Origin of the sequence: Mesorhizobium alhagi CCNWXJ12-2, from assembly GCF_000236565.1 — a bacterium.
In the GTDB taxonomy this organism is placed as follows: domain Bacteria; phylum Pseudomonadota; class Alphaproteobacteria; order Rhizobiales; family Rhizobiaceae; genus Allomesorhizobium; species Allomesorhizobium alhagi.
Genome location: NZ_AHAM01000125.1, coordinates 1 through 56,555, shown reverse-complemented (window position 1 = coordinate 56,555; position 56,555 = coordinate 1). Strand labels below are relative to the sequence as shown.

Below are 56,555 nucleotides of genomic sequence, written 5' to 3'. Positions count from 1 at the left end.
GCCTGACAGTCGGCGCAACAGCAATGGAATATTCGCTAAAAAGTTCCCGGTTCCGGGTACGTGCTCGGTCAGTTATTCGATTTGCCGACCGGCGATCATGACCAACAACGATCGGCTACCTTGCGGACGGACTACCAGCGGTCGCGTGAACAACTGCTCTGCGGCAACCCCACGAAGGTCAGGCCGAGGCATTGGCAGAACACATGCACGCTCGATGCTAAAGTGGCGCGGACCCGAATCACCGGAGCTTTTTCGTGGACATCAGCGAACGCGCAAAAATGGCCGCCGGCGAGTGGTACACCTGCATCGACCCCGAACTGGAGGCGCTGCGGGCCGCCGCGCACGACGCCGTGCACGAGCACAATTCGATGCGGCCCGGCGAGCGCGGAAACATGGGACCGGCGCTGCGGCTTCTGCTTGCGCAAGTCGGCGACAATGCCCGGGTCGAAGCGCCATTCCACTGCGCGTACGGCATCAACATCGAACTGGGCGACGACGTATTCCTCAATGCCGGCTGCACCATCCTCGACACCGCCCGGGTGAGGATCGGCAGTTCCGCGCTTCTCGGCCCGAACGTGCAGATCTACTGCGCCGAGCACCACAAGGATGCGGCGCTGCGCAGCGCCGGGCTGGAGATCGCCCGGCCGGTCGAAATCGGCGAGGACGTATGGATCGGCGGCGGCGCGATCATTCTGGCCGGCGTTTCGATCGGCGATGGAGCCATCGTGGGGGCGGGCTCGGTGGTGACCAGGAATGTACCCGCCGGCGCTACCGTGGTCGGCAACCCGGCGCGGCCCATTCCCGCTTGAACCGTGGCCGCAGCTTGGCGCAAAGCGGCCAGCAAATTTCGCGCTGCGAGCGTGGCGGGACCGGGGCAACTGTGCTAATTGCCGGCCCCATCGCGAAGCCCCGGACACGATTGTCCGCCCCACCGAGGATTGAACCGTCATGGCAACAGCAGCAGCGGCCGCCGCTCAACATTTCGAGACCTTTTTCGGAGCCGAACTGGCGGAGACCGATCCGGAGATTTTCGGCGCCATCCGCCAGGAACTCGGCCGCCAGCGCCACGAGATCGAGCTGATCGCCTCGGAAAACATCGTTTCCCGCGCGGTCCTGGAAGCGCAGGGCTCGATCATGACCAACAAATATGCCGAGGGCTATCCGGGCAAGCGCTATTACGGCGGCTGCCAGTTCGTCGATATCGCCGAGGAACTGGCGATCGAGCGCGCCAAGAAGCTGTTCGACTGCAATTTCGCCAACGTCCAGCCCAATTCCGGCAGCCAGATGAACCAGGCGGTGTTTCTGGCGCTGCTGCAGCCGGGCGACACCTTCATGGGCCTCGACCTGAATTCGGGCGGGCACCTGACGCACGGCTCGCCGGTCAACATGTCGGGCAAATGGTTCAACGTCGTCTCCTACGGCGTGCGCAAGGACGACCATCTGCTCGACATGGACGAAGTGGCGCGGCTGGCGCGCGAGAACAAGCCGAAGCTGATCCTGGCCGGCGGCACCGCCTATTCGCGCATCTGGGACTGGAAGCGCTTTCGCGAGATCGCCGACGAAGTGGGCGCCTGGCTGATGGTGGATATGGCCCATATTGCCGGCCTCGTCGCCGGCGGCATGCATCCGTCACCGCTGCCGCATGCGCATGTCGTGACGACAACAACGCACAAGTCGCTGCGCGGCCCCCGCGGCGGCATGATCCTGACCAATGACGAGGACATCGCCAAGAAGATGAACTCGGCGGTGTTTCCCGGCCTGCAGGGCGGGCCGCTGATGCATGTGATCGCGGCCAAGGCGGTCGCCTTCGGCGAGGCGCTGAAGCCGGAGTTCAAGGTCTATGCCCAGAATGTCGTCGCCAACGCCAAGGCGCTGGCCGACAGCCTGAAGTCGACCGGCCTCGATATCGTCTCGGGCGGCACCGACAACCATCTGATGCTGGTGGACCTGCGCCCCAAGAACGCTACCGGCAAGCGCGCCGAAGCCGCGCTCGGCCGCGCCAACATCACCTGCAACAAGAACGGCATCCCGTTCGATCCGGAAAAGCCGTTCGTGACTTCGGGCGTTCGCCTCGGCACGCCCGCCGGCACGACGCGCGGCTTCGGCGCGGCCGAATTCCGCGAGATAGGCAATCTGATCGCCGAGGTGCTCGACGGGCTGAAGGCGGCGAACTCGGACGAGGGCAACGCGACAGTGGAAGCCGCGGTCAAGCAGAAGGTGATGGCGCTGACGGAGCGGTTCCCGCTTTATCCATATCTGGGATAACGGTCGGGCGCTGCTTTGCACTTTTCCGGCAAAGGCACTAAGCCTTTGCCGATCCGAGAATCGCTGCAAAACAAAGGCTGTCCATGCGTTGCCCCTACTGTCAGTCGGAAGATACGCAGGTAAAGGACTCCCGTCCCGCCGAGGACGGGGCGGCGATCCGCCGGCGAAGGGTCTGCCCGGATTGCGGCGGCCGCTTCACCACATTCGAGCGCGTGCAGCTGCGTGATCTCGTCGTCGTCAAGAAATCCGGCCGCAAGGTGCCGTTCAGCCGTGACAAGCTGCTGCGCTCGATGGAAATCGCCGTGCGCAAGCGCAATGTCGATCCCGAGCGCATCGACCGCGCCGTGACCGGCATCGTGCGCCAGCTCGAAAGCTCGGGCGAGACGGAAGTGACCTCCGGCGAGGTCGGCCGGCTGGTCATGGAAGCCCTGAAGGCGCTGGACGACGTCGCCTATGTGCGCTTCGCCTCGGTCTATCGCAATTTCCGCGAGGCCAAGGATTTTCATGAGGTGCTGGGCGAGCTCAAGGGCGACGAGGACGGCGGCTGAGCCATGACCGGCAGGGCGGTCAGCCAGGATGAGCGCGAGGAGACCGACCGCCGCCTCATGGCGGCGGCGCTCAGGCTGTCGAAAAAACACTCGGGACTTACTTTCACCAATCCCTCGGTCGGGACGCTGATCGTACGCGACGACGGCGACGGCCCGGTCATCGTCGGGCGCGGCGTCACCGCGATCGGCGGGCGGCCGCATGCCGAGGCGGAGGCGTTGGCCGAAGCCGGCGATCTGGCGCGCGGTGCGACCGCTTACGTCACGCTGGAACCTTGCGCCCATCATGGCCGAACGCCGCCCTGCGCCAACGCGCTGGTGACGGCGGGCGTTACCCGCGTGGTCGGTGCGGCCAGCGACCCGGACCCGCGCGTCTCGGGCAATGGCTATGCGATCCTGCGGGTGGCCGGCATCGAGGTCATCGAGCGGATTCTAGCCGACGAGGCCGCCGCGCAGATGGCCGGCTATCTCATCCGATCGTTGAAAAAACGTCCACAAGTGACACTGAAGCTGGCGGTTTCAAGCGACGGGATGATCGGGCGGCAGGGCGCGGGGCAGGTGCCGATCACCGGTCCGGTGGCGCGCAGGCAAGTTCACCTGATGCGGGCCGAGGCCGACGCCATCCTGGTCGGCATCGGCACCGCACTGGCCGACGATCCGGATCTGACCGTCCGGTTGCCGGGGCTGGAAGCACGGTCGCCGGCGCGGATCGTGATCGACCGCCACGCGCGCCTGCCGCTCGGGTCAAAACTGGTGCAGACCGCGCAACGTGTGCCCGTGCTCATCGCGGCTGCCCCGGAGGCCGATCCCGAGCGCAAGGCGGCGCTCGAAAGCGCCGGTGTGAAGGTGCTGGCGACGGAGACCTATGAGGGCCGGGTGGCGCTGCCGGAATTTCTCGAAGATCTCGCCGCGCAAGGCATGTCGAACATCCTAGTAGAGGGCGGCGCCGACACGGCGCGCTATTTCCTCGACGAGGGGCTGATCGACCGCATCGCGCTGTTTTTCGGCCCGGCATCGGTCGGGGAGGGCGGGATTGCCGCCCCGCTCGACCGCGACCATATACCGGCGGACTTCCGGCTTCTCGGCGAAGCCCGTTTCGGCGATGATTCCTATGCCGAATGGATAAGGGGTTTCTGATGTTCACCGGAATTGTCACCGATGTGGGCACGGTCGCCCAGGTTTCGCCGCTGCCGCAGGGCGTGCGGCTGAGGATCGACACTGCCTACGACCCAGCATCCATCGCCATCGGCGCATCGATCTCCTGCGCCGGCGTCTGCCTGACGGTGGTGGCGCTTCCCGAACAAGGCTCGAACCAGCGCTGGTTCGAGGCGGAAGCCTGGGAGGAGGCGCTGCGCCTGACGACGGCCGCCGGATGGCAGGCCGGCACGCGCATCAATCTCGAACGCGCGCTGAAGATCGGCGACGAGCTCGGCGGCCACATCGTTTCGGGCCATGTCGACGGTATGGCCGAAATCGTGGAGCGGAAGGACGAGGGCGACGCCGTGCGCTTCCGGCTCGAAGCGCCGCGCGAACTTGCAAAGTTCATAGCGCCGAAGGGCTCGGTGGCGCTCGACGGCACCTCGCTGACGGTCAACGGCGTCGAGGGCAGGCTGTTCGACGTGCTTCTGATCCATCATTCGCTGACCGTCACCACCTGGGGCGAGCGGCAAGTGGGCGACCGCGTTAATCTCGAAGTCGACACGATGGCGCGCTACGCCGCCAGGCTGGCGGAGGCGGCGAGTGAGGATCAAGAATTCGGCTAGGTGCGTGGGGCCGGTCGTCGAGTTGGTTCTGCGGCGATGCTTCCACCCGATCAGGAATTCCGGAAGGACTTCCAGCGGGTCAGCCGCTCCGCAATAAGCGCCGCACGTTTTTGATCATAGCGACCGTCCAGAATATTCACGTCGTCCGGATCGGCGCGCAACCAGACACCGGCAGTCCGCGTGCTAACACTCGGATCCGTATCCGCGCGAGTCGTGAAGTAGCCGGTTGCGCGATCAGCGGATTCCAGCCGGATCTCACCGACTCCCTCCAGTTGCGGCGCGTTCGGATCCAACGGCCGCTCGCCCTTCCAATACCAGAAGACGCCGGAAGACTTTTCCCTCTCTTTTACCGCCTCGCTCCAATATCTTGCCGACAGACTTCCATCCTCTCGCCATGCACGGCCCGTCAGTTCGAGGGCGCCGTTGCGATTGCGCGAAATCTTCAGGAGGCTGACGGCATCGGGTTCCTTTGCGGTGCGCTCCGTCAAGGAGAAGTGCCACCAAGAGCCCTCAATGCGCGTAACGCGACCCTCGTTTTCGATTGCGTTCCGGACTTTCTGGTTAACGGTTCTCATCTCGGACGCCGTCATCGCGCCGGCGTAGCGTACACATGTGAGGCCCAGGAGGTCGCTTGGAAGCTTCGCCCCACTCGCATGCAGAATGAAGGTTCGGCGCATACCCAGGACGCCGCCGAAAAGGCCGGCTTCGAACACAACATTGTCTCGTGGAGACGCCTGACCCGGCCCAGGCTCCGAAGCCGACGGGCTCACCGTCGTCCAGTCGTCTTGCGCGAAGACAAACGCGGCAAAATCGACTTCTTGGGTAAGCTCAAGGAGGCGTTCCAGTGTAGACATCCCAGGATTGAAGGATGTCGTCCAGGGTTCGACGCGCGCGATGTCGCTGAGACCGCGTGTCAGCGCCTGAAGCAGCTTCTCCTGTTTCCCTGACGAGCCCAAAAAGATTCGAGGCTTGTCCATCGGTTCCTCCAGCGCGACATTCCATGGTCAACATGCACCGCGAATTGATTGCATCGTGGCGAGTCTGTCAAACGGCGGTGCACGTTCTGTCGGCAATATCCCATGCACCACGCGATTGCTTCCAAACTGGCACGAACCGCTTGCGGTGAAACCCGGTTCGGCCTAAGTCACCGGCAATCCCGGAGACATTCATGGCAGCTACCAAAAAACCTCATCTTTTGATCGTCGAGGCGCGCTTCTACGACGGCCTTGCCGACGCGCTGCTCGAAGGCGCAAAGGCCGCGCTCGACGAGGTGGGCGCGACCTACGACGTCGTCACCGTTCCCGGCGCGCTGGAAATCCCGGCGGTGATAACCTTCGCGCTGGTCGGCGCGGAGGAGGGCGGCACCGATTATGACGGCTTCGTCGCGCTCGGCACCGTGATCCGCGGCGACACCTATCATTTCGATATCGTTGCCAATGAATCGTCGCGCGCGCTGATGGACCTCGCGGTCGAGGGCTCGCTCGCCATCGGCAATGGCATTCTCACCACCGAAAACGACGAGCAGGCATGGGTGCGGGCACGCCGCAGCGAGGGCGACAAGGGCGGCTTTGCCGCACGGGCGGCGCTCACCATGATCGCGCTTCGCGAACGGCTCGGAGCCTGAGACCGGTGAGCCGACCAGACGGGGGCGATCAGCCCGCCAACCGACAGGCCAACAAGCGCGGCGCAGCCAGGCTCGCCGCCGTCCAGGCGCTCTACCAGATGGACGTGGCCGGCGCCGGCCTGCTGGAAATCACCGCCGAATACGAAGCTTTCCGGCTGGGCAAGGAGGTCGACGGCGCGCTCTACCGCGAGGCCGATCCGCAGTGGTTCCGCGCCATCCTGGCAGGCGTCGTCGAAAACCAGAAGACTGTCGATCCGGTCATCCGCCAGGCGCTGACCGAGGATTGGCCGCTGTCCAGGCTGGACTCGACCCTGCGCGCCATACTGCGCGCCGGGGTCTATGAACTGATGCAGCGCGCCGACGTGCCTGTTGCCGTGATCGTCTCGGAATATGTCGACATCGCCAAGGCGTTCTACGTCGAGGACGAACCTAAGCTGGTCAACGCAGTACTCGACCGCGTGGCGCGCAGGATGCGCGGCGAGGGCCGTGGAAAAGACGCTTCATAAACTGTCAGCTATCGCGTACATGCCGGTGCCGGCAATTCCGCGGTCGCCTTCACTTGGCAACTCGTTCTTCCTTGCGGCGGTACTGGAATCCGTTCGCCCGCAGTGTTTGCAAAGCGACAGAATGCAGCGGTCGCGAAAGTAGGCGATGATCTCCCTGTCGGGCGGACGATGCGCAAGGCTGGGTTCGAGACTATCCAGCGGCACATGGTGCGAATAGAAAGAGTGCTTCAGATTCTCGCTTGACATATGAGAGTATGGTACATTCAATTGAATTATTGAATGTACCATACTCGACGCGGCAGTAGACTCCGGGATTTCAGGAAATGAGCCAGCCGACTGCAAGCGAAGCCAGGCGCACCGCACTCATTCTGGCGGCGTCGCAGGCAATAGTCGGCTCGGCAGCACCTATTTCCATCTCGATCGGCGCGCTCGCCGGCTTCTACCTGCTCGGCGCGGACAAGTCGCTCGCCACAGCGCCGGTGACCGGCTTCAACGTCGGCGTGGCGCTGGGCGCCTTGCCTGCGGCGGCAATCATCAAGCGGGCAGGGCAGCGCAACGGCTTTCTCACCGGAACGGCGGTGACGGCGGCCGGCGGCGCGCTCGCCACCGCGGCCATGTTCGCCGACGATTTCTGGCTTTTCGCGCTCGGATTGCTGGTCGTCGGCATCGGCGGCGGTTTCGTGCAGCAATTCCGCTTCGCCGCCGCCGACAACGCGCCGCCCGAATTCAAGGCGCGCGCCATCTCCTTCGTGCTCGCGGGCGGTGTGGTGACGGCAATCCTCGGGCCGCAGATCGTCATCTTCACGCGCGAATTGTTGGCGCCGGTGATGTTTGCCGGCTCCTTCGCTGCCATCATGGTTCTGGCGGCCGTCGGGGCCGTCATTCTGTCTTTCCTGCGGGCTCCGGCCAAACATTCAACCGGCAGCGAGATTGCCGAAGAGCCGGCGCGACCGCTTGCGGAGATTGTCGCGCAGCCGCGCTTCGTCGTGGCGCTCCTGTGCTCGGTTGGTACGTTCGCGCTGATGAGCTTCGTCATGACCGGCGCGCCGCTCGCCATGGTCGGCTGCGGCTTCTCGACCGATGAGGCTACGCTCGGCATCTCCTGGCATGTGATGGCGATGTTCGCGCCGAGTTTCTTCACCGGACGGCTGATCCACCGCTTCGGCGCCGAGACGATCGTCGCCACCGGCCTCGCCTTGCTGGTCGGCTGCGCACTGATCGCGCTTTCCGGCATCGCGCTATGGCAATTCTGGTCGGCGCTTATCCTGCTCGGTCTCGGCTGGAATTTCGGCTTCATCGGTGCGACCGCCATGGTCGCCGACACCTACCGCCCGTCGGAAAAAGGCAAGGTCCAGGGCATCCACGACCTGGTGCTGTTCTCCAGCGTGGCCTTCGCCTCGCTGATGTCGGGCGCGGTCTACAATGCCTATGGCTGGGACATGCTGAACTGGGTGGTGTTCCCGATCGTGGCGGTGTGCCTGGGGGCGCTGGTGGTGCTCATTTTCTCGCGCAACCGCGCCGACCGGGTTGTCGAAAACGAGGGATAGTCTGGCATACATCTGAGGTGGCTGATGGCTGGCTTGGAATCCTGTACCAATTTTGGTGCAGGATTGGGAGATGCCGAATCTGAAGCCTATCCCGCTGGTATTTTGGAAGTCGGCATCGGGCCGAAACCCCACTGGCGGATTTGACGCTCGCGCGCCAGCGCTTCAAGGAATTGTCATCATGAGCAAGGAAAACAAGCATCTGGGTTCGAGCTTCGAAAGCTGGCTCGACGAAAAGGAGATCCGCGAGGAAGTCACGGCAGCAGCCGTCAAAGCTGTGATTGCGCATCAACTGGCCGAAGAGATGAAAAAGAAGCGGATCACGAAAAAGCGGATGGCCGAACTCATGAAGACCAGCCGTGCTCAGGTGGATCGCCTGCTCGGTCCGGACAGCGGATCGGCGACCATTGAAAGCCTTCAACGCGCTGCCCGTATCGTCGGACGAGATATCAGCCTGCAACTGGTATAGAGTGAAGCTGGGTGACGGACCTCGTCAGATGTCCTCCTGATCTATGTCGGCCAATTTCAGCAAGTGCCTTGCAAGTCCTTGTTTCAGGGGCTTGCTTCCATGGATCGGTATGGAGAGACGGACGATCGAGCCCGCCTTCCCGTAGATGTGGTGACTGCCGGATATCCTGAGCAATGACCATCCACGCTTCTCAAGCGCACGAGCAAGAGCTTTGCCCGTGACGACGGTCAAACAGCAATCTCTATGATGCGACTCGGGTCCGAGGTTGTCGGCGGTTCGATATCGACCGAAAGACAACCTTCGATCGCCTCGCGGATATTGATCATCAGTTCGTCCATCGTATCGCCCTGGGACGCACAGCCCGGCACAGCAGGGACTTCCGCCCAGTACCCGCCTTCCTCCGCTTCGTGAACGACGACTTTGAACTTCATCCTGATGCTCCTGACTGCAGGAGAATAAGCATATTTATTGCATTTTCAAATGCGCGCGCTCTTGGGCGGCTAACACTCCGAGATTTCAACAGCCGTCTAGCCCCGCCGCACCGCCCATCGCCATCCATGGCGAAAACGGGGCAAAAGCATAGCGGTATCTTGACGCGCCCAAGCCGGTTTCGCATACACCGCTGCGAAAGCCCGGATTCTGTCAGCTATGCTGTCCGGATTCGGGCTCCATCGCATCGGTCCCGGGGAGGGGAATTTCCGGGCCAGAAAATCAGGGAAGAATTCGGCAATGACCATGCTTTACGTCGTCATCGCCTGCGGCCTGCTTTCCATCCTGTACGCCATCTGGGCGACACGGTCGGTTCTCGCATCCGACCAGGGAAATGCACGCATGCAGGAAATCTCGGGCGCCATCCGCGAGGGTGCGCAGGCCTATCTGGCGCGGCAATACACCACCATCGCCATCGTTGGCGTAGTCGTGCTGCTGCTCGCCTGGTGGCTGCTCTCCGCGAGCGCTGCGATCGGCTTCCTGATCGGCGCCGTTCTGTCGGGCGCTGCCGGCTTTATCGGCATGCACGTGTCGGTCCGCGCCAATGTGCGCACCGCCCAGGCTGCATCCAACAGCCTCGCAGCCGGCCTCGACATCGCCTTCAAGTCGGGCGCCATCACCGGCATGCTGGTGGCCGGTCTCGCCCTCCTGGGCGTGTCCGTCTACTACTGGATCCTGACCGGGCCGATGGGTCTTGCGCCCGACGACCGCACGGTCATCGACTCGCTGGTCTCGCTCGGCTTCGGCGCCTCGCTGATCTCGATCTTCGCGCGTCTGGGCGGCGGCATCTTCACCAAGGGCGCGGATGTCGGCGGCGATCTCGTCGGCAAGGTCGAAGCCGGTATCCCCGAAGACGACCCGCGCAACCCGGCCACCATCGCAGACAATGTCGGCGACAATGTCGGCGACTGCGCCGGCATGGCTGCCGATTTGTTCGAAACCTATGCCGTGACCGTCGTCGCCACCATGGTGCTCGCCGCGATCTTCTTCGGCGGCACGGCCATCCTCGGCAGCGTCATGCTCTATCCGCTCGCCATCTGCGGCGCCTGCATCGTCACCTCGATCATCGGCACCTTCTTCGTCAAGCTCGGCTCCAACGGCTCGATCATGGGCGCGCTCTACAAGGGCCTGATCGTGACTGGCCTGCTGTCCATCGTCGGCCTCGGCGCAGCCACGTCGCTGACCATCGGCTGGGGTGAGATCGGCACTGGCGGCGGCGTCGCCATCACCGGGCAGAACCTGTTCATCTGCGGCATTATCGGCCTTGTGGTGACCGGCCTGATCGTGGTGATCACAGAATACTACACCGGCACCAACAAGCGTCCGGTCAATTCGATCGCCCAGGCCTCGGTCACCGGCCACGGCACCAACGTCATCCAGGGCCTTGCGGTTTCTCTGGAATCGACGGCGCTGCCGGCGATCGTCATCGTCGGAGGCATCATAACCACCTACCAGCTCGCCGGTCTGTTCGGTACGGCGATCGCGGTGACGACGATGCTCGGCCTTGCCGGCATGATCGTGGCGCTCGACGCCTTCGGCCCGGTCACCGACAATGCCGGCGGTATCGCCGAAATGGCGGGCCTGCCCAAGGAAGTGCGCCAGTCGACCGACGCGCTCGACGCGGTCGGCAACACCACCAAGGCGGTCACCAAGGGCTACGCAATCGGCTCGGCCGGCCTCGGCGCGCTGGTGCTGTTTGCGGCCTACAGCTACGACCTGCAGTACTTCGCGGCCAACTCCGCGCAGTTCCCGTATTTCGCGGATATCGGCACGGTCTCCTTCGACCTCTCCAACCCCTATGTCGTTGCCGGCCTGATCTTCGGCGGCCTCATCCCGTATCTGTTCGGCGGCATCGCCATGACCGCCGTCGGCCGCGCCGCGGGCTCGATTGTGGAAGAAGTACGCAAGCAGTTCCGCGAAGATCCGGGCATCATGAAGGGCACTTCGAAGCCCAACTATGCCCGCGCCGTCGACCTTCTGACCAAGGCTGCGATCAAGGAAATGATCATCCCGTCGCTGCTGCCGGTGCTGGCGCCGCTGGTCGTCTATTTCGGCGTGCTGCTGATCTCGGGCTCCAAGGCCTCGGCCTTTGCCGCGCTCGGCGCATCGCTGCTCGGCGTCATCGTCAACGGCCTGTTCGTCGCCATCTCCATGACTTCGGGCGGCGGCGCCTGGGACAACGCCAAGAAGTCGTTCGAGGACGGATTTGTCGACAAGGACGGCGTCAAGCACTTGAAGGGTTCCGAAGCCCACAAGGCCTCGGTGACCGGCGACACGGTCGGCGATCCCTACAAGGACACCGCCGGCCCGGCCGTCAACCCGGCCATCAAGATCACCAACATCGTGGCGCTCCTGCTGCTGGCCGTGCTCGCACACGGGTAAGCCTGAGCGTCCATTCGCAAAGCAAAAGCCCCGCGGGAGCGATCCCGCGGGGCTTTTGCTTGAGGTGTCCGCCCGGCGCCGGTTTTACTGGCTGGCGCCGGGGAGGCTGGTCGGCATGCCGGCGGCGCCCGCCAGCAGCTGGCCGATAAAGTTCTGGTCCTTGCCTCCGGTCGGCGTGGTGCGGGAGATGAAGTCGAACACCTTGCCGTCCTGCAGGCCGTAATGGGCGATATTTGTGACGCGCCCGTCCTCGCCGAAATAGACCGCCAGTATGCGCTGGTCGACAAGCTTGGGCTTGGCGAAGGCGACGGCGCGGCGGCGGGTCTGGGAAATGTAGTAGAAGACCTCATTGTCGAAGGTCGCCGTGGTCGACGGGCTGCCCAGCGCCAGGATCACCTGTTCGCGGCTCGAGCCGACCGGCACCAGATCGATCTGCTGCTGGTCGATGACATAGCCCTGCGTCAGCGTCTCGCTCGGGGTCAGGTCGCCGAAGGTCTTGGAGGTATTGCAGGCGGAAAGCGTCAGCGCCGTTCCGAGCAGGCATGCCGCTCCGGCCAGGCGCGGCGAAAATGCGGTCTTGAAATCCTGGCAGGCCAACAACAACTCCCATCCCAAATTCGATATCGCGGCCCGCCTTGCGCGGAGCCGCAAAACCGGTAAACCAGCTTGCGCGCCGATGCAACAAGCCCGCCGGTGAAACGGTTCCTCGAGGAGACCGCCGATGTTCAAACGCCTGTTTGGCGGCGACCGCAACGCCAACCGCGCGATCACGGACGCGCTCTACGGTGAAATCGTGGCGGCCGCGCGGCAGCCTGTGCTTTATTCGGACTGGAACGTGCCGGACACGCCGCTCGGCCGTTTCGAGATGCTGTCGCTGCATATGTTCCTGTTCCAGCATCGCCTGCGCGGCGAGGCCGGGGTCTCGCGCGAGATTGCCCAGGAGCTGACCGACGATTTCTTCACCGATCTCGACCATTCGCTGCGCGAGCTCGGCATAGGCGACGCCGGCGTGCCGAAGCGTATGAAGAAGCTGGCGCGGATGTTTTACGGCCGCACCAAGTCCTATGACGACGCGCTCGAGGCGGGCGACCGGGCTGCGCTTGCCGCCGCCCTGGCGCGGAACGTCCGTCCCGAAGCCGGCGACTGGCCGCAAGCCGATGCGCTGGCCGGCTACGTGTTCGAGGCCGTCGCCGCGCTCGCGCGGCAGCCGTCCGCGGCGATCCATGGCGGCGCGATCGGCTTTCCCGCGCCGCAGCCGGGTTGAAAGGAGCCTGCGATGAAACATCACCATGAACAGCCGACGAGCCCGGTTTCGTTCAACGTCAATGTCGCGCGGCTGCCGCAAAAGGGCATGCCGGTGGTGATCGAGGCAAACGAGAAGCAGCTTGCGGCGCTCGCGGAAGAGCACGGCCTGCTTTCGATGAAGAATTTCCGCGCGGAACTGCATGTCGGTTCCTGGAAGCGCAATGGGGTGAAGGTTTCGGGCGTCGTCGCGGCCGACATCGTGCAGGCCTGCGTGGTGACGCTCGAACCGCTCGACACCCATATCGAGGAGGAGGTCTCGGGGCTGTTCCTGCCGGAGGATTCGAAACTCGGCCGGCTCGGCTTCGAGGGCGGCGGCGAGATCATGCTCGATGCCGAAGGGCCCGACAGCCCGGAAATCTTCTCCGGCGACACCATCGATGTCGGCGCGTTGGCGGAGGAGTTCTTCGGCTTGGCCATCGATCCCTATCCGCGCAAGGGCGACGTGGCGCTGGAGGCTCCGGCTTCCGATGCAGGCGAGGAGGTCGTCGAGACCGAATTGCAGCGAAAGCTGCGCTCGCTGATCGATAAATCCTGAAAACACCCGGGCAAGTTCCGAAATCGCGGTTGTGCGGCTCCGCAAAACCGCTATTTTCCCCCGTGCCTGACCAAGGCAGCCGAGTAATGTGAGATGATTGCCGAGTGATCAGGATTTCCATCGATGCCATGGGCGGCGATCACGGGCCGGCGGTAGTCATCCCCGCGTTGATGATGGTCGCGACGCGCCGCCCCGATGTGCGGTTCAAGGTCTATGGCCGCTCGGAAGTGGTCCGGCCGGAACTGGACAAGTTCCCCAAACTCGCCGCCATCACCGAGTTCATCCATTGCGATGTCGCGGTGCGCATGGACGACAAGCCGAGCAAGGCGCTGCGCCACGGTCGCTGGAAGTCGTCAATGTGGAAGTCCATCGAGGCGGTAAAGACGGGTGACGCCGACGCCTGCGTGTCGGCCGGCAATACCGGCGCGCTGATGGCGATGTCGAAATTCTGCCTGCGCACCATGGCCACGATCGAGCGGCCGGCGATCGCGGCGATCTGGCCGACGCTGCGCGGTGAGAGTGTGGTGCTGGACGTCGGCGCCACGATCGGCGCGGACGCCCACCAGCTTATCGATTTCGCCATTCTCGGCACCGCCATGGCGCGGGCGCTCTATGGAATGGACAAGCCGACCGTCGGCCTGCTCAACATCGGCGTCGAGGAGGTCAAGGGCCAGGAAGAGGTCAAGGAAGCGGGCCGGCTGCTGCGCGAAGCCAGCATGATGTCGATGGGCTATCACGGTTTCGTCGAAGGCGACGACATCGGCAAGGGCACGGTCGACGTGGTGGTCACCGAAGGGTTCGCCGGCAATATCGCGCTGAAGACTGCCGAAGGCACGGTGCGGCAGATCTCGACCTATTTGCGTGCCGCGATGAGCCGGACGCTGATGGCCAGGATCGGCGCTGTCTTCGCCAAGGGCGCGTTCAACACGCTGAAGGAGAAGATGGATGTGCGCAAGGCCAATGGCGGCGTATTCCTGGGGCTCAACGGCATCGTCGTGAAGAGCCATGGCGGTACCGACGATGAAGGTTTTGCGGCGGCGATCGAACTCGCCTACGATATGACCCGCAATCGGCTGCTCGACCGGATCGAGGCCGACCTCGACCTGTTCCATGCGCGTCACCCGAAATCTTCGCTCAGGCCGGCAGCCGCTGCCGGCGATGCTATTGAATAGGAATTAGTTCCAGATGATCAGATCAGTCGTGCGTGGCATCGGATCCGCGTTGCCGCGTCGCATAATGAAGAATACCGATTTCGAAGGCGTGCTGGAAACGTCCGACGAATGGATCGCCCAGCGCACCGGCATCCGCCAGCGCCACATCGCCTCCGACGACGAGACGACGGCGTCGCTGGGCGAGGCGGCGGCGCGCGCCGCGCTCGACGATGCCGGGCTGACGCCGGCCGACATAGACCTGATCGTGCTCGCCACTTCGACGCCGAACAACACATTTCCCGCGACCGCGGTGGAAATCCAGAACCGCCTCGGCATGCATCACGGCTTTGCCTTCGACATGCAGGCGGTGTGTTCGGGCTTCGTCTATGCGGTCGCCACCGCCGATCTCTACGTTCGCGGCGGTCTCGCCAGGCGCGTGCTGGTGATCGGCTCCGAGACGTTTTCGCGCATTCTCGACTGGACCGACCGCTCGACCTGCGTGCTGTTCGGCGACGGGGCAGGGGCCCTGATCCTCGAGGCGCAGGAGGGCGAGGGAACGATCGCCGATCGCGGCGTGCTCGCCGCCAGCCTGCGCTCCGACGGCGTTCACAAGGATAAGCTCTACGTCGACGGCGGCCCCTCCACCACCGGCACGGTCGGCCTGCTGCGCATGGAAGGCCGCGAGGTGTTCAAGCACGCGGTCGGAATGATCACCGACGTGATCGAGGCGACTTTTTCGCAGGCCGGCATCGCCGCCGAGGACCTCGACTGGTTCGTGCCGCATCAGGCCAACAAGCGCATCATCGATGCCTCCGCCAGGAAGCTCGGCATCGCCGACGAAAAAGTCGTGGTGACCGTCAATCTGCATGGCAACACCTCGGCGGCGTCGGTGCCGCTGGCGCTTGCCGTGGCCGTGGCCGATGGGCGCGTGAAGAAGGGCGATCTGGTGCTGCTGGAAGCCATGGGCGGCGGCTTCACCTGGGGCGCCGTGCTGCTGCGCTGGTGATCGGCTGCTCTCATTAGCCGGAGCAGCCTTGCCGCAGCGCGGATCATCAAGTCAATTCAACATCATTGCGGCGAACGCGCCGGTTCTGTCCTTGACCTTGTCGGACCAATTTTCTAACGTCTTGGCGTTTGTAGGCTTTTTTGTTTTTCGAGGATGGTTGGACGGTCGCATGGGGGGAAAGACACTGACGCGCGCCGATCTCGCCGAAGCCGTCTATCGCAAGGTCGGCCTCTCCCGCACGGAGTCTGCCGAACTCGTGGAATCTGTGCTCGACGAGATATGCGAGGCCATTGTCCGGGGTGAAACCGTCAAGCTCTCTTCCTTCGCCACCTTCCACGTACGAGGCAAGAACGAGCGCGTCGGCCGCAATCCCAAGACCGGCGAAGAAGTGCCGATCCTGCCGCGCCGCGTCATGACCTTCAAGGCCTCGAACGTGCTGAAGAACCGTATCCTGCGCGCCCACCAGAGCAGCAAGGGCAAGGACGCCAAGCAGACCGCATCGGTTGGCGAGTAGACCGGCTTCGATCGATTATTTCGCGCGCCAGGCTCGCGCCAGGCTTGAATTCCAGCCGGCAAACCGCTGAAATGAGGCACGAATCGGTGCAGTGGCTCGCTGCTGACGCAACGCTCCGGTTCAGCGAGCTTGATCCCATCCGGCCGCCTCGGCCGGGATCGGTCATGGAGGAATTCGCGCATGGACAAGAGCCCCGACGCATTCCGGACCATCAGCGAGGTCGCCGAGGACCTCGATCTGCCGCAGCACGTGCTGCGCTTCTGGGAAACGCGGTTCACCCAGATCAAGCCGATGAAGCGCGGCGGCGGCCGGCGCTATTACCGGCCGCAGGATGTCGACCTGATCAAGGGCATCCGCCATATGCTTTACGACCAGGGCTACACCATCAAGGGCGTGCAGAAATTGCTGCGCGAGAACGGCAACCAGTTCATCGTCGCGGTTGGAAGCGGCGACCGCGACGCCGTGGAAGCGATCGCGCAGCGCAAGCAGGCCGAAGCCGCGCCGCCGACGCCGGCCGCGCAGCCGCGCGGAGCGGACGACGAAATGCTGGTCGGCGAACCGAAGGCCAAGCCGAACCGCCGCTTTTTCGGCCTCGGCAAGGCCGAGGAGGATGGACCGGTGCAGCCCGACAGCGGCAAGCTTTCGCGCGACAATCGCGCGCTGCTGCAGGAAGCGCTGTTCGACCTGCTCGAATGCAAGCGGCTGCTAGACCAAGTCCGGTGATGTCCGGCCTGGGCAGGTAGCACAGGCCGAACCGAACGGGGGTCTAGAGTTTTTCGGCTCTGATCGCATCGCCTCTCATGCGCTTGGCTGACCAGTGCTAGAGCGTTTCTGGTATTTGGAATGAGGCGCTGACGACCCCCTCCCCTCAAGAGGGAGGGGGTCGCCAGCCCCTCATCCATCCATCTGAGATAGCCCTGCCGTTCTTACGGGGGGAAGGTGCCGGCGGGCGGATGAGGGGCGACTCTGTCAGAGACGAAAATGCTCTAGTGAGCGGATTCGCCGACCAAAATGCCGGCTTCTTCCGCCGCTTCGATGAAGGCGTTGCGCGCATCTACAGTGGAACGGTGCCCGTCCAGCACTTTGAGGCAGGCGTCGACGGCGTCTCGATGCCTTGGACCGCGACGGGCTGGCCACTGGGTCAAAAGCAGATCGGTCGCCTGGCGGGTGTTGCGGACGGCGATCGGCTCGCCGCCTTGATCGAGCGAGATCACGACTGGTTGCTGGAAACCCTTGTCGGGCCCGTTTTCCATGTCAGCCTCCGGTCGAAACGTCGGTCTCGGGGCGGTCCCGCCCGTCGACAACCTCCTCGTGCCACTCGCCTTTCTCGTCCTGGTAGATAATGCCTTCCGTCCTGCCGGCGAGCTGCTGTTCGGTGGCGGCAGCCTTGGCCGCCTCATAGGCTTGCGAGCGGCTGGCGAAGGTCTCCGAATACACATCGCCGAGCTTGTAGGCCCAGCCGCCATCATGTTCCACGATCTCATAGGTAATCCGCGTCATGCGCTCACCCTCCTTTTGACCGCTCAACGGGGCAAGGGTGAAGTTGTTCCTGCCGAACCGGCGCCGAATCCGCATCCGGCAGCGGTTCCTTCGGTAGGCGGTCGCCGATTTGCCGCGACACGCGACCGAACCGTCCCTATCAGTGCGTCGATCGATCCGACGAAGGGGACTGACATGACGGATGTGAAGGACAGCAACGGCACGAAGCTCGCCGATGGCGATTCCGTGACGCTGATCAAGGACCTCAAGGTCAAAGGCACGTCTGTCGTGCTGAAGCGCGGCACGCTGATCAAGAACATTCGCCTGACCGACAAGGAGGGCGAGATCGAGTGCAATGCCGAAAAAGTCAAAGGATTGGTGCTCCGCACCGAATTTCTGAAGAAGGCATGACGCTGCAGCCGGCGCGCTGGATTGCGCCGGCAGCCCAATCCATGCGGCCCCCTAATTCGGCCCATTTGCGACAGCCAATTCAACGGTCGACAAAAACTGGAACCAGCCTCCATAGCTCGCGTTGCAGGGCTAACTGGACCAGGAGGTTGCCATGGATAAAAGCGTCCACGAAGCGCGCTGGATACTAGGCCCGCTGCTCGGCCTGTGCGGGCTCGTCGTGGTTGTCGGCCTTGTCGCGGGCTGACACTGTTCGGCTTCCGGGAACGTCCTGTCACCGGTGCCGGCCGGCACATCGGCGCTCCCGCAAGCGCGCCGATGTGCTGGACTTGGTTTTTCACAAATCCCTGGCTCCTGCCGGGCGAGCGATCGGGCTCGCTGCCGCTAGGCGGCAGCGTCCGATTTCAGTACCCCGCGGCGGATCTGGTCTTCCTCGATCGACTCGAACAGCGCGCGGAAGTTGCCTTCGCCAAAGCCTTCGTCGCCCTTGCGCTGGATGAATTCGAAGAAGATCGGCCCGATCACGGTTTTCGAGAATATCTGCAGCAGGATCTTCGTCGTGCCGCCGTCGACCACGCCTTCGCCGTCGATCAGTATGCCGTGTTTCTTCATCCGCTCGATCGGCTCGTCATGGCCGTGCACGCGCTCATGCGACTTTTCGTAATAAGTGTCGGGCGGGCCGGGCATGAATTTCAGTCCGTTGGCGGCGAGCTTGTCGGTGGCGTCGTAGATGCCGTCGGTGCCAACCGCGATATGCTGGATGCCTTCGCCCTTGTATTTGCGCAGGTACTCCGCGATCTGGCTGGTGTCGTCTTTGGACTCGTTGAGCGGGATGCGGATCTTGCCGCAGGGCGAGGTGATCGCGCGGCTGACCAGCCCGGTGATGCGGCCGTCGATGTCGAAGTAGTGGATCTGCTTGAAGCCGAACAGTTCGCGATAGAACGCCCACCATTTGTCCATCTGACCGCGATAGACATTGTGGGTCAGGTGGTCGAGATAATAGAAGCCGACGCCTTCCGGCTTCGGGTCGCGCTCTCCCAGCCATTCGAACTCCGCATCATAGGCCGAGCCCTTGTCGCGGTATTTGTCGACGAAATAGAGCAGTGAGCCGCCGATGCCGACGATCGCCGGCACGTCGAGCGTCTTGTCATCGCCCATATAGGGCTCGGCGCCCTTGGAGACCGCGTGGTCGAACGCATGCTTCGCGTCGACGACGCGCCACGCCATTGCCGGGGCGCAGGGCCCGTGCTTTTCCACGAACTTCATTCCGTATGAGCCGGGCTCGGCGTTCAGCACGTAGTTGATGTCGCCCTGGCGCCAGATGGTGATGTTCTTGGTCCGGTGTTTTGCAACCGGCGCGTAGCCCATGCGCGTAAAGAGGTCGGAGAGCTTTTCCGGCTCCGGGTGGGCGAATTCGACGAACTCGAACCCGTCGGTGCCTGCGGGATTGGCCTTGCTGATCTTGGCGGGCGGGGCGTCGTGCGGAAAGGGACCCATGGCTTCCTCCTTTGGCGCGTCCTTCGAGGCTCGCTTCGCTCGCACCTCAGGATGAGGAGCGTTGCGAAATCTCACGAACCCAGAGGCTCGCGCGATCGTTCCGGAAGAAGGTGGCATAAGCCGTCCTCATCCTGAGGTGCGAGCGAAGCGAGCCTCGAAGGACGCACGTTCAAACTCTGCCCAGAATAGCCCAAACCGCCCGCACGGTGCTTGCATTCAAACGCTTCGGATGCTGCAATGATGCGTAAAGCGTGCACGATGGAGCCGAAAATGGCCGATGACGAGCGCATCGATCAATTTGACCGCAAGATACTGTCTCTGCTGCAGGCCGATGGCAGGCTGACCAACAATGACCTTTCCGAGCGCGTGAACCTGTCGCCGTCGCAATGCTCTCGGCGGAGGCAGCGGCTTGAGGAGGAGGGTTTTATCCGCGGCTACCGGGCGGTGCTCGACCGCGACCGGCTCGGATTCTCGCTGGTCAATGTGATCTCGGTGACGCTGGCGACCCACAATCGCGACAATGCCCGCAACTTCGCCGAACTCCTGTCGCGCCTGCCCGAAGTCCAGGAGGCGCATGCACTGACCGGCGAAATGGATTACATCCTCAAGGTCGTCACGCCGGACCTGAAATCGCTGTCGGATTTCGTCAACGGCGTGCTCCTGCCGCACGAATCCGTGCAGCATGTGAAGACCGCGATCGTGCTGGAGACGCTGAAGGAGACCTCGGCGCTGCCCTTATAACGGCAGCCTCAGCCTTTCGACTGCTGCACCGCCATGAACAGGTTGGTCGAGCGCGTGCCGGAGCGGCAATAGGCGAAGACCGGGCCTTCGAGTTCGTCCAGCGCCTCGGCCATCGCGGCGACGTCGTCGCCGGTCATCGGCATGCCGCTGACGATCGGGACGTGGCGGAACGACAGGCCGGCGTCTTCCGCGGCCTTCCTGATCTCGGCCGTTAAGGGCTGGCCGGGCTGCTCGCCGTCGGGCCGGTTGCTGATGATGCTCTTGAAGCCCTTGGCCTTGATCGTGGCGATGTCTTCGGCCGCGATCTGTCCGGACACGGCGTAGTTGTCGGTAATCTGTCTGTATTCCATGGTGATGCCTCGTGATCCCATCGTTGCGGCAAGCATAGCGCCCGCGCCGCTCTCTCGCGACCGTCATGCCACCTCGAACTGCCCGCCGCAACAGCGCTGTCGTCTCAGCCGTTGCCGACGAAGGTGCTGAGCGGGCTGCCCTCGGCGGCAATCCGCTTCAACAGCGCGGACGGCCGGAACACGTCTTTGCCGTTGCCGCCATGCCAGTATTCCAGCCGTTCGATGATCTTCGGCAGCCCTTCGAAGTCGGCCCAGAACATCGGCCCGCCCTTTCCGACCGGAAACCCGTAGCCATTGGTCCAGACGATGTCGATGTCGGACGCGCGCGCGGCGATCCCTTCCTCCAGGATCTTCGTGCCCTCGTTGACCATGGGATAGAGCGTGCGCTCGATGATCTCCCCGGCCGGAACGGCGCGGCGGCTGACGCCTCTTTCGCGCGCGCTGTCCTCGATCAGTTGCGTCACCTCCGGATCGGGAACCGGGGTGCGCGAGCCATTCTCGTAGAGGTAAAAACCCTTGCCGGTCTTCTGGCCGAAACGGCCTTGTTCGCAGAGCCGGTCGGCGATGACGGCAAGCTGGCCGCGCGCCTTGCGGTTGCGCCAGCCAATGTCGAGGCCGGCCAAATCGTACATCTGGAACGGACCCATCGGCCAGCCGAAACCGGTGAACACCTTGTCGATCTCATCCGGCGAGGCGCCTTCAAGCAGAAGGTTTTCCGCATCGGCCGAGCGGGCCGAGAGCATGCGGTTGCCGACGAAGCCGTGGCAGACGCCGACGACAACCGGAACCTTGCCGATCCTTTTCGCAACGCCAAGCGCCGTCGCCAGCACATCCGGCGCGGTTTTTTCCCCGCGCACGATCTCCAGCAGTTTCATGACGTTGGCCGGCGAGAAGAAGTGCAACCCCAGCACATCCTGCGGACGGCTGGTCGAGGCCGCGATCTCGTTGACGTCGAGATAGGACGTATTGGTGGCAAGGATCGCCGTCGGCTTGGCGACGGCGTCGAGCTTGCTGAACACCTCTCTCTTCACCGCCATGTCCTCGAACACGGCCTCGATGACGAGATCGCACTCGGCGAGGTCGGCATAGTCGGTGGTCGGCGCAAACAGCGCCATCCGCCCCGCCTTGGCGTCTTCGCTCAGCGAGCCGCGCGATACCGATATCGCATAGTTCTTCTCGATCGTCGCCAGGCCGCGGTCGAGCGCCTCGCGGTTCATTTCGAGAAGGGTCACCGGGATGCCGCCATTGACGAAGGCCATGGCGATGCCACCGCCCATCGTGCCGGCGCCGATGACGCCCACGCGGCGGATTTCGCGCGGCGCGACTTCCTTGCCGACGCCGGGCACTTTCGTGGCCTCGCGCTCGGCGAAGAACAGATGGCGCTGGGCGCGCGACTGGTCGCCCGAAACCAGTTTCGTGAACAGTTCGCGCTCGGCGGCCAGCGCCTCGTCGAAGGGCAGGGTGATCGCGTTGCGCACAGATTGCGCGCAGGCCAGCGGCGCTTCGAGCCCGCGCGCCTTCCTGGCGAGTTCGGCCGCATCGGCGTCGAATGCCGCGAGGTCGGCGCCGATGATCTGCCCGCCGCGATTGCGCACCGGTGCGGCAGCGACGCCGCTCGCGGCCTTGTCGCGGGCGAAGGCGACCGCGTTGGCGAGGAGGCTGGACTCGGAGATCGCGTCGACCAGTGCGCTCGCCAGCGCCACATCGGCCGGAACCGGCGCGCCGGAGACGATCATTTTCAGTGCCTTCGACGGGCCGACCAGGCGCGGCAGGCGGACGGTGCCACCGGCGCCCGGCACCAAGCCGAGCTTCACCTCCGGCAGCCCGAGCTTCGCGCCTTTGTCGGCGATGCGGAAATGGCAGCCGAGCGCAAGTTCCAGCCCGCCGCCGAGCGCGGCGCCGTGGATGGCCGCGACCGTGGGTTTCCGGATCGCTTCAAGCGTTTCGATGATGTCGCGCAGTTCCGGCCGCTGCTTGGGCTTGCCGAATTCGGTGATGTCGGCTCCTGCAACGAAGGTGCGGCCCGCGCAGGCCAGCACGATGCCGGCGACGGAAGCGTCGCCGGTGAGCGTTTCCAGCGCCTTCTGTAGCGGCTCGCGGACGCCGAAGCCCAGTGCGTTCACCGGCGGGTTGTCGATGGTCACGATGGCGATTTCGCCATCGCGGGTGATGGTCACGGTCTCGGTCATCGACACGCTCCTGTTTGCCGGCGCTGGCGTCGCGCGGAGCCGGGCGGCCGGGACGATCCGGTCCAGGCTTCCGCAGAGCGTGTATCATGAAGAAGCCGGGCCGGGTCAACCGGCTCGGCTGCGTCGAGCCGTTATGCAGGCCGGTCAGTGCGTTTCGCCGGATCCGCCGATCGCCACAACGTTGAACGGCTTGCCTTCAACGGGGATATTGCCGGTTTCGGCAAAATTTCCAGCATCGACGACATGCAGCACGCTCTTCAGCGGGTCGCTGACGATGATCGCATCTCCCGCGACGGCTATACGCGGCCGCGGGTCGCTCCAGTGGCCGTCCATGCTGTAGGGCTCGGTCAGCGCCAGCGTGCCGACGATCTGGCCGGCCAGAACATCGATGCGGTGCAGCTTGCCGTCTTCAGTGAAGACATAGGCGAATTTCGGCCGTACCGGGTCTACCGCGAAATGCACTCGGCGCGTCGGCAGCTCGATCAGACGGAAAGCGTCTTTTGCCGTCGGGTCGATCACCACAACGGCGCTCGGCCCGTAATTGCCGAGAAAATACTGCAGGCCCCTGCCGCCGACCAGCGTCGTCGATTTGCCTTCGGGCAGCCCTTCGCCATAAGGCAGCATCTCGATCGAGGGCGCGTCGCCGCCGGCTTTGACCAGCAGCAACCCTTCCGCGCAGGCGATCGCCAGTATGTTGCCGGACGACGCCTCGCCGTGAAGGTCCGGGCACGAATGCAAATCTCCGACCGGCGCGCCGGCACTGTCGATCACCCGGATGCCGACCGGCAATTCGTCCGGCTTTTCGCTGTTGGGCTCGCTCACCAGGACATGATTGCCGAACGCCACCGCGACGCCGTGATGCGGCGCGGCGGTCTTGACCTCGCGCACTGCTTTCGAGCCGGCGAGCACGTCCTTCTCCGATATGGTGCGGACGACGCCCTCGCCATCGAAGAACAGGGCTATGTCGCCATGATGATCGACGAAATGCGATGGCTTTGCGCCGGGAAACGTCGCCTCCAGCAGGCTCGGCGCTTCGATCTCCAGGTCGCCGTGATCGCCATGGTCGCCCGTGGAGAGGCCGCTCGAGATCACCGAAACCATGTCCGACTTGCCCTGGACCGCAAATACGGTCCTGCCGCTTTCGCTGCGATGCAGCGTCGCCGGCCCCTTGGTCGCGAAGTTCGCCAGCACGGTGCCGGTTTCGGCGTCGATGGCGCGGACGACCGGTGCGGCATGATCCGACACGAACAGCCGCCATGCGGATTTTTCTTCCGCAATAGCGGGCGGGATTATGAAGCCCAACGCTAGCGCGGCGCAGGAGAGTGCTTTCAGACGACGAGGCATGGTGTCCCTTCCTTGATGTAATAACATAACACATTGAGGGCCGAAAAAGGCGGGACGAACCCGCCTTGGTCGGTCGTGGTGCTCCGGCTAGCTGCCGAGGATCGCGCCTTTGATCGTGGCGATGTTGTAGCGCATCAGGTCGATATAGGTGGATGCCGGGCCGTCGGCAGCCGAGAGCGCGTCGGAATAGAGCGTGCCGCCGATCTTCAGGCCGGTTTCTGTTGCGATCTGTTCGGCCAGCCGCGCATTGGTGATGCTCTCGACGAAGATCGCCGAGGCCTTGTCTTCGCGCACCTGCCTGATCAGCGCAGCGACATCGGCGGCCGAAGCTTCCGCTTCGGTCGAGACGCCTTCCGGAGCCAGGAAGGTCAGGCCGTATTCGTGCTCGAAATAGCCGAAAGCGTCATGCGAGGTGATGATGACGCGCTTGTCTTCGGGGATGGAGGCGACAGCCGCCTTCACCTCGTCCTCCGCCGCCGCAAGCTTTTGCGTGTAGGCTTCGGCATTGGCCTTGTAGGCGTCGCAGCCCTCGGCATCGGCGGCACAGAACGCGTCGGCGATGTTCTTCACGTAGATTTTTGCGTTGGCGATGGACTGGAAGGCGTGCGGATCGGTATCGCCATGGTGGTGGCCTTCTTCCTCCTCGGCGGCGGCATCATGCGCTTCGCCTTCCGCCTCGTGCCCTTCCTGCATCTTCAGCGGCTCGACGCCTTTGGTCAGTTCGACGATCTGCGCTTTTGCGCCGCTGGTTTCGACGAGACGCTCGAGAAAGCCTTCGAAATGCAGGCCGTTGACCAGCACCACATCGGCGCCGGCCATGGCGACCGCGTCGGCCGGCCTGGGCTCGTAGACATGCGCGTCGCCGTCCGGGCCGACCAGCGTCGTCACCTCGACGCGCTCGCCGCCGACATTTTGCGCGAAATCGCCGATGATCGAGAAGCTGGCGATGACTTTCAGCGGTTCGGCGGAGGCCGAGGCGAGGGGGCTTAATGTTATAACGGTCGCCAGCAGGGCAAGTCGAAATTTGCTGAGCATGGATGGTGTCTCCTTCAGGCGGTGCGGTGGCGGTGATGGCGGGTGCGGGTATTGAAGACCCCGCGCGTGCCGAAAACGATCGAGCAGATATAGATGACGCCCGCCGACAGGATGATGGCCGGTCCGGAAGGAAGCGCGGCGTGATAGGACAGGAGCAGGCCGGCGACGCAGGATGCGAAGCCGATCAGGATCGCTAGCGCGCACATCGGCTCGACGCGGGTCGTCCAGAAGCGCGCGGCGGCGGCGGGCAGCATCATCAGTCCGACCGAGAGCAGCGTGCCGAGCGCCTGGAAGCCGCCGACGAGGTTGAGGACGACCAGCCCGAGAAAGATGAAGTGGACGGGCGTGCCGAGACGGCTCACCGAACGCAGGAACAGCGGGTCGAGGCATTCGGCGACCAGCGCCCGCCAGAAGATCGCAAGCGTCAGCAGCGTGGTGCCGGTGATCATAGCGATCAGCGTCAGCGCGTCGTTGTTCAGCGCAAGCACCGTGCCGAACAGCACATGCATCAGGTCGACGCTGGAGCCGCGCAGCGACACTATGAGTACGCCGGCCGCCAATGAGATGAGGTAGAAGGCGGCCATCGAGGCGTCTTCTTTCTGCACGGTGAAGCGCGACACCGCGCCGGCACCCAGCGCAACGATCGCGCCGGCGATCAGCCCGCCGATGGTCATCGGCACGATCTGCAGGCCGTAGAGCAGGAAGCCGGCCGCTGCGCCCGGCAGGATGGCATGGGCCATGGCGTCGCCCGTCAGGCTCATGCGCCGCAGCATCAGGAACACGCCGACCGGGCAGGCGCCTATCGACAGCATCAGCGAACCCATCAGCGCGCGCTGCATGAAGCCGAATTCGACGAAGGGGGCGATCAGGAAATCATACATGATGCTGCTCAGGCCGCCCGCGGACCGGAATCGCGATGCGAATGATCGTGACCATGGTCGTGTGAGTGGTCATGGGCGTGATCGTCCCCGGCGGGCTCGCACCAGGGCGCATCGTCATGCCAGGCTTCGTCGAAACGGCGCGCGCGCAACAGGTTTTCCGGCTTCAGCGTCTCGATCGTTTCGCCCCAGGCGACCGGCTGCCGCGCCAAAAGCAGGGTTTCGGGAAAATGCCGGCGCACCAGGTCGAGGTCGTGGATGACCACCATGACGGTGCGCTTTTCGCCATGCCAGCGCTTGATCAGGGCGATCAGGTCGCCGACAGTCTTCGCGTCTACCGCATTGAAGGGCTCGTCGAGCAGGATGATCTCGGCATCCTGGAGCAGGACCCGGGCAAAGAGAGCGCGCTGCAACTGGCCGCCCGACAGCGTGTCGATCGGCCGCTTCTCGAAGCCGCCCAGCCCGACGGCCATCAGCGCCTTCGAAACCTGGTCGCGATCGTCCCTGGTGAAGCGGCCGAGCAGGCCGCGCCGGGGCCAGAGGCCCAACGAGACGAGATCGATCACGCGCGCCGGGAAGGAACGGTCGAGTTCGGATTGCTGCGGCAAATAGGCGATGCGCGAGCCCTTGGCATTGAAGCAGGTCCCGGCCATGGGTTTCAGCACGCCGACGATGCCCTTCATCAGCGTCGATTTGCCGGAGCCGTTGGCCCCGACGACAGCGGTCAGCGAGCCCGTCTTGACCGCGCCGTTCAGATGATGGACGGCGGGGTGGCTGTTATAGCCAAGCGTCAGGTCGCGAAAGGTCAGGCTGGCGTCGGTCATGGTCTTCCGGCTGCATCCGTATTGCTGGCGGCAAGGGCTGGATATGTGATGTTATTACATTAGTCAACGCCGCCGTTTGAGATTCCGCGGCCGAAATCCGCACCAGGAAGGCTGGGGCAGGCAACGCCGTGCTCTGCTCCATTTCAATTTCCGCTGTAATGTGGAAAAGGTCGCGAGCAAGGGAGGTGGAGCGCATGCAGGACGAGATCAGGGCTGACATTGCAATTGTCGGCGCGGGCATTGCCGGAGCCGGAGTGGCGGCCGCGCTGACGCATGATTTCAAGGTCGTCCTGATCGAGCAGGAAAGCCGGCCGGGACATCACACGACCGGGCGCTCGGCGGCGATCTTCATCCAGAACTACGGCAACCAGACGATCCGGGCGCTCAGCCGCGCGAGCGCGCCGCTGTTCGAACATGCGGACAAAGACCTGTTCCCGAACCCGCTGCTTTCTCCGCGCGGCATGCTGAACATCGCCGATGCCGAAGGAATGTCCCATCACGCCGAGCTTCTGGCGGAGAGCGAGGGCCTGCGCGAGATCAGCGTCGCCGAGGCGCTGGCGCTGGTGCCGGCGCTGCGGGCGGAGCGCATTCTCGCCGCCTCCTATGAAGAAGATGCGCGCGACATCGATGTCGCCGCGCTGCATCAGGGCTGGCTGAAAGCCGCGAAAATGGCGGGCGCGAAGGTCCTGACCGACTGCGCGCTGACGAAGGCGGAATATGCCGGCGGGCTCTGGTCGATCGAGACGCCGAATGCGCGGATCATCGCCAAGACCATCGTTAATGCAGCCGGGGCCTGGGCCGACGATGTCGCAAAGAAATGCGGCGTCGTGCCGATCGGCGTGACGCCGATGCGCCGCTCGATCGCCGTGCTGCCTGCGCCGGCGGCCTACGACACGCGCCACTGGCCGCTGGTCGGCGACGCCGCGGACACCTGGTACATGAAGCCCGACGGTGCGCGCCTGCTGGTCTCGCCGGCCGATGAGGACCCGGTCGAGCCGCATGACGCATTCGTGGACGACATGGTGCTGGCCGAAGGCCTGCACCGATTCGAGCAGGCGATGGTTTTTCCGGTGACCCATGTCGAGCGGAGCTGGGCCGGATTGCGCACTTTCGCGCCGGACCGGACGCCGGTCGCCGGCTTCGACACGACGGCGGAAGGCTTTTTCTGGCTTGCGGGGCAGGGCGGCTACGGGATTCAGACATCGCCCGCCTTGTCATGGCTGGCCGGACAGATGATAAGGCGCGCGGGCCTGCCCGCCGAAATGGAAGCGCTGGTCCCGGCCCTGTCGCCAGACCGCTTTCGTTAGGCCGCTGCTCGAACAAAATTTTCAGGAAGGAAATAGATCCATGACCATTCGCCGTATTGATGTCGGCCCGCGCATGAGCGACATCGTCATCCATAACGACACGATCTATCTGGCCGGGCAGGTCGGCTCGCCGGGCGGCAACGTCGCCACCCAGACCAAGGAAATCCTCGCCACGATCGACGAGTTGCTGGCCAAGGCCGGTTCGGACAAGACCAAGATCCTTCAGGCGATCATCTGGCTGGCCGACATGAGCACCTTCGCCGAGATGAACGCTGTGTGGGACGGCTGGGTGCCGCAGGGCCATACGCCTGCGCGCGCCACCGGCGAGGCCAAGCTCGCAGCGCCGGAATACAAGGTCGAGATCATCATCACGGCGGCGCTTTAGCCGCGCATGGAGCTGCCCCTCACCCTTACCTTCTCCCCGTGTAGAACGGGGAGAGGGGACTCGCCGGCGCTGCTGCCTAGTTCTTCCCTCATCCTGAGCTTGTCGAAGGATCGCGTGGAGAACCGGCAGGCGGATGAGGGGCAAGAAGCAAAAAAATCAGCTCTGCGAAGGCGTGAACCGCGCCACCAGAGCGTGGCTGCCGGCGGCATAGGTGAACCGCACATGGGTGACCGGATGGTCGGCGCTCCAGGTGCGCCGCTCCACCACCAGGCAAGGCGATCCTTCGGCAATGTTCAGCGCGGCGGCGGTTTCCGCCTCCGCGCCGACAGCAGTGATCCGATGTTCGGCCGCACTCCACGGGATGCGGCCGATAAGCCACGGCCCGGGCGCATTCTCCTCGAAGCTTTCGTCCGCCGCTTCAGGCACGGCGGCGAGATTGACCAGGCGGTCCTCGTGGCAGAATGGCTGCGCGCCGGCAAAATGGCGGCAAGTCAACTCCAGCACCGCGCCTGAATTCTTCAGCCCAAGCCGCTCGCGATCGTCCGGCGTGCTCTTGCGCTTGCGGCGCGACGTCAGCTCGTAGCGATAGGGCAGCCCGAGCGCGGCCACTTCCGTCTTGATGTCGTGGATTTCGAGAATAGCCGCCTGCGATTGCGGCCGGCGCACGAAGCTGCCGGAGCGGCGGCGGCGCTCGATCAGCCCCGCCTTGGCCAGTTGCGACAGCGCCTTGTTCACCGTCATGCGCGAGCAGCCATATTCGGCGGAAAGCTCGTGCTCGAACGGGATGCGGTGGCCCGGCGCCCATTCGCCCGACATGATGCGGTCGCTGATGTCGGCAAGAATGCGCTGGTGAAGCGATGCCGGTTCGGCGTCTGCGCTGATTGCCTCGGTCACATCCATTTGCGTTCCACGTCTGTCCGTCAGCCCGCGAGCAGTTCGATCATCGCCGTCTTGAATTTCTCGGCGATAGCCTCGCGCGCAAAATGCCGCCCCTGGGTGACCAGCCTTTCGCCATTCACCCAGACGCAATCGACCGCCGCGCCATTGGCGAAAATCCATGCGTCGAGAATCGCGTCGCCGGATTTGCCGGCGAGGGTGGGGTGCGTCGCCTCGAGCGAAACGAAATCGGCCGGTGCGCCGGGAACGATGCCGGATTTCGCACGACCAAGGGCCTGATTGCCGCCCGCGACCCCCATTGTGAACAAATTTCGGCCGTTTGATTGGCCCGGATCGGCTAACACGTTGCGCGCGCGATGAAAAATCCGTTGCGAATATTCAAGTTGCCGCAATTCATCCACAACACCGATCAGCACGTTGGAGTCGGAACCCACTCCAAAACGCCCGCCATTCTCTACGAAAAGAGGTCCGGAAAACGTGCCATCCCCCAGATTCGCCTCGGTTATCGGGCAGAGGCCCGCGACGGCGCCGCTCTTCGCCATGGCGACGGTTTCGGCTTCGACCATGTGGGTGGCGTGTATCAGGCACCAGCGCCGGTCGACGTCCGCATTGGCGAGCAGCCATTCGACCGGCCGCGCCCCCGACCAGGCGATGCAATCCTCGACCTCGCGCATCTGCTCGGCGATGTGGATGTGGATCGGCCCGTCCGGCATCATGGCAGTGACGGCCGCGAGTTCTTGCGGCGTGACGGCGCGCAGGCTGTGTGGCGCAACGCCGACAACCGCGCCGGGCATATCCCTGGTCGCGGTGCGGCAGCCTTCAAGAAGAGCGGCGAAGCTATCGAGATCATTGACGAATCGCCGCTGGCCGTCGTTGGGTGCTGCGCCGCCGAAACCCGAATGGGCATAGAAGACAGGCAGCAGTGTCAGGCCGATACCGGTCGCCCGCGCCGCCGCAGCGATACGCCCCGCCATTTCCGCCGGGTTGGCGTATGGCCGCCCGTCGAGATCATGATGCAGATAGTGAAACTCGCCGACGCGCGAGAACCCGGCTTCCAGCATCTCGACATAAAGCTGGGCCGCGACCGCCTCCGCCTGCTCGGGCGTGATGCTAAGCGCGAAGCGGTACATCACCTCGCGCCACGACCAGAAGCTGTCGGCGGAAGGGCCGCGCGTTTCGGCAAGGCCGGCCATTCCGCGCTGAAAGGCATGGCTGTGCAGGTTCGGCATGCCAGGCAGCACGATCGCATGGTGCTCGTCGCCGGGAGCAGGCGAGGCGGCCTGCTCGACCGAAGCGACCAGCCCGCCATCGGTGACGATGCGGGAATTGTCCTGCCAACCGGCCGGGAGCAGGGCCTGTTCGGCAAAGATCGTCGTCATGCCACCTCCCTCGAACTTTAATCCTGAGCCGAAGCCCACTTGCGTCGTTTCGTGATATGTATATACATATTGAAGCGCGATGAAAACGGGAAATGTGATGGCTGGCGCAGGGGAGAAACCATCGAGTCGGACGCGCATCTGGCGCAATGCCCGGCTTGCGACCATGTCGCCGTCGTTGCCCGGCCTGGGCACCGTCGATGACGGTGCGATCGTCGCCAGCGATGGGCGGATCGTCTTCGCCGGACCGGCAGCCGAGATTCCCTCCGCACTGACGCATGACGCCGAGATCATCGACTGCGGCGGCCGCTGGATCACGCCCGGCCTGATCGATTGCCACACCCATCTCGTCCACGCCGGCAACCGCGCCAACGAGTTCGAAATGCGGCTGGCCGGCGCAACCTATGAAGAAGTCGCTCGCGCCGGCGGCGGCATCGTCTCGTCGGTCAAGGCGCTGCGCGCGGCGAGCGAGGACGATCTGGTGCGCGAAACGCTGCCGCGCCTCGATGCGCTGATTGCCGAAGGCGTCACAACCGTAGAGATCAAGTCCGGCTACGGCCTGGACCTGGAAAACGAGAAGAAGTCGCTGCGTGCGGCGCGCCGCATGGGCGAGGAGAGGGCGGTCACGATCCGCACGACTTTCCTCGGCGCGCATGCCCTGCCGCCGGAGGCAAACGGCGACAAGTCGGCTTACATCGATCTGGTCGCAGAAAAAATGCTGCCGGCGATTGCGGCCGACGGCCTGGCCGATGCGGTCGATGGATTTTGCGAGGGGATGGCCTTTTCGCCGGAAGAAATGGCCCGCGTGTTCGAAGCAGCCAAGGCGCTCGGCCTGCCGGTAAAACTCCATGCCGACCAGCTTTCAAACCTGCATGGCGCAGCGCTTGCCGCAAGCTTCGGCGCGCTCTCGGCGGACCATCTCGAATATACCGACGAGGCCGGCGCGGCCGCCATGGCCAAGTCGAGTACGGTGGCGGTGATGCTGCCCGGCGCGTTCTATTTCATCCGCGAGACGAAAAAGCCTCCGATTGACCTGTTCCGCCGCCACGGCGTGAAAATGGCCGTCGCCACCGATAGCAACCCCGGGACCTCGCCACTGACCTCTCTACTTCTGACCATGAACATGGCCGCGACCCTGTTCGGCATGACTGTCGAGGAATGCCTGCTGGGCGTTTCCCGCCACGCGGCGGCCGCGCTCGGCATGTCCGGCGAAACGGGAACGCTGGAGGCCGGCAAGTCGGCCGACCTGGCGATCTGGGATGTCGAAGTCCCGGCAGAACTTGTCTATCGCATCGGGTTCAACCCGCTGCATGCACGTATCTGGAGGGGACAATGACGATCGTTCTTGCCGTCGTACCCCCACCCCTAACCCCTCCCCTCAAGGGGGAGGGGGACTTGGCTTGCGGCAGCTTCCCCTCCCCCTTGAGGGGAGGGGTTAGGGGTGGGGGTATATTCGCGAACGCATCTGCCGGAGAAGCGCCATGACCGAGATCACGCTGACCCCCGGCAACGCGACCTTGGCCGACTGGCGCGCCATCTATCGGGGTTCGACGCCGAAGCTGGATGATTCATGCCGGCCGCTGATCAGGGCGAGCGCCGATGCGGTCGCGAGGATCGTCGCGAAGGGCGAGCCGGTCTACGGTATCAACACCGGCTTTGGAAAGCTCGCCAGCGTTCGCATCGAGGCGGCCGATCTCGAAACACTCCAGCGCAATATCGTGCTCAGCCATTCGGCGGGCGTCGGCGAGCCGATGCCGGTTTCGGTCGTGCGGCTTATGATGGCGCTAAAGCTTGCCAGTCTGGCGCAGGGCGCATCGGGCGTGCGGCCGGCAACGGTGGAACTGCTTGAGGCGATGCTGGCGAAGGATGTGGTGCCGGTGGTGCCGGCGCAGGGCTCGGTCGGCGCTTCGGGCGACCTCGCCCCACTCGCCCACATGACCGCGACGATGATCGGCGTCGGCGAAGTGTTTACGCCAGACGGCCGGGTGTCGGCCGTGGAAGGACTGGCTGCGGCCGGGCTCGCGCCTGTCGTGCTGGGCGCCAAAGAGGGGCTGGCGCTGCTCAACGGCACGCAGTTTTCGACCGCCTACGCGCTGGCGGCATTGTTCGAGGCTGAGATTCTCTATCGCTCGGCGCTGGTCACCGGTGCGCTGTCGACTGATGCGGCCAGGGGATCAGACGCGCCTTTCGATCCGCGCATTCATCTGCTCAGGAAGCACAGGGGGCAGATCGAGACGGCGAGCGCGCTGCGCAATCTGATGGCCGGCAGCGCCATCCGCGAATCGCACCGCGTCGGCGACGAGCGCGTGCAGGATCCGTACTGCCTGCGCTGCCAGCCGCAGGTGATGGGCGCTGCGCTCGACGTGCTGCGCAAGGCCTCGGACACGCTGGAGACCGAGGCAAACGGCGTCACCGACAATCCGCTGATCTTCGCCGAGGACGACACCGCGCTTTCGGGCGGCAATTTCCATGCCGAACCGGTGGCGTTCGCCGCCGACATGATCGCGCTCGCCGTCTGCGAGATCGGTTCGCTTGCAGAGCGCCGCATCGCCATGCTGGTCGATCCGGCGCTGTCGGGCATGCCGGCCTTCCTGACGCCGAAGCCCGGGCTGAATTCCGGCTTCATGATCCCGCAGGTGACGGCTGCCGCGCTCGTATCGGAAAACAAGCAGAAGGCCTATCCGGCGAGCGTCGATTCAATCCCGACCTCGGCCAACCAGGAGGACCATGTCTCGATGGCCGCGCATGGCGCGCGCCGGCTGATCGGCATGATCGAGAATGCGACGGCTGTGATCGGCATCGAGCTTTTGGCCGCGGCGCAAGGCTGCGATTTCCATGCGCCGCTGGCGTCTAGCGAGCCGCTGGAGGCGGTGCGCAAGACCCTCCGGGCCGAGGTGCCGCATCTCGACCACGACCGGCATTTCCATCCCGATATGGAGGCGGCGATCGAACTGGTGCGCAGCGGCGCGGTGATTGCTGCGGCAAACAGCGTCGATCTGCCGGGGGTTTCGGAGGTGGCGTCATGAGGGCGACGCCGTGGCTGACGGTCACGCGTGGCGACGCGCCGCTGCTGGTCAGCCTGCCGCACACGGGAACCGATCTTGCAGATATCGAGCCACGTCTGGTTTCGCGTTGGCTCGGCCAGCGCGACTGCGACTGGTGGATCGACAGGCTCTACGATTTCGCCGGCAGCCTTGGCGCGACGGTGGTGCACACCGCAATCTCCCGCACGGTTATCGACGTCAACCGCGATCCCTCCGGCGCCTCGCTCTATCCGGGGCAGGCGACGACGGAACTCTGCCCGACGACGACCTTCGACGGCGACCGGCTTTATCGGGAGGGCGAGGAGCCGGATCAGGCGGAAATTGGTCGGCGGCGCAAGGAGTTCTTCGATCCCTATCATGCAGCGCTTGAGGCCGAGGTCGCGCGGCTGAGGGCGATCCATGGCAAGATCATGCTCTACGACTGTCATTCGATCCGCTCGGTGTTGCCGCTGCTGTTCGAGGGAACGCTGCCGGTGTTCAACCTCGGCACCAATGACGGCCGGAGCGCCGACCCGGCGCTGCAGGACAAGGTCGCCACGATCATGGCCGGGACAGGCGAAAGCTGGGTGGTCAACGGCCGCTTCAAGGGCGGCTGGATCACGCGCCACCATGGCAGGCCGGAACATGGAGTCCATGCCCTGCAGATGGAGCTTTCCAACCGCGGCTACATGCACGAGCCCGAGGGCAAGGGCTCGCCGGACAATTGGCCGACGCCTTACGATCCGGATTTTGCAGCGCCGATGCGCGAGACTTTGACCAAAATCCTTGAAACCGCAATCGCCTGGGCGCGCAGCTAGCCGCGCCGGCAATTCTGGAGGCTTTCCGATGACTCAACAGACCCGCATCGACAATGCGCGCACGATCCGCGCGGCGACCGGAACCGAGCTTTCGGCCAAGAGCTGGCTGACCGAAGCGCCGCTCAGGATGCTGATGAACAATCTCGACCCAAACGTCGCCGAACGGCCGGGCGAGTTGGTGGTCTATGGCGGTATCGGCCGCGCCGCGCGCGACTGGGAGAGCTTCGACCGTATCGTCGGCGCGCTGAGAAAGCTGGAGAATGACGAGACGCTGCTGGTGCAGTCGGGCAAGCCGGTCGGCGTGTTCAAGACGCATCCAGATGCGCCGCGCGTGCTTCTGGCAAATTCCAACCTCGTGCCGCACTGGGCCAATTGGGACCATTTCAACGCGCTCGATAAGAAGGGCCTCATGATGTACGGCCAGATGACGGCCGGCTCGTGGATCTATATCGGCAGCCAGGGCATCGTTCAGGGCACCTACGAGACCTTCGTCGAGCTCGGTCGGCAGCATTACAATGGCGATCTTTCCGGCCGCTGGATCCTGACCGCCGGTCTCGGCGGCATGGGCGGCGCGCAGCCGCTCGCGGCAACCATGGCCGGCGCCTCGTGCCTGGCGGTCGAGTGCCAGGCGAGCCGCATCGAGATGCGGCTGAAGACCGGCTATGTCGACGTGCAGGCGAAGGACCTCGACGACGCGCTGGCGATTATCGACAAGGCTTGCAAGGACAAGAAGGCGGTCTCGATTGCGCTGCTTGGCAACGCGGCTGACATTTTTCCCGAACTGGTCCGGCGCGGCGTCAGGCCCGACGCTGTAACCGACCAGACCTCCGCGCACGACCCGGTCAACGGCTATCTGCCGAAAGGCTGGACGGTCGCCAAATGGGAAGAAAAGCGCGAACGCGACCCGAAGGCGGTGGAGAAGGCCGCGAAAGCCTCCATGGCCGGACACGTGCGGGCGATGCTCGACTTCCACAAAATGGGCGTGCCGACAGTGGATTACGGCAACAACATCAGGCAGATGGCGCTGGAAGAGGGCGTAGCCGACGCGTTCGATTTCCCGGGCTTCGTGCCGGCCTATATCCGCCCACTGTTCTGCCGAGGCGTTGGCCCGTTCCGCTGGGCCGCCCTGTCGGGCGATCCGGAGGATATTTTCCGCACCGACGCCAAGGTCAAGGAACTGACGCCCGGCAACAAGCACCTGCACAATTGGCTCGACATGGCGCAGAAGCGCATACACTTCCAGGGCCTGCCGGCGCGCATCTGCTGGGTTGGCCTCGGCGATCGCCACCGGCTCGGCCTTGCCTTCAACGAGATGGTCGCGAATGGCGAGCTGAAGGCGCCCGTCGTCATCGGCCGCGATCACCTCGATTCAGGCTCGGTCGCCTCGCCGAATCGCGAGACCGAGGCGATGAAGGATGGTTCCGACGCGGTCTCCGACTGGCCGCTGCTCAACGCGCTGCTCAACTGCGCATCCGGCGCGACCTGGGTGTCGCTGCACCATGGCGGAGGCGTCGGGATGGGATTCTCGCAGCATGCCGGCATGGTCATCGTCGCCGATGGCACGCCGGAGGCAGCAAGGCGCCTGGAACGTGTTCTGTGGAACGATCCGGCCAGCGGCGTCATGCGCCACGCCGACGCCGGCTACGACATCGCGATCGACTGCGCCAGGGAAAACGGCCTCAACCTGCCCGGCATTCTTGGCTGATGCGCATCATCCGCGCCGCCGACTGCCGCCGCATGCCGTGGAAGAACGGCGGCGGCGAGACCCTCGAGATTGCCATCTCACCCGAAGGGGCCGGCCTTGACGATTTCGACTGGCGGTTGTCGATGGCGCGCGTTGAAGCCGAAGGCCCGTTTTCGCTGTTCGCCGGCGTCGACCGCACGCTGGCGATACTTGAAGGCGAAGGGCTTGTCCTGACGGTTGGCAGACGAAAGCCGGTCCGGCTGACGGATCGTTCGGCCCCGTTCTCCTTTCCGGCCGACGAGGCGACATCGTCGAGCCTGATCGCCGGCCCGATCACCGACCTGAACATGATGACGCGGCGCGGCAAGGTCGTTCATTCGATGCGCCGGCTGACCGTCACCGGAGTGTTCGACGTGGCGTCGACAGCCCGGGAACTGCTGCTGTTTTGCCGTTCCGGCAATTTTTGTGTCGAAGCCGCCGGGGACCAGATCCTGGGGCCGCACGACACGCTGCACATGCGTGCCGTGCCCGCCATCCTTCGTCTCCGCGCAAGCCGCCCGGCAGACCTCTTCCTGATCGAGATCATGGCCGCCGCGGCCGCGGAATAGGTTGCTGCAGAACCAGCGAATTCCGCCGCGAACCACGAAAATGCCGGATTTTTCCGGTCCTGACTAACACCTCGCCGCCGCCTGGAATTGGCGCAAGACAGGTGGTGTTTTTTGGTATATCGCGTGCCGCAAGCGCATTTCGCCGCCTGCAACCAAACGGTCACTCAAAGCTTTTGGCGCGGTGGTGGCGGCGGTTTCCTCGCGATTCGTTGTGTGTTGAACGGAAATAGGCCGCAATGGATATTCAGACCGACAAAGCCCGGAAGCAGAAGGCAAATGCCCGCTTCCCGGCAGCGGCCGAACAACCGATACGGTCGAGCTTTCTTCAGGAAGACAGGTTGCGGGCGCTGGGTGAAAGCCTGGCAAGAGGCGAGATCCAGCATTTTTATGGGCTGGAGCCGTTCGATTTCCGCAGGCGCAATCGCGAAAACGCGGAAAAGATCCTCGAAACCTATCGTTCCACCAATGCGGCCCAGGCGCGCGGCGAGCCGATAACGCCGGCCGCGCAATGGCTGCTCGACAATAATTATCTCGTCGAGGAAACGATCTTCCAGATCAGGCGCGACCTGCCGGCGCGCTTCTACCGTGAATTGCCGACGATCAAGATTGCCGACGGCAAGACAGTGCCGCGCGCCCTGGCGCTGGCCTGGATCTATGTCGCGCATTCCGACAGCACCGTTTCGTCGGAGATGTTCAAGGCGGTGGTCGAGGGCTACCAGAACGTCGAGCCGTTCCGCATCGGCGAATTATGGGCGCTGCCGTCGCTGCTGCGCTTCGTCCTGATCGAAAACCTGCGCCGCATCGCGGTGCGGGTGAAGCGTGCGCGGGAAATGCGCCAGATCGCCAACGAGGTCGCCGACCGCGTGCTTGCGGCGGGGGAGGGCGAACAGCGCACGGCGATTCTCGACGACTACACCGTCCATGCCCGCGACAGCACGTTCGCCACCCAGTTGCTCTACAGGCTGCGCGACGGATCGCAGAATGCCGGCAGAGCGCTGGTCTGGCTCGAAGGCGAGCTCGAAAATTCCGGCACCGACGCCGAAGAAACCATCATGGGCGAGCACCACACTCTGTCCAGCGGCAACGTTACGACCGGCAATATCATCCGCGGGCTGCGGCTGATCAACGACATCGACTGGACGGTCTGGTTCGAGGCGGTGAGCCCGGTCGATGCGCTGTTGCGCGACCGGACCAGCTATGCGCTGCTCGATTTCCCGTCGCGCGACCAGTATCGCGCCTCGATCGAGGATCTGGCTCGCCGCGCCAATCTCAGCGAATATCATGTCGCCGAGCGCGCGACCGAACTGGCCGGATGCGTGCCGCAGGGCGCAGCCACCGCCGAAGAAGCAACGGTTGCCGAAACGGATGTCGGCTTCTTTCTGGTCGGCGAACGGCGCCAGGAGCTGGAAAAGGCGATCGGCTACCGCCCCGGCCCGGCGCTCATCACCAAGCGGGCCTTCAAGAAGACGGGCTGGGCCGGCATCGTCGTGCCGGTCTTTGCGCTGACCGTCCTGCTTCTGGCGCTCACCGGCAACGCGCTGTCCAATCTCGGCCTGTCGACGGCCTCAATCGCTGTGATGCTGGTGCTGTTCGCGGTACCGGCCAGCGAAGGCGCGCTCGCCTTCTTCCACACGATCGTGGTCCAATTCCTGAAGCCGACACGGCTTGTCGGCTACGAATACAAGGACGGCGTTCCAGTCGAGGCCCGCACGCTGGTGGTGGTGCCGTCCCTGATCGGCTCGCGCGACGATGTCGAGGAAAACATCCGCACGCTGGAAATCCACCACCTGGCGAACATGTCGGGCGAGCTGCATTTCGCGCTGCTGTCGGACTGGCCCGACAGCGATACGGAGCAGACGCCGGTCGATGTCGAGATTCTCGAGCATGCGCGCGCCCAGATCGCGCAGCTCAACGCCCGCTATCCGGCCTCCACCGCCGGGCCGCGCTTCTATCTGCTCCACCGCCGCCGCCTCTACAACGAGACGCAGAAGTGCTGGATGGGCTGGGAGCGCAAGCGCGGCAAGCTGCACGAACTGAACCTGCTTCTGCGCGGCGACAGCGATACGACCTTCTTGCCGCCGGATGCGCCGCTGCCGGACGGCGTCATCCATGTCATGACGCTCGACGCCGACACCAAGATGACCCGCGATGCGGTGACGCGGCTGGTCGGCAAGCTTTGCCACCCGCTCAACCGCCCCGAATTCGATCCGACGACCCGCCGCATCACCCGTGGCTATGCGATCCTGCAGCCGCGCGTGACGCCCTCGCTCACCACCGGCGACGAGGCATCTTTCTTCCAGCGCGTCTTCTCGGCCAATCGCGGCCTGGATCCCTATGTGTTTGCGGTATCCGATCTTTATCAGGATGTGTTCGGCGACGGCTCCTTCACCGGCAAGGGCCTCTACCATATCGACGCAATGGAAGCGGCGCTGAAGGGCCGCATCCCGGAAAACGCCATCCTCAGCCATGATCTGCTGGAAGGCGCTCTGTCGCGCTCGGCGCTGGTGACGGATGTCGAGGTGGTCGAGGATTACCCGACCCGCTATTCGGTAGACGCATCGCGCCAGCACCGCTGGGCCCGCGGCGACTGGCAGCTGCTCGGCTACATTCTCGACCCGATCTCCGGCGTGCCGGCGCTGTCGCGCTGGAAAATGGTCGATAATCTCCGCCGTTCGCTGACTCCGATATTCTGGGTGATGGCCGCTATCGCCGGCTGGACCCTGCTGCAGTTCACGCAGGCCGCGCAGTGGCAGGCGCTGCTGATCCTGACCCTGTTCATGGCGCCAACTTTCGAGATCATCGATGCGATCCTGCCCAAGAGCCGCGAAGCCACCGCGCGCGGCCATTTCAACGCATTGTTCCGCGATGTCGCCTTCGGAACCGCGATGGTGGCGCTGAAGATCGTGCTGATGGCGCATGCCGCATGGATGATGGGCGACGCAATCGTGCGCACGCTCTATCGCCTGTTCGTCAGCCGCCGCAACCTGCTGGAATGGCGAACCGCCTCGCAGGCGCAAAAGAGCAGCGGAAACGGGCTGGTGTCCTACTACCGATTGATGTGGGGCGCCGTCGTCATCGCCTTCGCTGGTCTTGCCATTCCCGTGGCCGCCGATTCGACCGGCGCCTTCGTCGCATTCTTCTTCGCCATTTTCTGGGCGGGGTCGCCGGCTTTCGCATGGCTGATCAGCCGCTCGGCCGAGACCGAGGACCGGCTGCGCATCACGCCGAGCGACGAGGAGCGGCTGCGTGTCGTGGCGCGGCGCACCTGGGCCTATTTCGAGACCTACGTCACTCCGCACCACAACATGCTGCCGCCCGACAATTTCCAGGAAACGCCGCTTCCGGTGGTGGCCCAGCGCACCTCGCCGACCAATATCGGCGTCTATCTTCTGTCCGTCGTGTCGGCGCGCGATTTCGGCTGGATCAGCCTTGCCGACGCGCTCGGTCGCATCGAGGAGACGATGACCACGATCGAGCGCATGGAGCGCTTTCGCGGCCATCTCTACAACTGGTACGATACGGCGACGCTGAGGCCGCTATACCCGCTCTATGTGTCGAGCGTCGACAGCGGCAATCTCGCCGGCCATCTCGTGGCGGTGGCCGCCGCCTGCGCCGAATGGGCTGAAGCGCCGTCCGTGCATCTGCAGGGCGAGTTCGAGGGGCTGCTCGACTGCGTCTCCATCCTCGAGCAGAGCCTCGAAGAGCTTCCAGACGACCGTCGCCAGTTGCGGCCGCTGCGCCAGCGCCTGCGCGACCGCATCGAAGGCATGCGCCGCGCGGTCGATACGATCAAGCAGCAGCCCGAGATGGCGTCGATTCGCACGATCAACCTGGCCGTGCTCGCCGGCGAAATCCGCAAGCTCGCCAGTGCCATCCATGCGGAAGTCGGCTCGTCGCGCAGCGAAGCGCTGCCCGACTGGGCGCTGAAGCTGCAGGCGACCTGCGAGGCGCATGTTCACGATGCGCATAGCGACGAGAATGCGGTCGAAGCGTTGCGGGGCAGGCTGCTCGCTCTGCGCGAGCGCACACGCAAATTCGCTTTCGAGATGGATTTCTCCTTCCTGATGCGGCATGAGCGCAAACTTCTGTCGATCGGCTACCGCGTCGAGGAGCACCAACTCGACGAGAGCTGCTACGACCTGCTCGCCTCCGAGGCACGGCTGACCAGCCTGTTCGCCATCGCCAAGGGCGACATTCCGACCGAACACTGGTTCCGGCTCGGCCGCCCGATCGTCGAGATCGGCTTCCGCGGCGCGCTGATGTCGTGGTCCGGGTCGATGTTCGAATATCTGATGCCGCCGCTGGTCATGAAGGAGCCGCAGGGCGGCATCCTCAACCAGACGAGCAAACTGGTGATTACCCGGCAGATCCAGTACGGCCGCTCGAAAAACATCCCCTGGGGCATTTCGGAAGCGGCCTACAACGGTCGCGACCGGGAGATGACGTACCAGTACACCAATTTCGGTGTTCCCGGCCTCGGCCTCAAGCGCGGCCTTGCGCAGAATACCGTGATCGCGCCCTATGCCACGGTGCTGGCGGCTCAATTCATGCCGCACCAGGCAGTGGAGAATCTGGAGCGCCTGCGGACCATCGGCGCGCTTGGCCGCTACGGCTTCTACGACGCCGTCGACTTCACGCCGCAGCGCGTGCCCGAAGGCAAGACGCATGCTGTCGTGTTCAACTACATGGCCCATCACCAGGGCATGTCGATCGTGGCTGTCGCCAATGCGATCTTCGAAGGCCGCATGCGCGACCGCTTCCACAGCGACCCGGTGATCGAGGCGGCGGAACTGCTGCTCCAGGAAAAGGCCCCGCGCGACATTCCGGTCGCCACCGTCAGGACCGAAGCGGATGAGCGGGGCAAGGTCGTGGAGGCAGAACCCAGCGCCGATACTAGGCTCATCCTCGAGCCCGCCGCGGCGCTGCGGTCGACCAATCTGATGTCCAATGGGCGCTACTCGGTAATGGTGTCGGCGACCGGCTCGGGCTACAGCCGCTGGAACGACCTCGCAGTCACCCGCTGGCAGCCCGACCCGACGGAGGACCGCCTCGGAACCTACCTGTTCCTGCGCGACACCGAGACTGGCGACTGGTGGTCGGCGACGGCCGAGCCCAAACGCTTGCCCGGCGAGCACGCGCAGACGTTTTTCCGGGACGACAAGGCGAGCTTCGTCAAAACTGTCGGCACGCTGCGCTCGGAAGTCGAGGTCATCGTCGTTTCAGAGGGCAATGGCGAAGGCCGCCGCGTCACACTTTGGAACGACGGCGACACCGACCGCTTCATCGAGGTGACCTCCTTCGCCGAACTGGCGCTGGCGCCGGAAGCGTCCGATAGCGCGCATCCCGCCTTCTCGAAAATGTTCGTGGAGACGGAGATCTGGCCGGGCAACAGCACGATCTTCGCGCAGCGCCGCAAGCGCGACCTGGGAGACCCGGACATCGCGGCAGCGCATTTCGTCGCCGATACGTTCGGCGCCAGCCGCGACACCGAAGCAGAAACCGACCGGCGCGCCTTCATTGGCCGCGGCAGGACCATCGCGAACGCGGCGGCGTTCGATCCCGGCGCAAAGCTCGGCGGCAATTCCGGTTTCGTCCTCGATCCGGTCATGGCGCTGCGCCGCCGTGTCCGGGTGCCTGCCAACAAGAAAGTGGAGGTGACGTTCTGGACCGTCGTCGGGGCCGACCGCGACGAGGTCGAAGCGACACTGGCTCGCCTGGACAACGCTGAGAGCTTTGCGCGCCAGGCGATGCTGTCCTGGACGCGGTCGCAGGTTCAGACCCGCCATATCGGCATGAGCCTGGCCGATGCCGCCAAGGGCCAGAGGCTTGCCCGCTACCTGATCTACCCCGATCCGTTCATGCGAATGCCCGGCGAGGTGATCACATCGGGCATGGGACATCAGTCAGCGCTTTGGCCGATGGCGATTTCGGGCGATTTTCCGATCTTCGCCGTCAGGATCAGCGACGTCGCTGACCTTGAAATCGTATCGCAGGCGTTGCGCTTCCAGGAATATCTGCGCGCGCGGGGCCTGCTTGCGGACCTCGTCGTGGTCAACGAGCAGGCTTCCTCCTACGTGCAGGATCTGCAGCAGGCCATTGAATGGCTTTGCGAAAACAGCCGCCTGCGGGGCAAGGAGCACGGTCCGCGCCAACATATTTTCGCGGTGCGCCGCGATTTGATGGACGAGGTCTCCTACAGAACTTTGCTCGCTGTCGCGCGGATTGCGTTGCACACCAGGAACGGAACGATACCGGACCAGATCGAGCGTGCGGAAGTCACCGCGCTTCAGGCGCGGGATGCGCTGCGGGAGGCCCAGGAAGGTGAGGCCGCTGTTTCGCGAACACCGGCTCCCGTTCTATCGGCGGCGACGGAAGTGGGAGAAGCGACACTCCCGTCCGGAGGCGGGCTCCTCTCGTGGAACGGGTTCGGTGGTTTCGACAGGGACGGCCGCGACTACGTGGTCAGACTCACCGGCCGCCGCACGACGCCGCAGCCCTGGATCAACGTCATTTCCAATGCGTCGTTCGGCTTCCACACTTCGGCCGAAGGCGCGTCGTTCACCTGGAGCCGCAACAGCCGCGATTTCCAGCTCACGCCATGGTCGAACGACCCGGTCTGCAACCGGCCTGGAGAGGCGATCTACATCTTCGATCATGCGACCGGCGAGGCGTTTTCGCCTTTCGCAGCGGTGCTACGCGACCCAACTGTGACGTACGAGGCGCGTCACGGGCAGGGCGTCAGCACCTTCAGCGTCGAACGTGGGCCGCTCACCATGGAGGTCACGCAACTGGTCGATCCCGTCGATCCGGTTAAGGTTTCACGCCTGCGCATACGCAATTCAGGGAATGCCCCGGCGCGGCTTCGGATCTACGGCTATGCCGAATGGGTGCTCGGCAGCAATCGCGCGAAATCGGCTCCGACCATCGTGCCGTCGATCGACATAGCGACCGGCGCGCTTCTGGCGCAGAACGCCTACAGCGTGGAGTTCGGCGACCGCGTCGCATTTCTCGCGAGCGATGGCGACGCCCAGTCGGTAACCGCCGACCGGCATGAATTCATCGGCGGCGGCTCCGTCGAAGTCCCGCAAACGGCAGTCGAGGGCGCGAGCCTGAGCGGCCGCGTCGACGCAGGTTTTGATCCGTGTGCGGCGATCGCCCGCGATGTCGAGGTTCCGGCAGGAGGCGAAATCTCGCTGCTGTGGCTGTTGGGCGACGCCGCCTCGCCGGAAGAGGCGAGCACCCTTGTCCAGCGTCACCGCGCCAAAAACTTCGACGAGCGGCTGGCCGAGAACGAGCGCGAATGGCGCGGGTTCCTCGACACGCTGCAGGTCGAGACGCCGGACAAGGCGCTGGACGCAATGGTCAACCACTGGCTGCCCTATCAGAGTCTTGCCTGCCGCATCCGCGCACGTTCGGCCTTCTACCAGGCGAGCGGCGCTTTCGGTTTCCGCGACCAGCTTCAGGATACGCTGGCGCTTTTGCTGCACGATCCGTCCCTGGCGCGAGACCAGATCCTGAACGCCGCCAGACGGCAGTTCCCGGAGGGCGACGTCCAGCATTGGTGGTTGCCGCGCACTGGCGCCGGCGTACGCACCATGATTTCCGACGATGTCGTCTGGCTGGGCTCGGCCGTCGCACGCTATATCAGCGTCACCGGCGATGGCTCGATCCTCGACGAGCAGGCGCACTTCATCAGCGGGTCTGCTCTGACGGAGGGCGAGCATGACGCCTTCTTCACGCCCGAGATCGCGCGGGAAACGGCGACGGTCTACGAGCATTGCGCCCGGGCGCTCGACCTTGCGGTGAAGCGCACCGGGGCGACCGGCATGCCGTTGATCCTGGGCGGCGACTGGAACGACGGCATGAACCGCGTCGGCGAGGGCGGCAAGGGCGAAAGCGTCTGGCTGGGCTGGTTCCTGCTCCGGACGCTCGGCGAATTCGCGCCGGTCGCCCGCGCCCGCAAGGACTACAAACGCGCCCAGCAATGGGACAAGCATGCGGCCGCGCTGAAGCGCGCTCTCGAAACCGCCGGCTGGGACGGCGAATGGTACCGCCGCGGCAGCTTCGACGACGGCACGCCGCTTGGATCGCGCAGTTCCGACGAATGCCAGATCGATTCCATCGCGCAATCGTGGAGCGTACTCTCCGGAGAAGGCGACCCGGCGCGCTCGCGCACGGCAATGGATGCGGCCATCCGCCGGCTTGTCGACGACGAATTGCAGATCGTTCGCCTGTTCACGCCGCCCTTCTCCGAAACCGAAAAGGATCCCGGGTACATCAAGAGCTATCCGCCTGGCGTGCGCGAAAATGGCGGGCAATATACCCATGCCGCAACGTGGTTCGTCATTGCGCTCGCCGAAATGGGCCGCGCCGACGAGGCTTACCGGGTTTTCCGGATGCTCAATCCCGTCAACCACGCGGCCGACGAGGCCGCCGCCGAGCAGTATCGGGTGGAGCCCTATGTGGTTGCCGCGGATATCTATTCCGAGGGCGAGAAGGGCGGCCGCGGCGGCTGGACCTGGTACACAGGTTCCGCCGGATGGCTGTACCGCGCTGCCGTGGAGGGCATTCTCGGCATCCGCAGGGACGGAAAAAATCTTGTCGTCAACCCGGTCCTGCCGAGGCACTGGGATGGCTATTTCGCGACGCTCAGGCTCGCCGGCGCGACCTATAGAATTCGGGTGACGAGGGAAAAGGGCAGGAAGGCCGTGGTCGTCGAAGTCGACGGTTCCGGTGTGAAAGGTCCGGGTTTTGCGCTCGTCGACAGCGGCGAAATCGATGTGGTGGTCCGCATGCCAGCCTAGTCGCCAAGTAAGTTGAACAACCTGCCGCCATATTTTTGCCGCACGATTGCCTTTTTTCTTTAAAACTCAAAATGTTAGCCATCACGCCAGATTACCGGACGTTGTGATCTTTTGTTCGAAAACACGGAACCGGCGGGCTATGTGCGCATTGTCTTGCCGCGCGACAAACGTTACGAGTCGCAAATTGATGCACTGCACAATTTTTATGACGAGGTAATTGCGTGTCATTGCTGGAAGTCTATTGGAGAGCGCTCCGATATCTGGCGGCTGACAGGCAGCGCGTACTTTTTATTTGCGCTGCAAATGTCGTCCTCGCCATCGTTACCATCGCCGAGCCGATCATGTTCGGCCGCATCATCGACGCCATCTCCGACAACCGCGAAGTCGTCTCCACGCTGGCCGTTTGGGCGAGTCTAGGCGCGTTCAACATTGTCGCCTACGTGCTGGTGGCGCGTGGCGCCGACCGGCTTGCGCATGCCCGCCGCGCCGGCGTGCTTTGCGAATCGTTCGAGCGGGTGATCGCCATGCCGCTGTCCTGGCATCACCAGCGCGGCACTTCCAACGCGCTGCACACGCTTTTGCGCGCGGTGGAAACCCTGTTCAGTCTTTGGCTGTGGTTCATGCGCAACCACCTGACGACCGCGGTCGCGCTTGTACTTCTCGTGCCGACCGCGATCTCGCTCGATATCCGGATGTCGGCAGTGCTGCTGGTACTCGGCATTCTCTATGTCGCGATCGGCCGCCTTGTCATGCACAAGACCAAAGAAGGCCAGGCACGAGTCGAAAAGCACTATCACGACGTTTTCTCGCACGTCACGGACTCGGTCAGCAACGTCGCAGTGCTGCAGAGCTACAACCGCGTTGCCCAGGAAACAGAGGCTCTGCAGAACTATGTGCGCGAGCTGATACAGGTCCAGTATCCCGTACTCGACTGGTGGGCGCTGGCGGCCGCGATGCATCGCCTCGCTTCCACCATTTCGATGATGGTCGTGCTCCTGATCGGTGCTTGGCTGGTTTCGCTCGGCGAGTTGCGCATCGGCGACATCGTCGCGTTCACCGGCTTCGCGTCCCTGCTGATCAGCCGGCTCGACCAGGTCTCCGCCTTCGCGAACCAGATTTTCGAAGCCCGCGCCAAGCTGGAAGATTTCTATCGCCTCGAGGATGCGGCCGCCGACCGGATGGAACCCGCCGGCCTTCGCGAACTCACCAACGTCACCGGTCACGTCCGTTTCGAGAATGTCACCTTCGAATTCCCGAATTCGGGGCAGGGCGTGCGCGACGTATCGTTCGAGGCCCTCGCCGGCCAGACCGTTGCGATCGTCGGCCCGACCGGCGCCGGCAAGACCACGCTGATCAACCTCCTCCAGCGGGTGCACAATCCGGATTCCGGCCGCATCCTGGTGGACGGCATCGACACCCGAACCGTCACCAAGAAGTCGCTGCGCCAGTCGATCGCGACGGTGTTCCAGGATGCCGGGCTGTTCAACCGCTCGATCGAGGAGAACATCCGCATCGGCCGCGAGAGCGCCCACGATGCCGAGGTTCAGGCGGCCGCGCAGGCGGCCGCGGCCCAGGAATTCATCCTGGCCAAGAGTGAGGGCTACGACACCAAGGTCGGCGAACGCGGCGGCCAACTCTCGGGCGGCGAGCGCCAGCGCATCGCGATCGCGCGCGCAATCCTCAAGGACGCGCCGATCCTGGTGCTCGACGAGGCGACGAGCGCGCTCGACGTCGAAACGGAAACGCGGGTCAAGGAAGCGATCGACACGCTCCGCCAGGGCCGCACCACCTTCATCATCGCCCACCGGCTGACGACCGTGCGCGACGCCGACCTCGTCGTCTTCATGGACAATGGCAGGGTGGTGGAAATGGGCGGCTTTGCCGAACTGTCGGCGACCAACGGTCGCTTTGCCGGCCTGTTGCGGGCAGGCGGTCTGCTGACCGATGAGGAAGTCCGCCGGCTCAGCCACGTATCGCTGCGAGGCGAGGCGGCCTAAGAAGCCGTCTGCCTGCGGCGATCGCCGCAATTGCCGCAGGCGGAACGCAGGTCTATGTAACGGGCCATGAGCGAAACAACCGCGCGGCCCGGCCGCTGGATCGATCTTGCCAATCCCACCCGCTTCCTGGCGCTGAGCGCTTGGCTGACGCCGTGGCTCGCTGGCCTCTCGGCGCTGGCGCTCGCCATCGGATTATACCTGGCCTTCACTGCGCCTGAAGATTACCAGCAGGGCATCACCGTGCGTATCATGTATATCCACGTGCCCTTCGCATGGCTGGCAATGATGTGCTACTCGCTGATGGCCCTGTCGGCGATCGGAACGCTGGTCTGGCGCCACCCGCTCGCCGACGTCTCGCTGAAGGCTGCAGCCCCCATCGGTGCGGTCTTCACCGCTCTGGCGCTGGTTACCGGCTCGATCTGGGGCAAGCCCATGTGGGGCGCATGGTGGGTCTGGGACGCGCGGCTGACCTCGGTGTTCGTGCTCTTCCTGATGTATCTCGGCATCATCGCGCTGACCCGCGCGCTAGACGACCCGGCCCGCTCAGCACGTGCCGCCGCGATCATAACGCTGGTCGGCTTCATCAACATCCCGATTATCAAATTCTCGGTCGACTGGTGGAACACGCTACATCAACCGGCCTCGGTGCTTCGGCTCGACGGCCCGACCATCCACCCGAGCCTGCTCTGGCCGCTTCTGGTCATGGCGCTCGGCTTCACGGCGCTGTTCTTCACGCTGCACCTGTCGGCGATGCGAACCGAGATCCTGCGTCGGCGCGTGATGGCGATGCGCTACATCGCGGCCCGCCGCGCCGAGCGAAAGCCCGTCTAAAAACAGCGAGTCGCGATATCCTGTAGATCAGAATGCTTTGAAAGTGAGCGTCGTCAGGGAGCGAACGATGCCGGGGACATTGGCGATGTTCTCGTTGATGAACTTGCCGATGTCGACGCCGTCGTCGATGTAGATCTTCATCAGGAGATCGTACTCGCCGCTGGTCGAATAGAGTTCCGAAGCCACCTCGCGCTCGAACAGGTGGTCGGCGACCGCATAGGTCTGGCCTGGGGCGCACTGCAACTGAACGAATACGGCTTTCATCGGACCTCCGGGCTTCGGCAGGAATTCTTACACCGCCAGCAACGTTCTCACCAGCGGATGATTGGCGTCCGCCAACCCTTCAATGACATCGAAATGGTGCCGGCCGGGTTCCTCGATGCTGGAGAGGCGGACGTCGAAGCTGCTCCACAGATTTTCGAGCAGCCCGTTCTGGCGCAGGAATTCCGGCCGCTCCGCGGACCCGACCCAACAGGTCAGGTCGATGCCGCCGATCGGTTCGAGCAGCGCCGGGCTTTCGGCCCGCGCCTCGGCAATGTCCAGCCGTAGCGTGTTGTTCATCTCCGTGTTCATCAGCGGCCGGAGATCGTGCAGGCCGGAAATCGACACCGTCTTGACAATCCGCGAAACCACGTCGCCTGAAAGCGGCGTCGTGGTGCAGATCATACGGCTGACGAGATGTCCGCCCGCCGAATGGCCGGTTAGGTGAATTGGCCCGGGAACTTCGCCGGCAGCGGCGGTGACGGCGTCGGCGACCTGCCTCACGATTTCCGAAATTCGTGCTTCCGGGCAGAGCACATAGGAGGGCAGGGCCACAGCATAGCCGTGGTCGAGCGGGCCTCTGGCCAGATGCGACCAGCAGGATTTGTCGAACTTCGTCCAGTAGCCGCCATGCACGAAGACTACGAGGCCCTTGGGTGTATCGATGGGCAGGAACAGGTCAAAACGGTTTCGCTGGCGGGCACCGTAGGAGATGTCGGCCTGCAGCCGTCCGGTCCGGCCCATCTCGTCGCGGAAGCCGGCCGCGAGCGACTGCCATTTGTCGGGATAGCCTTCGCCGCCCGGTATGTAGGCGGAATTGGTGTAGGCGTCGTCCCAGTCGGAAATCCGGTGTAGCGTCATTGTGCCTTGCTCATCCTTTACCGGGCGGAATTGGCCACGGATGCGCGTCCGGCGCAAGCATCATCGGGTATCCGGATTAATTTCAAGCTTGAAATTTCATGCTTGAAATTATGGTCGCTGGGTGTCATCTTCCTGCATCGGAAGGAGAATGACGGCCGATGAAGATCGCCTGCCTAGGTGGAGGCCCCGCCGGCCTCTATTTCGCTATCAGCATGAAGCTGCGCGATCCGGCGGCGGAAGTCGTCGTTGTCGAGCGCAACCGGCCCGACGACACGTTCGGCTGGGGCGTGGTGCTTTCCGACGAAACTCTCACCAATCTCGCCGCCAATGACGCGGTCAGCGCCGCGGCGATCCGCTCTCATTTCGCCTATTGGGACGACATCGCCGTCCATTTCAAGAGCACCAAGACGGTTTCCACCGGCCATGGCTTCTGCGGCATCGGCCGCAAGCAGCTCCTGCTTCTGCTGCAGGCGCGGGCGCGCGAACTCGGCGTCGAGCTGCGCTTCGAAACCAATGTCGAAAACGTCTGCAAATATGCCGAGGAATATGATCTCGTCGTCGCCGCCGACGGGCTGAACTCGCGCGCCCGGACTGAATTCGCGGAAAAATTCGAGCCCGAGATCGACGTGCGCACCTGCAAATTCGTATGGCTCGGCACGCACCAGAAATTCGACGACGCCTTCACATTCATCTTTGAAGAGACCGAGCACGGCTGGGTGTGGGCGCATGCCTACCAGTTCGACCAGGATACGGCGACGTTCATCGTCGAGTGCAGCGCTGAGACCTGGGCAAAATTCGGCTTCGGCGAGAAAAGCCAGCAGGAAACCAACCGCATCTGCGAGCGCATCTTCGCCAAATATCTCGGCGGCCATGAACTGATGACCAACGCCAACCACATCCGTGGTTCGGCCTGGCTGAATTTCCCGCGCGTGCTCTGCAAGCGCTGGTCTTACCGGAATATCGCGCTGCTCGGCGATGCGGCCGCCACCGCGCATTTCTCGATAGGCTCGGGCACCAAACTGGCGCTGGAAAGTGCCATCGCGCTGGCCGAATTGGTCAACACCGAGCCGACGCTGGAAGCCGCCTTCGCCCGCTACGAGGAGGAGCGCCGCACCGAGGTGCTGCGCCTGCAGTCGGCGGCCCGCAATTCGCTGGAATGGTTCGAGGATGTCGAGCGCTATTTCGACCTCGATCCGGTGCAGTTCAACTATTCGCTGCTGACCCGCTCGCAGCGCATCAGCCACGAAAACCTGCGGCTGCGCGACAAGGCCTGGCTGGAAAGCGCAGAGCAATGGTTCCAGGAGCGTGCCGGCGCCCCCGCTGGCACCAGGCGGGCGCCGATGTTTGCGCCGTTCAGGCTGCGCGATATGCAGCTCAGAAACCGCATCGTGGTTTCGCCTATGGCGCAGTACAAGGCTGTCGACGGAACGCCGACCGACTGGCACCTGGTGCATTACGGCGAACGCGCCAAGGGCGGCGCCGGCCTCCTCTATATCGAGATGACCTGCGTCAGCCCAGAAGGGCGGATCACGCCGGGCTGCACGGGCTTCTACAAGCCCGAGCATGAGGTGGCTTGGAAGCGCATCGTCGATTTCGTCCACACTGAAACCCAAGCCAAGATCTGCGCCCAGATCGGCCATTCCGGCCGCAAGGGCTCGACCAAACTCGGCTGGGAGGGCACGGACAAGCCGCTCGACCAAGGCAACTGGCCGGTCATGTCGGTGTCGGAGCTGCCATGGTCGGCTGAGAACCAGACGCCGCGGGCGATGACTCGCGCCGACATGGACCTGGTGCGCGACCAGTTCGTCGCCTCGGCCAAAATGGCCGACCGCGCCGGCTTCGACATGCTGGAGATCCATGCCGCGCACGGCTATCTCCTATCCTCCTTCATCACGCCGCTGACCAACAACCGGACCGACGAATATGGCGGCCCGCTGCAGAACCGCATGCGCTACCCGCTGGAGGTCTACCACGCCGTGCGCGAGGTCTGGCCGGCAGGCAAGCCAATCTCGGTGCGCATTTCCGCCAATGATTGGGTTGGCGACGAGGGGGTAACACCACAGGAGGCGGTGGAAATCGCAAAGATGCTGCAGGAGGCGGGTGTAGACATTTGCGACGTGTCTGCGGGGCAAACCTCTGAGCTTGCCCGTCCCGTCTACGGCCGTATGTTCCAGACGCCGTTCTCCGACCGCATCCGCAACGAGATCGGCATGGCGACCATGGCGGTCGGCAATATCTATGAGCCGGATCACGTCAACTCGATCCTGCTTGCCGGTCGCGCCGATCTGGTCTGCCTGGCGCGGCCGCATCTGACCGATCCCTACTGGACGTTGCGCGCCGCCGCCAAATTCGGAGACACGGGCGAGCCCTGGCCCGATCCATATCTGCCCGGGCGCGACCAGTTGTTCCGTCTTGCCGAGCGCGCCGCCGAAATGGCCGCACAGGACCGCGTGGTATGAGCGATCTTTCCGGACAGCGCGCATTGGTGACCGGCGGTGGCTCCGGGTTGGGCGCCGCTATCGCGCTTGCGCTTGCCGAGGCGGGCGCCTCGGTTGTCGTATCGGGCAGGCGAATGGAACCACTCGAGGAAATGGCGGCCAAGTCGGACCGCATCAGCGGCATCGTCGCCGATATGACCGACGAGGCGTCGGTGCGCGAACTGTTCGAGCGGATCGGCGCGGAGCATGGCGATCTCGACATCATCGTAGCCAATGCCGGCACGGCCGAAAGCGCGCCGTTCCATCGTACGGGCATGGATTTGTGGAAGAAGATGCTCGACGTCAATCTGACCGGCGTGTTCCTGACCTTCCAGAATGCGTTGCCCGGCCTGCTGAAGCGCAAGCAGGGCCGCCTGATCGCCGTCGCGTCGACGGCGGGCCTGAAGGGCTACCCTTATGTCTCCGCCTACAGCGCCGCCAAGCATGGCGTCGTCGGGCTGACGAAATCGCTGGCGCTGGAGCTCGCCGAAACCTGCATAACCGTGAACGCGGTCTGCCCCGGCTTCACCCAAACTCCGATGCTCGAGCGCTCGATCGAAACCATCATGCAGAAGACCGGCAAGGGCCGGGACGAGGCGATAGCCGCATTGGCCGACGCGAACCCGCAGAAGCGCTTTGTGCGGCCCGAGGAAGTCGCCGAGACCGTGCTGTTTCTCTGCGGGCCGAATGCAGCCGCAATCACCGGCCAGGCCATTTCGATTTCGGGGGGCGAAGTATGACGATCCAGCAGAAACCGATTTCCGTTCCATGCATGGCAAAGCAGAGGCTCAGGGTCTGGCTGCGCATGCTGAAAGCGACCAAATTGGTCGAGGCGACGGTGCGCGAGAATCTGCGCGTCGAGTTCGACACGACGCTGCCGCGCTTCGATGTCCTCGCTGCGCTCTACCGCTTCGAGGATGGGCTGAAGATGAGCGAGCTTTCGGCCGCGCTGCGGGTTTCCAACGGCAATGTCACCGGCATCGTCGAGCGGCTCGTCGCTGACGGGCTGGTGCTGCGGATCCCGGTCGCCGGCGACAAGCGTGCCACGCTGGTGCGGCTCTCCATAAAGGGCAGGGAAACGTTTGCCCGCATGGCCGAGGCGCATGCCGGCTGGGTTAACGGCATTCTGCAGGACCTGTCCGATGAAGATTGCGAACAGGCGATCGGAATATTGGAAACCGTCGGCAGATCGCCGAAGCTGACCGCAAAGGTGGACGCCAATGACTGACATGGCAGGGTACAAGGCGAAGCATTTCCGCTGGAGCGCGCAAGACGGCATCGCCGTCATCACGCTCGACCGACCGGAGCGCAAGAACCCGCTGACCTTCGACAGCTATGCCGAGCTTCGCGATTGTTTTCGCACGCTGGCCTATGCGGACGATATCAAGGCGGTGGTGTTTGGTTCAAACGGCGGCAATTTCTGCTCGGGCGGCGATGTCCACGACATTATCGGCCCGCTGCTGAACAAGGACATGAAAGGCCTGCTGGCCTTCACCCGCATGACCGGCGACCTGATCAAGGCTATGATCAATTGCGGCAAGCCGATCATCGCCGCCGTTGACGGCGTCTGCGTCGGGGCCGGCGCGATCATCGCCATGGCGTCGGACCTGCGCATCGCCACGCCGGAGGCCAAGACGGCGTTCCTGTTCACCCGCGTTGGCCTTGCCGGCTGCGACATGGGCGCCTGCGCCATCCTTCCGCGCATCATCAGCCAGGGCCGCGCGGCGGAACTCCTCTATACCGGCAGGACCATGTCGGCCGAAGAGGGTGAGCGCTGGGGGTTCTTCAACCGTGTCGTCGAGCAGGCGGCGCTCGATAATGAGGCGCTTGCGCTGGCCAAGCGCCTCGCCGAAGGCCCGAATTTCGGGCATATGATGACCAAGACCATGCTCAATCAGGAATGGTCGATGTCGATCGAGCAGGCCATCGAGGCGGAAGCGCAGGCGCAGGCGATCTGCATGCAGACGCTGGATTTCAAGCGCGCCTACGATGCCTTTGTCGCCCACCAGAAACCCGTTTTCAAGGGTGACTGAGATGCCTGACCGCAGCTTTCTCGCCTGGCCCTTCTTCGAGGATCGCCACCGCACGCTGGCGGAGACGCTGGAAGGTTGGGCGTCAGCCAATCTGGCGCATGTCGACCACGGCGATGTCGACCAGGCCTGCCGCGAGTTGGTGGCAAGGCTGGGCGAGGGCGGGTGGCTCGTCCATTCCGCCGTCGATCCCGAGGGAGCCGACGCAAAGCTGGACGTGCGTAGCCTCTGCATCATCCGCGAGACGCTGGCGCGCCATGACGGCCTGGCCGATTTCGCCTTCGCAATGCAGGGCCTGGGAACGGGAGCGCTGTCGCTGTTCGGGACAGCCGGGCAGAAGCGTGAATGGCTGACGAGGACGCGGCGCGGCAAGGCTCTGTCGGCCTTTGCGCTCAGCGAGCCGAAGTCTGGCTCCGACGTCGCCAATCTCGATCTGGCCGCCACGGTCGACGGCGATGCTTACGTCCTCAACGGCGAAAAGACCTGGATCTCGAATGGCGGCATCGCCGATTTTTACACCGTGTTTGCCCGCACCGGCGACGGGCCAGGCGCCAAGGGCATTTCCGCCTTCATCGTGCCTGCCGACGCGCCGGGCCTGTCGATCGCTGAACGGCTCGAAGTGATCGCCCCGCATCCGCTGGCGCGGCTGTCCTTCGAAAACTGCCGCATTCCACGCTCCGCTATGATTGGCGCGCCGGGGCAGGGCTTTCGCGTCGCCATGTCGGTGCTCGACGTGTTCCGGCCAACGGTAGCGGCGGCCGCCCTCGGCTTTGCGCGCCGCGCGCTCGACGAATCCGTTGCCCGCGCGAGGTCACGCGAATTGTTCGGCGCTCCAATGTCTGAATTGCAGATGGTCCAGGGCCATATCGCCGACATGGCGCTCGACATCGACGCGGCGGCGCTGCTGGTTTACCGCGCTGCATGGCTGAAGGATTCGGGTGCTGCCCGCATCAGCCGCGAAGCCGCGATGGCGAAGCTCTTTGCCACCGACCGCGCCCAGAGCGTCATCGACAAGGCCGTGCAGATCCATGGCGGCGACGGCGTGCGCAAGGGGAGCGTAGTCGAGAGCCTCTATCGCGAAATACGCGCGCTGCGCATCTATGAGGGCGCTTCGGACGTTCAAAAGGTCATCATTGCGCGTCAGGTGCTCACCGACAGAACATAAATCCAGAGGGAGAACTGCATCATGACGAAAGATCTCGCGAAAGGCATCACCGCGAACGGAACCGGCTTGGACGGCGTCGAATGGAACATCCTCGGCCAGGTCTATTATCCAAAGGCGGTCTGTGAGAGCGCCTTCGCCTTCGAGACTAACAGCGCGCCCGGCCAGTTCGTACCCGTCCACATCCATCCCGATCAGGACGAGTTCATCCTGGTGCAGGAGGGCCAGCTCGAGCTGAAGCTCGACGGCGTCTGGTCGACCGCCAAAGCCGGCGATCTGGTGCGCATGCCCAGGGGCATCCCCCACGGCTATTTCAACAAGTCCGACAAGCCCTGCCGGGCGCTGTTCTGGGTGTCGCCGGCCGGCCGGCTCAAGAACCTGTTCGAGGAATTGCACGACAAGAGCGACATTCCGACCATCGTAAGACTGTCGGCCGAGCACGACGTCGACTTCCTGCCTGAAGAAGCGAATGCGTAAAATGCGCGGACCGACAGCTCACACCGACAGCTTCGCAAGGGACAATCTGCCGCCGCAGAGCCAGTGGCCGGACTTCCTGCTCGACGGCTTCGACTATCCCGAGCGGCTGAACGCCGCCGTCGAACTGACCGACGCCATGGTGGAGAAGGGGTTCGGCGACAACACCGCGCTCATCGGCAATGGCCGCCGCCGGACCTACAAGGAACTGACCGACTGGTCGAACCGCATCGCCCATGCGCTGGTCGAAAATTACGGCGTAAAGCCCGGAAATCGCGTGCTGATCCGCTCCGCCAACAATCCGGCGATGGTCGCCTGCTGGCTAGGGGCCACCAAGGCCGGCGCGGTCGTGGTCAACACCATGCCGATGCTGCGCGCCGGCGAACTCGGCCAGATCGTCGACAAGGCGGAGGTCCAATTCGCACTGTGCGACACGCGCATCAAGGACGAGCTGATCGCATGCGGCAAGGCGAGCCGCTTCCTGAAGACCATCATCGGCTTTGACGGCACGGCCAATCACGACGCCGAACTCGACCGCATCGCGCTGAACAAGCCGGTGAAATTCGATGCGGTTGAGACTGGCCGCGACGATGTCGCGCTGCTCGGCTTTACGTCCGGCACTACCGGCGAACCCAAGGCGACGATGCACTTCCACCGCGACCTTCTGATCATCGCCGATGCCTACGCCAAGGAAGTGCTCGCCGTCAGGCCAGACGA

At 64.2% G+C, this 56,555-nt stretch carries 51 protein-coding genes and 2 pseudogenes; 36 read left to right on the top strand and 17 right to left on the bottom strand.

Annotated features, from left to right (window positions below; translation table 11 throughout):
• Window positions 1-278: 278 nt before the first annotated feature.
• The 6 genes and pseudogenes from MAXJ12_RS40025 to MAXJ12_RS14820 form a co-directional block, all read left to right on the top strand.
• Window positions 279-419: pseudogene (locus MAXJ12_RS40025) on the top strand (maltose acetyltransferase domain-containing protein); the annotation flags it as partial.
• Window positions 420-653: 234 nt separating this feature from the next.
• Window positions 654-794: pseudogene (locus MAXJ12_RS40020) on the top strand (DapH/DapD/GlmU-related protein); the annotation flags it as partial.
• Between the two features lie 154 nt (window positions 795-948).
• Entirely contained in the window at window positions 949-2,265 is a 1,317-nt protein-coding gene (gene glyA / locus MAXJ12_RS14835; protein WP_008836718.1) for a serine hydroxymethyltransferase, read from the top strand.
• 83 nt (window positions 2,266-2,348) lie between these two features.
• Entirely contained in the window at window positions 2,349-2,813 is a 465-nt protein-coding gene (gene nrdR / locus MAXJ12_RS14830; RefSeq protein WP_008836717.1) for a transcriptional regulator NrdR, read from the top strand.
• A 3-nt stretch (window positions 2,814-2,816) separates the two neighbouring features.
• Window positions 2,817-3,947: a bifunctional diaminohydroxyphosphoribosylaminopyrimidine deaminase/5-amino-6-(5-phosphoribosylamino)uracil reductase RibD gene (ribD, locus tag MAXJ12_RS14825; RefSeq protein ID WP_008836716.1), complete on the top strand. Its 1,131-nt coding sequence runs from the start codon at window positions 2,817-2,819 to the stop codon at window positions 3,945-3,947.
• Window positions 3,947-4,573 carry a riboflavin synthase gene (locus MAXJ12_RS14820; RefSeq protein WP_008836715.1) on the top strand — a complete coding sequence of 209 codons (627 nt, stop codon included), beginning with the start codon at window positions 3,947-3,949 and terminating at the stop codon, window positions 4,571-4,573. The genes ribD and MAXJ12_RS14820 overlap by 1 nt, the downstream gene beginning before the upstream one ends.
• Before the next feature lie 50 nt (window positions 4,574-4,623).
• On the opposite strand, the gene MAXJ12_RS14815 is transcribed toward MAXJ12_RS14820, so the two are convergent.
• Window positions 4,624-5,550 carry a TIR domain-containing protein gene (locus MAXJ12_RS14815; protein ID WP_008836714.1) on the bottom strand — a complete coding sequence of 309 codons (927 nt, stop codon included), beginning with the start codon at window positions 5,548-5,550 and terminating at the stop codon, window positions 4,624-4,626.
• A 191-nt stretch (window positions 5,551-5,741) separates the two neighbouring features.
• On the opposite strand from MAXJ12_RS14815, the gene ribH reads away from it, so the two are divergent.
• The 4 genes from ribH to MAXJ12_RS14795 all read left to right on the top strand — a co-directional run bounded on the left by ribH (window position 5,742) and on the right by MAXJ12_RS14795 (window position 8,716).
• Window positions 5,742-6,197, top strand: a complete 456-nt coding sequence (ribH, locus tag MAXJ12_RS14810; RefSeq protein ID WP_008836713.1) for a 6,7-dimethyl-8-ribityllumazine synthase — start codon at window positions 5,742-5,744, stop codon at window positions 6,195-6,197.
• A 5-nt stretch (window positions 6,198-6,202) separates the two neighbouring features.
• Window positions 6,203-6,703: a transcription antitermination factor NusB gene (gene nusB, locus MAXJ12_RS14805; RefSeq protein WP_008836712.1), complete on the top strand. Its 501-nt coding sequence runs from the start codon at window positions 6,203-6,205 to the stop codon at window positions 6,701-6,703.
• Between the two features lie 323 nt (window positions 6,704-7,026).
• Window positions 7,027-8,250: an MFS transporter gene (locus MAXJ12_RS14800; protein ID WP_008836711.1), complete on the top strand. Its 1,224-nt coding sequence runs from the start codon at window positions 7,027-7,029 to the stop codon at window positions 8,248-8,250.
• Between the two features lie 70 nt (window positions 8,251-8,320).
• Window positions 8,321-8,716: an XRE family transcriptional regulator gene (locus MAXJ12_RS14795; protein WP_008836710.1), complete on the top strand. Its 396-nt coding sequence runs from the start codon at window positions 8,321-8,323 to the stop codon at window positions 8,714-8,716.
• A gap of 24 nt (window positions 8,717-8,740) precedes the next feature.
• On the opposite strand, the gene MAXJ12_RS40015 is transcribed toward MAXJ12_RS14795, so the two are convergent.
• Window positions 8,741-8,947: a type II toxin-antitoxin system HicA family toxin gene (locus MAXJ12_RS40015; protein WP_008836709.1), complete on the bottom strand. Its 207-nt coding sequence runs from the start codon at window positions 8,945-8,947 to the stop codon at window positions 8,741-8,743.
• Complete coding sequence (locus tag MAXJ12_RS14785; protein ID WP_008836708.1) at window positions 8,944-9,147, bottom strand: type II toxin-antitoxin system HicB family antitoxin; 204 nt, start codon at window positions 9,145-9,147, stop codon at window positions 8,944-8,946. The genes MAXJ12_RS40015 and MAXJ12_RS14785 overlap by 4 nt, the downstream gene beginning before the upstream one ends.
• Window positions 9,148-9,445: 298 nt before the next feature.
• Between MAXJ12_RS14785 and MAXJ12_RS14780 the strand changes: the two genes are divergently transcribed.
• Entirely contained in the window at window positions 9,446-11,587 is a 2,142-nt protein-coding gene (locus MAXJ12_RS14780) for a sodium-translocating pyrophosphatase (RefSeq protein ID WP_008836707.1), read from the top strand.
• An 84-nt stretch (window positions 11,588-11,671) separates the two neighbouring features.
• Here MAXJ12_RS14780 and MAXJ12_RS14775 read toward each other — a convergent pair whose 3' ends face one another.
• The gene (locus tag MAXJ12_RS14775) at window positions 11,672-12,184 is read right to left on the bottom strand and encodes an outer membrane protein assembly factor BamE (protein WP_008836706.1); all 513 of its coding nucleotides are present in this window, start codon (window positions 12,182-12,184) and stop codon (window positions 11,672-11,674) included.
• A 124-nt stretch (window positions 12,185-12,308) separates the two neighbouring features.
• Here MAXJ12_RS14775 and MAXJ12_RS14770 point away from each other — a divergent pair, with 124 nt between their 5' ends.
• From MAXJ12_RS14770 to MAXJ12_RS14745, 6 genes are all read left to right on the top strand, one after another.
• Window positions 12,309-12,851: a ubiquinol-cytochrome C chaperone family protein gene (locus MAXJ12_RS14770; protein WP_008836705.1), complete on the top strand. Its 543-nt coding sequence runs from the start codon at window positions 12,309-12,311 to the stop codon at window positions 12,849-12,851.
• A gap of 12 nt (window positions 12,852-12,863) precedes the next feature.
• Window positions 12,864-13,427: a YceD family protein gene (locus tag MAXJ12_RS14765; RefSeq protein WP_008836704.1), complete on the top strand. Its 564-nt coding sequence runs from the start codon at window positions 12,864-12,866 to the stop codon at window positions 13,425-13,427.
• A 104-nt stretch (window positions 13,428-13,531) separates the two neighbouring features.
• The gene (gene plsX, locus MAXJ12_RS14760) at window positions 13,532-14,599 is read left to right on the top strand and encodes a phosphate acyltransferase PlsX (RefSeq protein WP_008836703.1); all 1,068 of its coding nucleotides are present in this window, start codon (window positions 13,532-13,534) and stop codon (window positions 14,597-14,599) included.
• A 13-nt stretch (window positions 14,600-14,612) separates the two neighbouring features.
• Window positions 14,613-15,584, top strand: coding sequence for a beta-ketoacyl-ACP synthase III (locus MAXJ12_RS14755; protein WP_008836702.1), 972 nt, complete (start codon window positions 14,613-14,615; stop codon window positions 15,582-15,584).
• Between the two features lie 169 nt (window positions 15,585-15,753).
• Window positions 15,754-16,098, top strand: coding sequence for an integration host factor subunit alpha (locus tag MAXJ12_RS14750; RefSeq protein WP_008836701.1), 345 nt, complete (start codon window positions 15,754-15,756; stop codon window positions 16,096-16,098).
• A gap of 180 nt (window positions 16,099-16,278) precedes the next feature.
• Window positions 16,279-16,821 (top strand): MerR family transcriptional regulator, encoded by a 543-nt coding sequence (locus MAXJ12_RS14745; protein ID WP_008836700.1) that lies wholly within the window; start codon window positions 16,279-16,281, stop codon window positions 16,819-16,821.
• A 263-nt stretch (window positions 16,822-17,084) separates the two neighbouring features.
• Here MAXJ12_RS14745 and MAXJ12_RS14740 read toward each other — a convergent pair whose 3' ends face one another.
• Complete coding sequence (locus tag MAXJ12_RS14740; protein WP_008836699.1) at window positions 17,085-17,351, bottom strand: DUF982 domain-containing protein; 267 nt, start codon at window positions 17,349-17,351, stop codon at window positions 17,085-17,087.
• A 1-nt stretch (window position 17,352) separates the two neighbouring features.
• Window positions 17,353-17,598 carry a DUF2188 domain-containing protein gene (locus MAXJ12_RS14735; RefSeq protein WP_008836698.1) on the bottom strand — a complete coding sequence of 82 codons (246 nt, stop codon included), beginning with the start codon at window positions 17,596-17,598 and terminating at the stop codon, window positions 17,353-17,355.
• A 174-nt stretch (window positions 17,599-17,772) separates the two neighbouring features.
• Between MAXJ12_RS14735 and MAXJ12_RS14730 the strand changes: the two genes are divergently transcribed.
• Window positions 17,773-17,988, top strand: a complete 216-nt coding sequence (locus MAXJ12_RS14730) for an alkylphosphonate utilization protein (protein WP_008836697.1) — start codon at window positions 17,773-17,775, stop codon at window positions 17,986-17,988.
• Window positions 17,989-18,369: 381 nt separating this feature from the next.
• Here MAXJ12_RS14730 and hppD read toward each other — a convergent pair whose 3' ends face one another.
• Window positions 18,370-19,482, bottom strand: coding sequence for a 4-hydroxyphenylpyruvate dioxygenase (hppD, locus tag MAXJ12_RS14725; RefSeq protein WP_008836695.1), 1,113 nt, complete (start codon window positions 19,480-19,482; stop codon window positions 18,370-18,372).
• 240 nt (window positions 19,483-19,722) lie between these two features.
• Here hppD and MAXJ12_RS14720 point away from each other — a divergent pair, with 240 nt between their 5' ends.
• Entirely contained in the window at window positions 19,723-20,223 is a 501-nt protein-coding gene (locus tag MAXJ12_RS14720; protein WP_420492378.1) for an Lrp/AsnC family transcriptional regulator, read from the top strand.
• A gap of 8 nt (window positions 20,224-20,231) precedes the next feature.
• On the opposite strand, the gene MAXJ12_RS14715 is transcribed toward MAXJ12_RS14720, so the two are convergent.
• The 6 genes from MAXJ12_RS14715 to aztA form a co-directional block, all read right to left on the bottom strand.
• Window positions 20,232-20,573, bottom strand: a complete 342-nt coding sequence (locus MAXJ12_RS14715) for a protein tyrosine phosphatase family protein (protein WP_040586332.1) — start codon at window positions 20,571-20,573, stop codon at window positions 20,232-20,234.
• 104 nt (window positions 20,574-20,677) lie between these two features.
• Window positions 20,678-22,762: a 3-hydroxyacyl-CoA dehydrogenase NAD-binding domain-containing protein gene (locus MAXJ12_RS14710; RefSeq protein WP_008836692.1), complete on the bottom strand. Its 2,085-nt coding sequence runs from the start codon at window positions 22,760-22,762 to the stop codon at window positions 20,678-20,680.
• A gap of 144 nt (window positions 22,763-22,906) precedes the next feature.
• A complete protein-coding gene (gene aztD, locus MAXJ12_RS14705; RefSeq protein ID WP_040586330.1) occupies window positions 22,907-24,106 on the bottom strand; it encodes a zinc metallochaperone AztD in 1,200 nt (399 codons plus the stop codon).
• 87 nt (window positions 24,107-24,193) lie between these two features.
• Complete coding sequence (aztC, locus tag MAXJ12_RS14700) at window positions 24,194-25,141, bottom strand: zinc ABC transporter substrate-binding protein AztC (protein WP_008836690.1); 948 nt, start codon at window positions 25,139-25,141, stop codon at window positions 24,194-24,196.
• A gap of 14 nt (window positions 25,142-25,155) precedes the next feature.
• A complete protein-coding gene (gene aztB, locus MAXJ12_RS14695; RefSeq protein ID WP_008836689.1) occupies window positions 25,156-26,022 on the bottom strand; it encodes a zinc ABC transporter permease AztB in 867 nt (288 codons plus the stop codon).
• Window positions 26,023-26,030: 8 nt separating this feature from the next.
• Complete coding sequence (gene aztA, locus MAXJ12_RS14690; protein ID WP_008836688.1) at window positions 26,031-26,843, bottom strand: zinc ABC transporter ATP-binding protein AztA; 813 nt, start codon at window positions 26,841-26,843, stop codon at window positions 26,031-26,033.
• Between the two features lie 194 nt (window positions 26,844-27,037).
• Here aztA and MAXJ12_RS14685 point away from each other — a divergent pair, with 194 nt between their 5' ends.
• On the top strand, window positions 27,038-28,150 hold the full coding sequence (locus tag MAXJ12_RS14685; protein WP_008836687.1) for an NAD(P)/FAD-dependent oxidoreductase: 1,113 nt from the start codon (window positions 27,038-27,040) through the stop codon (window positions 28,148-28,150).
• Window positions 28,151-28,190: 40 nt separating this feature from the next.
• A complete protein-coding gene (locus MAXJ12_RS14680) occupies window positions 28,191-28,535 on the top strand; it encodes a RidA family protein (protein ID WP_008836686.1) in 345 nt (114 codons plus the stop codon).
• A 156-nt stretch (window positions 28,536-28,691) separates the two neighbouring features.
• Here MAXJ12_RS14680 and hutC read toward each other — a convergent pair whose 3' ends face one another.
• The gene (hutC, locus tag MAXJ12_RS14675) at window positions 28,692-29,435 is read right to left on the bottom strand and encodes a histidine utilization repressor (RefSeq protein WP_008836685.1); all 744 of its coding nucleotides are present in this window, start codon (window positions 29,433-29,435) and stop codon (window positions 28,692-28,694) included.
• Window positions 29,436-29,455: 20 nt separating this feature from the next.
• Complete coding sequence (locus MAXJ12_RS14670) at window positions 29,456-30,811, bottom strand: formimidoylglutamate deiminase (protein ID WP_008836684.1); 1,356 nt, start codon at window positions 30,809-30,811, stop codon at window positions 29,456-29,458.
• A gap of 97 nt (window positions 30,812-30,908) precedes the next feature.
• Between MAXJ12_RS14670 and hutI the strand changes: the two genes are divergently transcribed.
• The 8 genes from hutI (at window position 30,909) to MAXJ12_RS14630 (ending at window position 48,573) form a co-directional block, all read left to right on the top strand.
• The gene (gene hutI / locus MAXJ12_RS14665) at window positions 30,909-32,144 is read left to right on the top strand and encodes an imidazolonepropionase (protein WP_008836683.1); all 1,236 of its coding nucleotides are present in this window, start codon (window positions 30,909-30,911) and stop codon (window positions 32,142-32,144) included.
• Between the two features lie 145 nt (window positions 32,145-32,289).
• Window positions 32,290-33,834 carry a histidine ammonia-lyase gene (hutH, locus tag MAXJ12_RS14660; protein ID WP_008836682.1) on the top strand — a complete coding sequence of 515 codons (1,545 nt, stop codon included), beginning with the start codon at window positions 32,290-32,292 and terminating at the stop codon, window positions 33,832-33,834.
• Entirely contained in the window at window positions 33,831-34,649 is an 819-nt protein-coding gene (hutG, locus tag MAXJ12_RS14655; protein WP_008836681.1) for an N-formylglutamate deformylase, read from the top strand. Before hutH ends, hutG begins: the two co-directional genes overlap by 4 nt.
• Before the next feature lie 28 nt (window positions 34,650-34,677).
• Window positions 34,678-36,354: a urocanate hydratase gene (gene hutU / locus MAXJ12_RS14650; protein ID WP_008836680.1), complete on the top strand. Its 1,677-nt coding sequence runs from the start codon at window positions 34,678-34,680 to the stop codon at window positions 36,352-36,354.
• Window positions 36,354-36,941 carry a HutD/Ves family protein gene (locus MAXJ12_RS14645; RefSeq protein ID WP_008836679.1) on the top strand — a complete coding sequence of 196 codons (588 nt, stop codon included), beginning with the start codon at window positions 36,354-36,356 and terminating at the stop codon, window positions 36,939-36,941. The genes hutU and MAXJ12_RS14645 overlap by 1 nt, the downstream gene beginning before the upstream one ends.
• Before the next feature lie 236 nt (window positions 36,942-37,177).
• Complete coding sequence (locus MAXJ12_RS14640; protein ID WP_008836678.1) at window positions 37,178-45,745, top strand: glycoside hydrolase family 94 protein; 8,568 nt, start codon at window positions 37,178-37,180, stop codon at window positions 45,743-45,745.
• Window positions 45,746-45,966: 221 nt separating this feature from the next.
• On the top strand, window positions 45,967-47,742 hold the full coding sequence (locus MAXJ12_RS14635) for a glucan ABC transporter ATP-binding protein/ permease (protein WP_040586328.1): 1,776 nt from the start codon (window positions 45,967-45,969) through the stop codon (window positions 47,740-47,742).
• A gap of 66 nt (window positions 47,743-47,808) precedes the next feature.
• Window positions 47,809-48,573 (top strand): heme ABC transporter permease, encoded by a 765-nt coding sequence (locus MAXJ12_RS14630; RefSeq protein ID WP_008836676.1) that lies wholly within the window; start codon window positions 47,809-47,811, stop codon window positions 48,571-48,573.
• Between the two features lie 27 nt (window positions 48,574-48,600).
• Here the strand turns inward: MAXJ12_RS14630 and MAXJ12_RS14625 are convergent, their stop codons facing one another.
• The gene (locus MAXJ12_RS14625; RefSeq protein WP_008836675.1) at window positions 48,601-48,837 is read right to left on the bottom strand and encodes an Lrp/AsnC ligand binding domain-containing protein; all 237 of its coding nucleotides are present in this window, start codon (window positions 48,835-48,837) and stop codon (window positions 48,601-48,603) included.
• Window positions 48,838-48,864: 27 nt separating this feature from the next.
• A complete protein-coding gene (locus MAXJ12_RS14620; RefSeq protein ID WP_008836674.1) occupies window positions 48,865-49,695 on the bottom strand; it encodes an alpha/beta hydrolase in 831 nt (276 codons plus the stop codon).
• Window positions 49,696-49,853: 158 nt separating this feature from the next.
• Here MAXJ12_RS14620 and MAXJ12_RS14615 point away from each other — a divergent pair, with 158 nt between their 5' ends.
• The 7 genes from MAXJ12_RS14615 to MAXJ12_RS14585 all read left to right on the top strand — a co-directional run.
• Entirely contained in the window at window positions 49,854-52,154 is a 2,301-nt protein-coding gene (locus tag MAXJ12_RS14615; RefSeq protein WP_008836673.1) for a bifunctional salicylyl-CoA 5-hydroxylase/oxidoreductase, read from the top strand.
• Window positions 52,151-52,912 (top strand): SDR family NAD(P)-dependent oxidoreductase, encoded by a 762-nt coding sequence (locus MAXJ12_RS14610; RefSeq protein ID WP_008836672.1) that lies wholly within the window; start codon window positions 52,151-52,153, stop codon window positions 52,910-52,912. Before MAXJ12_RS14615 ends, MAXJ12_RS14610 begins: the two co-directional genes overlap by 4 nt.
• Window positions 52,909-53,400 (top strand): MarR family winged helix-turn-helix transcriptional regulator, encoded by a 492-nt coding sequence (locus MAXJ12_RS14605; RefSeq protein ID WP_008836671.1) that lies wholly within the window; start codon window positions 52,909-52,911, stop codon window positions 53,398-53,400. Before MAXJ12_RS14610 ends, MAXJ12_RS14605 begins: the two co-directional genes overlap by 4 nt.
• Window positions 53,393-54,205 carry an enoyl-CoA hydratase family protein gene (locus tag MAXJ12_RS14600; protein ID WP_008836670.1) on the top strand — a complete coding sequence of 271 codons (813 nt, stop codon included), beginning with the start codon at window positions 53,393-53,395 and terminating at the stop codon, window positions 54,203-54,205. Before MAXJ12_RS14605 ends, MAXJ12_RS14600 begins: the two co-directional genes overlap by 8 nt.
• Before the next feature lies 1 nt (window position 54,206).
• Window positions 54,207-55,367 (top strand): acyl-CoA dehydrogenase family protein, encoded by a 1,161-nt coding sequence (locus MAXJ12_RS14595; RefSeq protein WP_008836669.1) that lies wholly within the window; start codon window positions 54,207-54,209, stop codon window positions 55,365-55,367.
• A 21-nt stretch (window positions 55,368-55,388) separates the two neighbouring features.
• Complete coding sequence (locus MAXJ12_RS14590) at window positions 55,389-55,841, top strand: cupin domain-containing protein (RefSeq protein WP_008836668.1); 453 nt, start codon at window positions 55,389-55,391, stop codon at window positions 55,839-55,841.
• Window position 55,842: 1 nt separating this feature from the next.
• On the top strand, window positions 55,843-56,555 hold a 713-nt coding region (locus MAXJ12_RS14585; protein WP_008836667.1), incomplete at its 3' end, for an AMP-binding protein.

Coding starts and splice junctions, on each gene's coding strand:
- MAXJ12_RS14645 (WP_008836679.1), top strand. CDS start 36,354: ATGCGCATCATCCGCGCCGCCGACTGCCGCCGCATGCCGTGGAAGAAC.
- MAXJ12_RS14735 (WP_008836698.1), bottom strand. CDS start 17,598: ATGACGCGGATTACCTATGAGATCGTGGAACATGATGGCGGCTGGGCC.
- MAXJ12_RS14620 (WP_008836674.1), bottom strand. CDS start 49,695: ATGACGCTACACCGGATTTCCGACTGGGACGACGCCTACACCAATTCC.
- MAXJ12_RS14720 (WP_420492378.1), top strand. CDS start 19,723: ATGCGTAAAGCGTGCACGATGGAGCCGAAAATGGCCGATGACGAGCGC.
- MAXJ12_RS14625 (WP_008836675.1), bottom strand. CDS start 48,837: ATGAAAGCCGTATTCGTTCAGTTGCAGTGCGCCCCAGGCCAGACCTAT.
- MAXJ12_RS14640 (WP_008836678.1), top strand. CDS start 37,178: ATGGATATTCAGACCGACAAAGCCCGGAAGCAGAAGGCAAATGCCCGC.
- hutC (WP_008836685.1), bottom strand. CDS start 29,435: ATGGATGTGACCGAGGCAATCAGCGCAGACGCCGAACCGGCATCGCTT.
- MAXJ12_RS14605 (WP_008836671.1), top strand. CDS start 52,909: ATGACGATCCAGCAGAAACCGATTTCCGTTCCATGCATGGCAAAGCAG.
- MAXJ12_RS14615 (WP_008836673.1), top strand. CDS start 49,854: ATGAAGATCGCCTGCCTAGGTGGAGGCCCCGCCGGCCTCTATTTCGCT.
- MAXJ12_RS14745 (WP_008836700.1), top strand. CDS start 16,279: ATGGACAAGAGCCCCGACGCATTCCGGACCATCAGCGAGGTCGCCGAG.
- MAXJ12_RS14785 (WP_008836708.1), bottom strand. CDS start 9,147: ATGAAGTTCAAAGTCGTCGTTCACGAAGCGGAGGAAGGCGGGTACTGG.
- hutU (WP_008836680.1), top strand. CDS start 34,678: ATGACTCAACAGACCCGCATCGACAATGCGCGCACGATCCGCGCGGCG.
- MAXJ12_RS14610 (WP_008836672.1), top strand. CDS start 52,151: ATGAGCGATCTTTCCGGACAGCGCGCATTGGTGACCGGCGGTGGCTCC.
- MAXJ12_RS14770 (WP_008836705.1), top strand. CDS start 12,309: ATGTTCAAACGCCTGTTTGGCGGCGACCGCAACGCCAACCGCGCGATC.
- hppD (WP_008836695.1), bottom strand. CDS start 19,482: ATGGGTCCCTTTCCGCACGACGCCCCGCCCGCCAAGATCAGCAAGGCC.
- MAXJ12_RS14630 (WP_008836676.1), top strand. CDS start 47,809: ATGAGCGAAACAACCGCGCGGCCCGGCCGCTGGATCGATCTTGCCAAT.
- MAXJ12_RS14740 (WP_008836699.1), bottom strand. CDS start 17,351: ATGGAAAACGGGCCCGACAAGGGTTTCCAGCAACCAGTCGTGATCTCG.
- MAXJ12_RS14600 (WP_008836670.1), top strand. CDS start 53,393: ATGACTGACATGGCAGGGTACAAGGCGAAGCATTTCCGCTGGAGCGCG.
- MAXJ12_RS14815 (WP_008836714.1), bottom strand. CDS start 5,550: ATGGACAAGCCTCGAATCTTTTTGGGCTCGTCAGGGAAACAGGAGAAG.
- aztA (WP_008836688.1), bottom strand. CDS start 26,843: ATGACCGACGCCAGCCTGACCTTTCGCGACCTGACGCTTGGCTATAAC.
- MAXJ12_RS14795 (WP_008836710.1), top strand. CDS start 8,321: ATGCCGAATCTGAAGCCTATCCCGCTGGTATTTTGGAAGTCGGCATCG.
- MAXJ12_RS14595 (WP_008836669.1), top strand. CDS start 54,207: ATGCCTGACCGCAGCTTTCTCGCCTGGCCCTTCTTCGAGGATCGCCAC.
- MAXJ12_RS14590 (WP_008836668.1), top strand. CDS start 55,389: ATGACGAAAGATCTCGCGAAAGGCATCACCGCGAACGGAACCGGCTTG.
- ribH (WP_008836713.1), top strand. CDS start 5,742: ATGGCAGCTACCAAAAAACCTCATCTTTTGATCGTCGAGGCGCGCTTC.
- aztB (WP_008836689.1), bottom strand. CDS start 26,022: ATGTATGATTTCCTGATCGCCCCCTTCGTCGAATTCGGCTTCATGCAG.
- MAXJ12_RS14750 (WP_008836701.1), top strand. CDS start 15,754: ATGGGGGGAAAGACACTGACGCGCGCCGATCTCGCCGAAGCCGTCTAT.
- MAXJ12_RS14680 (WP_008836686.1), top strand. CDS start 28,191: ATGACCATTCGCCGTATTGATGTCGGCCCGCGCATGAGCGACATCGTC.
- MAXJ12_RS14670 (WP_008836684.1), bottom strand. CDS start 30,811: ATGACGACGATCTTTGCCGAACAGGCCCTGCTCCCGGCCGGTTGGCAG.
- aztD (WP_040586330.1), bottom strand. CDS start 24,106: ATGCCTCGTCGTCTGAAAGCACTCTCCTGCGCCGCGCTAGCGTTGGGC.
- aztC (WP_008836690.1), bottom strand. CDS start 25,141: ATGCTCAGCAAATTTCGACTTGCCCTGCTGGCGACCGTTATAACATTA.
- MAXJ12_RS14755 (WP_008836702.1), top strand. CDS start 14,613: ATGATCAGATCAGTCGTGCGTGGCATCGGATCCGCGTTGCCGCGTCGC.
- nrdR (WP_008836717.1), top strand. CDS start 2,349: ATGCGTTGCCCCTACTGTCAGTCGGAAGATACGCAGGTAAAGGACTCC.
- MAXJ12_RS14685 (WP_008836687.1), top strand. CDS start 27,038: ATGCAGGACGAGATCAGGGCTGACATTGCAATTGTCGGCGCGGGCATT.
- MAXJ12_RS14715 (WP_040586332.1), bottom strand. CDS start 20,573: ATGGAATACAGACAGATTACCGACAACTACGCCGTGTCCGGACAGATC.
- glyA (WP_008836718.1), top strand. CDS start 949: ATGGCAACAGCAGCAGCGGCCGCCGCTCAACATTTCGAGACCTTTTTC.
- MAXJ12_RS14765 (WP_008836704.1), top strand. CDS start 12,864: ATGAAACATCACCATGAACAGCCGACGAGCCCGGTTTCGTTCAACGTC.
- MAXJ12_RS14780 (WP_008836707.1), top strand. CDS start 9,446: ATGACCATGCTTTACGTCGTCATCGCCTGCGGCCTGCTTTCCATCCTG.
- hutG (WP_008836681.1), top strand. CDS start 33,831: ATGAGGGCGACGCCGTGGCTGACGGTCACGCGTGGCGACGCGCCGCTG.
- MAXJ12_RS14820 (WP_008836715.1), top strand. CDS start 3,947: ATGTTCACCGGAATTGTCACCGATGTGGGCACGGTCGCCCAGGTTTCG.
- MAXJ12_RS14730 (WP_008836697.1), top strand. CDS start 17,773: ATGACGGATGTGAAGGACAGCAACGGCACGAAGCTCGCCGATGGCGAT.
- ribD (WP_008836716.1), top strand. CDS start 2,817: ATGACCGGCAGGGCGGTCAGCCAGGATGAGCGCGAGGAGACCGACCGC.
- hutH (WP_008836682.1), top strand. CDS start 32,290: ATGACCGAGATCACGCTGACCCCCGGCAACGCGACCTTGGCCGACTGG.
- hutI (WP_008836683.1), top strand. CDS start 30,909: ATGGCTGGCGCAGGGGAGAAACCATCGAGTCGGACGCGCATCTGGCGC.
- MAXJ12_RS14710 (WP_008836692.1), bottom strand. CDS start 22,762: ATGACCGAGACCGTGACCATCACCCGCGATGGCGAAATCGCCATCGTG.
- MAXJ12_RS14800 (WP_008836711.1), top strand. CDS start 7,027: ATGAGCCAGCCGACTGCAAGCGAAGCCAGGCGCACCGCACTCATTCTG.